Genomic DNA, 57671 nt, shown 5'->3' with positions numbered 1-57671 from the left:
AGTTTGACAAAATCAAAAAAGCCAAAGGGTTCATGAAATTCAACTAATGGATGAACCGTTATAGATAAATTGCTTTCTAATCTCGATTTTGTTCGAGGATGAATACTGCAAATTACCCTTTTTTGATAGTTCTCAGCCACCAAATTAATTCCCTTTATAATTTCTAGAAATCGGTCTTCATGGTCGACATTTTCAGCACGGTGAGTCGTGACTAAAAAGTAGTTTTCCTTTTTTAACGATAGCTTGCTAAGGATATCACTTTGTTCTATTTGTTTTTTGTAATTCTCTAATACCTCATAAATGGGATTGCCGGACAGAATAATTCGATTTGAAGGAATCCCTTCCTTTACTAAATTCTCTTTGCTTTGAGGAGTATAGGGCAAATTGAAACTTGAAATGGCGTCGATCACACGACGGTTCTTTTCCTCTGGTACTTCAAGATCAAAACAGCGGTTGCCAGCTTCCATATGGATAACTGGGATTCCCATTCTTTCCGCTAAAATAGCACTTAATCCGCTGTTTGTGTCACCTAAAACTAAAACTTTATCTGGTTTTTCCTTCAGTAGGATGGTCTCAAGATTTTTAAACATTTCCGATAGCTGCTGTCCAAAGGTTTGCTGATGATCCTGCAATACAAAATCAGGTTTTCTAATCCCTAACTGCTCAAAAAATATATCACTCAATGACGAAGTGAAATTTTGTCCTGTATGAACTAAAGTGTGCTGTTCAGCAAAATAATCTAATTTTTTTATAATGAGGCTTAGACGAATAATTTCAGGCCGAGTCCCTAAAATGGTCATTACTTTCACTGTATTATCACCCCTTAGTGGAATAGGATTTTTGGTTTTCATTTCATGCTTGGCCTTTTCTTTTCTTAATAGATTATGCGGCTATCTTCATGTTGCAATGGCAACCTATTGCTATGTTCACCAATTGAATTTGATATATTTACCAATTTTCTATTATTTAGTTGAAATACATAGGCCAGCTTGTACGATTTTTAACATCATTTTGATAGCTTAATGTTAAAAAGCAGGGCAAGGGGGAGTGTAATAGGGGCAAAAATCTTTCGAAAAAATAAAATGCCCCCGTCATCGACTGCTGTTGCTGACAGGGGCCGCAAGTATTATTCGATTTGTTACTGTTTACGGTTATTATAAGAATTATAGATATGAATAAATTCAGGATCAGGAATAGAATAATTGCTAGGAAGCCTGCTGATAATCAATTCCCACATTGCTTTGTCTTGTTTTGGAGCCAACATTAAAAGGTCCTGTGGAGTAAAAAATCTCTTTCTATTTACCGTTTTTTCTAGCTGACTTCTTCTTCTAATCCTTGGACTGGGGAGAGAAGGTTTTACCCTCTGTCTTTGCTGATTATTCATGTGTGACGGTCTAACAGGTTGTCTTTGCTGTTGAAGTGTCCGTGATGGTCTAACGGGTTGTCTTTGCTGTTGAAGTGTCTGTGATGGTCTAACAGGTTGTCTTTGCTGTTGAAGTGTCCGTGATGGTCTAACAGGTTGTCTTTGCTGTTGAAGCGTCCGTGATGGTCTACCGGGTTGTCTTTGCTGTTGAAGTGTCCGTAATGGTCTAATGGGCTGTCTTCGCTGTTGATTAATCAGTGATGATTTTCCAGGTTGTCTTCGTTGTTGAAGTGTCTGTGATGGTTGCATCTTTCTAAATTGCTTAATCGGTCTTCCGTATTGATTGTAATGCAGCGATTGCTGAATAAGTCTTGTTTTCAATTGATTTTGCTGCGGCCAATTCTGCATCTTCTTCCATCCATGATTGAAATTTGTTTTATTTATTTTCACCCAACATCTCCCCCTCTTTTTATTTTAATAACCTGTTCATAGATAGCTAATGTTTTGTCAATCATTTTCTCCAAGGCCCAATTCTCTTTCCCACACTTTAGAGCGTTTGAGGCCATGACATTTCGAAGATGCCCGTTTTCCAACAATTCATTTATATTATGAAATAAGGATTCGCTGTTTCCTCTTGGAGATATTAAACCAGTTTGCCCATGGATGACTGCTTCGGGCATTCCGCCTGCATCCGTAACCACTACAGGTTTGCCGGCTATTTGAGCTTCCATAATGGCATACGGGAAGGATTCTTGTAAGCTTGGCAGCACGCAAATATCCGCATGTTTTAAGATAGCTGGAATATTCTCTTGGGGGCCTAGAAACTTTACATTTTGATCTAGGTTTAATTTTCTGGTTATGTTTACTAATTGAGTTCTTAAATTCCCGTCTCCGACAAGCCAGCAAACCCAATCAGTACGCCGGCGTTTAAGTTTGGCCAAAGCCTCTAATAGAAATTTGTGCCCTTTAATAAAAACCAATCGAGCCGGGCATACGATAACGGTTTTTCCAGTGGGAGCAATGACAGGGGACATTTCAGTCATTCTTTTTTGAAACTCATTGATATCCTGTGCATATGGAATAATTTTTAAATGGTTGGCTTCAACATTGAAATCGTTTGTTAACAGATCCTTTAGCCACTTGGTTGCAACAATTGTTACATCACTTGATACAGCACCGATATGCTCTTGCCATTGGATATATTCCCATTCAAAATTTTTTTTGCTATTAGACAGTCGATTTTTAGTAAAGGAATTTCCTTTTTGTATGAGATATTCAGTCGCTATACAGCCGTGAATACTTGCAACGAGTGGTGTATTGTTTGGTTTAACACGTGATAATAATCGTGTTGAAAAAATATCTTGGGTATGAATTAAATCATAAGTTTCCAGATTAAAATAACTGGCGGCCATTTCAAAACAATGTCGGTCCTTTTCACCATTTTTATAAATGGGATCAAGATTATGAAAATAATTTTGAAAACATTTATTTATTACCATATTTATTTTTGTAAGGTCAATATACTTGTCGGTATTTACCATATGATATCCATTTAAAGTTGGATGTTTTGCGAGAATATCAACCTCATGTCCTTCATTTTCCAAGCCGTGTTTTAATTGTTCGATGTACATGGCTGATCCCCCTATAACAGGGTGCCTCCAAAAAGTGGATAATAAAATTTTCAAATCTGACACCTCTTTTACACGTTACAATATGCTATGGCACAGACAAAAAAAAGACTGGGCGGGTGCCGCTTTTTCTGAGCCGTATTCATTACATGTGTTCGATGCTCTAAAACCTTATAATTTATGCTCTGCTTTATGTTTTTGGGTGGAGAGAAGGTATAACAAAAATTATTATTATTTGAATGACCATTTTAATTGAAGTTACATACATTACTAAGGACAACTATTTCATTGGGCGATAATAGATTTTAGAATAATAGTTCTAATCATTGTTATATTATATTGATCTAAAACTTATTTTTCAGGAGGCTAAGCGATGGGACCAAAAGTGTCTATTATTATTCCATTTTACAACTGTTCCTTTGTAGACCAAGCCATTCAAAGTGCATTAAGTCAAACCTACAAAAATATAGAGATTATTCTTGTAGATGACGGGTCGACACTTTTCACAGAAAAGATTACTCCGTTTAAAGGGAAAATTGGTTATTTGCGGAAGGAGAATGGAGGTACTGCCACCGCATTAAACTATGGTATAAGTGCTGCTACGGGAGAATATATAGCGTGGTTAAGTTCAGATGACTATTTTCTTCCTGAAAAAATCTCTAAACAAATGTCCTTTATGCTTAAACACAACGCAGAAGCGAGTTTTACAAATTACGATTACATTGATGAAAATAATCAAGTGTTAATCCCATGGTGCGGCTGGCGTTTTTCAAACCAAAAAGAATTTTACAATGCTTATCTACAATATAACGTTGTTAATGGCTGTACAGTAATTATCAAGAAGGATATATTCAAGAAACTGGGATTCTTCAATCCTATTTACCGTTATACACATGATTATGAAATGTGGTTTCGATTACTAGTTAATGGCTATAAGATGTATTATTTAGATGAAAATCTCACGAAATTCAGGACACACAAAGATTCTGGCACAAACAAGCATCAAGCAGAAATGAAAAAGGAAATGGCTATCATTGAAAGTCATTATCGCCCGATCTTAGCCGAATACATTAAACATTTGTCGTAATAATTGATTAACAAACAATTAATTTTTATAGTTCAGTATTTTTTGATAATAAATTTTTATAGAAAGGAAGATAAGAAAAGCATGTCAAAAGAACAAGAATTGCAGATTGCAAAATTAACAACCTATTTATTACCTTTATATAAAAAAGAATTTCCAATTATTTTTTTTTGGACCCCTAGAAGTGGATGCACAACACTAATCAGATGGTTCTTCTTCCAAAATGGATTACTTCAAAAAGCAATGGATTATAATCCCTGGGTGCATTCCTATAGAATGGAGGTATTTGAAAAAGGGAATCATTACAAAGCTGGCATAATTGATCAACTTTTGACTGGGGAAAAAGATACCTATAAACTTGTTCGTAATCCTTATAGAAGGGCTGTCAGTTCCTTTTTGGCTTCCATAGACAATGATAAAATCATGAAAGAGATTTCTCCTAATTATCATAATGGATTATCTTTTAAAGAATTCTTATATCTCGTTAGGAAAATGGGAGTCAGTAAAGATCGGTTAAATAGTCACATTGCCCAACAATATGATGAGGGAGAGGAAGTAATTATTAAAAATTATGTAAGACTGGAAAATTTCAGCACGGAAATGAAAGCTATTGAAAATAAATATCGCTTATTAGATTCTCCTATTTTAAGTATCTCTAATTCATCACATCATTTGTCGGGGCAAATGGTTGATAAGGGTGCATTTGCAGATGTTAAAATGTCTTTAAAACCATATGGTAGAACTTTACCGACCTATGAGAGCTTTTATGATAATGAAACAAAAGATTTAGTTAGAGAGCTATTTAAAAAAGATTTTGAAAAATATGGTTATAATCAAACGATTATTACAATATGATCACGAAATTTAGAAAAAAGCTGGAATGTTTATCTGTTCCAGCTTTTTTCTATGCTTCAGCGGTTTTGGCTTATCATTATCGAAACAGAATTAATATCTGGTTCGGGGCTGTACGCCTTAAGACTCGGTATCCGGTATCGGAAGGTATCGCAATTCCCTTGTCATTCGGTTTGCAGAATCTGTTGCTTTTACAGAGGCCATTATCTCTTACCAACAATTTCCCTAATAGCCCAATTGCAACCCATTCAGGTCTGTTGCCGCGGGGCAGGTAATCACGGGTAGCGTCCCAAGCAGGGTTAAGAACCGGCCGGCGTTCTACCCGCTGCGGTACGATTTCATTCCCGGAATTGTCCATTATAGGAGGAACAAAGATGTCCTCGTACAAAATTTCTCCCCACTCAGTCGTCATATATTTGTGTTTCCATCTTAGCTCTCCGCTATCGGCCAGAAAAGCAGGTTTTGCGCTTGTGATTCCAAGAATGTAATCATCTTGTCCATTTGCTATGCGAACCTTATCTTCTTCCAATGTGACGAAGTAGCCAAATTCAATAGGATTCCCATCTGTTGTTTCAAACATTTCTGCATAATCTGCTGCAGGGGTAGTGACAGTACCGTCAATTTTGACATTTCCGTTACTTAATATTTTCGCAGCTAATCCTGGCGTTGATGCATCCATACCATTAGCCAAGTACCAGGAATAGGGCAGCTCATTTGCGGAACCAAATCGCCCCATGACATGAACTCCTACAATATTGTTTGCATTTGTCGATTCTCCCTCCGTGTGGGAAAAAATTCCGGAGGCAACCGTGTTTACTCCCTCCGCATGCGAGGTGATACCGCTCGCAATGGTAAATGCCCCTTCAGCATGAGAACTTTGTCCAAGCGCTTGCGTCCCATTCCCTTCTGCATGGGCAAGTTCACCAGCGAGGGAGCTCTGTCCCTCCGCATGGGCAAAACTACCGAAAGCAACTGTCAAATTTCCTTCTGCATGAGAGGCTCTTCCGTTAGCTTGAGTCGTATCACCTTCTGCATGTGAAGATTCCCCCTGAGCCCTTGTACCTTGTCCTTCTGCATGAGAGACGAGTCCACTGGCAATGGTATTTTCGCCCTCGGCATGGGCTGCGAGGCCAGAGGCAGTTGTTAGATTTCCCTCAGCATGGGCATAAAAATTCAATGCTCGTGTGCTCGATCCCTCTGCATGGGAGGCATAACCGGAGGCTAAGGATCCGCTGCCTTCCGAATGTGATGTATTTGCACTGGCTCTAGTAAAATACCCCTCTGCATGGGATGCGGAACCCTCTGCCACCGTATTTGATCCTTCCGTGTGGGAGGAGCCTCCTCTTGCACTTGTTTGAAGCCCTTCCGCATGAGATGCTGTTCCTTCCGCAAGTGTATTAGCGCCCTCAGCATGAGAGGCTCCGCCGGATGCATGTGTTTGAAAGCCTTCTGCCTCAGAACATGCTCCGCTTGAAGTTCGATTACATGCGTTGCCCATATCTATCACCCTTTTTTAAAAAATGCTTGCCATCCATCGTATTCTGTTAATTTTTAATAGTAACGGCTTATGTACTTTTTTAGAAAGGAGAGTGATGAAATACTGATTCCCCTCGGAAATAGGGTGAAAATTATTATTTTTTTTTAAAATGAATAACTTGTCCATACCACAATTTATACCTCTTCATAAAATAAAGTAGTTCGATAGAAAGGAGGAAACATTTTATGGTGAACTTTTTAGATGCACGAACATCGCAAAATATAAGTACGAGTAATGCTACAGGGATACCGGTTACTGCTACACCAGCCCTTTTTGGAACACTCGGTCTTAACACAACAGGCGCCGGACCGAATCTCCGTGTTCAATTCACTGCAACCGTTAGCATTAGCTCTTTAGCAACAATTGCGGTACCAATCACTATTACCATTTTCAGAGGAGTAGGACCTGATGCTGTTCTTGTTTATAGAGCTACGGAATTACCGATTGCTTTAGGAGCTGTAGGCGCTTTAAATAGAAGAATCATAACTGTAACAGGTTCTGACTACCAACCACCTAACCCAGGATTCTTGATTTACCAAGCGTTCGTAAACACGGAAGGCGGAGTAGCGGTAGCACCTACGCGGACTGGACCCGAAAGCTTTAACGCGTCTGCCTATTCCGACTAATCGAATACACTTCAGTCAATACCTTTAAAATTTAATAAACAGAGGTTAAAGGGTTTTTAAGAGTTCGTTCCTCTGACACATAATTCTTATTATGTTAAATGAGGACGAACGTTTTCCTTTTTTAATGGGAATGTGAACACTTCCTAAAATGATGAGTAAAAGAGAGGAGAGATTGAGATGTATTTACAACAAATTAAAGGATCTTATGATGAAATCGTTAGTTTAGGCAGTGCATGTAATACAGCAATGAAATTAAGACAACACAACTTAAGAAGGTTTTCAGGTCCACTTGATTGGAAGGTTTCCGGATCGCTATCTGATGTCAATCGATTGTTAAAAAATAAATTTAAGGGTTTTATGGAGCTTGAAAATATGCGTTTGATGGATGGATCAGGCTATGGTTTAGATAATGGAGTAGATCTTCAACCAGCTAAATCACATATTGTAAATGATACCTATTATAATATTATTTCCTTTCATGATTTCCCTGTACTGCCAAATCAAGATTGGGCTGCAACATACCCAGCTTTTAAAAATAAACTTCATTACCGAATAGATAGATTCCTAGAAAAAATCACAAATAGTCGAGCCATTTTGTTTGTTAGATGGGCAGGCAGTTATGAACAAGCAGTCGAACTTCAATCTGTTTTGTCCGGGATGGTCAATGGACAGTTTAAGATCCTTATTCTTGTCCCGGTAGAAGGCTTTCAGGGTGTTAAGGAGTTAAATTGGAATTTAAATCAGGTATGTGCTGTTACAGTTCCTAATCTTCCCTATGATGATTCAACTTGGAATTATGTGTTTAATGGAATAACCTTAACAAATTAGAAATTCCCCACATAACTCGTCTGTATAAAAGGTTTATAAAAAAATGAATGAAAGAACTGCAATTGAACGATTATAAACCAAATCAGGCCTACGGTGGGGGGGGGAGGAGGCGGACACCACCTGCTGTTATATATTTAGCATATGTAATTAATAATAAATTGGTTCTTAAAACAAAATAATTTCATAAAATAAATATTAATTGGTTCGTAGAACCTAAAATAAAAACCACTTATCTCCATACCATTTTGAACATTTATACATATGTTAGCTGATAGAATGATTTTGGTGCAGTCAATAAAACCGTTTATACCCAACCCCGGCAAGCTCCGTGGAGTGCAGGGGTTGTTTTGATTAAATTAGGAATCTCTGCCAAGTGATTTTTGATTTTACACAAAAATTTTTAATCCATTACTCAATTGATTGCTAAATACTTACTCCAAGTGATCTAAGCATGTTGATAAAATTCACACAATATTGATCAGGATTAAAATTTTTGTTTACATATTCAAGGGCATTTGAACGAATTTGTTCTCTTAATATCTGGTTTGTCATTAACTCTTTTGCTTGAATAATTGCTTCGGTAATATTCCCTAATGTATAATATTTTCCAGTTTGGTTATGAATGATGGAACTTCTAACACCATCGGAATCGGTAGTCAGCACAGGGCATCTGCAGCTCATTGCTTCGAGTAAGGAGTAAGGTGATCCTTCTACCTTAGAGGTTGAGCATAGAAAGCCTCCCGAATCCCCAATCATGGAGAAATAATCAGCCATTTGGGAATTAAGTACATTTGAATGCAGAGTAAGATTTTTTTTCAAACTTAATTGATTAATTAACTTTTCAAACTCAATCCTTTGTTTAGGATCGCTTATTGTCGGATCTTCAAACATATGTAACTGTAGGTTTGAATTGTATTGCTGAATAAGTTGGTGCCCAATATGAAGAAATTCTCTCCAATTTTTGTTATCTTCAATTCTGCCAATCCAAGCAATCATAGGGACATTGCTCAATGCTAACGATCGGTAAGAAAATTGACTTGTATCAAAACAGTTATTGAAACTAAATTTTGGAAAAGAGGGATATAATTCATCTAATAATTGCATAATATGAGGAGTTTTTGGATTAAGGAATCCGTTTGCATGGGCAGTTACAATGGGTATGGCATTGCGAAGTGCTGTTCTTGCTGTTTCTTTTGGACCATATCCTTGAATTTCTACAATTATTTTTCCTTTGTAACCCATATTTCTAAATCTTGGCAGTGCTTGGAAATCTGAAACGACAACAATAGCACTATAATTTCCAGTTTCTAATATTTTTTTTATTTCGCCATCTTTATTAGTTATATACGTTGGAACGTTGTGATCATTAATGGATGCTCTTCTGTTTTCATAATAAAGGCAATGACCATTGATATTATACTTTTTAAGTGCAGAACATCTTTGACGATTTAAAGTCTCCACTCCACCGCTAGGAACATAAAATACAAATAAGATATTCATTCATTTCCCCCTCAATGTCTTTTATATTTCACATTGCTACGTAGCTATAAAATTAAGAAGAGAATAATAGGCCTGAAATCAACTTATTCAATTTTATGAAAAATTGCTGTTAATATTCTTAACTTACATTCTCAATACAAGAAAAAAACCCTTAAACCATTTCAGTACTTACGTGATTGGTTAAAAGGTTCCTTATAAACATCAAACTTAAAAAGTTTTTCGGGAATACGTCTATTTACTTAGATGAACCCCTTTAAATATTTCTGCCCAAAAATGATCATTGGAATCCCATATCTCTTTATTAGGGAGTTCAACCGCTGAGACCTTCTGTGATGGCAAATTGATTTCAACCATGCTACTAACATTTGTATGATTTACAACGAGAATCCGAAAATCATTTTTAACCATTTTTAATAAAATAGATTCAAGTTCTGAGACCTCTGGAAAAGTACCTTCTGTTCTAATAAAGAGAATGCGTTTACAGGTGGCCATTTTTTCTAAGAACCGCTGAACACGTCTGTCATATTTCTTCTTAACTTCATGGTAAGCGGCTAAATGGGACACTGTATTTTGGTTTGTTTTAAAATCATGGTTGAAAGCGATATTATAGGCTTCATCCAATACCAGGAGATCCAATGCAGAAGCATGTCCAACTACTTTCAAGTTGGATAGTTCCATAAAACCAACAAATTGATTCTGTAAAAGCCGATTAACATCTGTTAAAGAATAGGATGCTACCCAGTCCAGTACTCCCGAAAAGGGTCTTAAATTGAATTTTTTAAGCTGAATAGCTGCCAGACAAAGATGCCCTAAACTGAAAATGGCGTCATAAGAACCTTTTATCTTTTCTAAAGTCATTTTCCTCTCTCCTAAAAAAATTTATAAGTTTCTACCAATCCTCCAGATTTTTTATCTCTATTTATTAATTTATTAAATGCAATAAATCTATAAATGAAAGGGCAGAAAACAAGTATCTTAGAAAAAGGGCATAATTTGCAGCAGTTCTTTAGGTATAACAGCATAAGGGTATAAAAAAACTCACAAACTAGTGCCCGTGAGTTTAAAATGAATAAATTTTCTATAGATGCTACCAAATGAAACAAAATTACCATAACGAAAGCAATGGATTTTATAATGCATTTTTCTTTTTAGTAAGCGCGCTTTGGTATACTTCTAATACGTTTTTGACTGCTGTATCAATAGACCAATACGTAAGCGCCCATTTTTTAGCATTGGAACCAAGAGTCTTCCTCAGTTGATCGTTTGTCAGTAAAGAGTCTAAGTGGAGGCAAAGGGACCTATCTTTTCCAGCAGGTGTTATTAAGCCAGTAACCCCATGTTCAATCATCTCAGGTAATCCGCCTGCGTCACTGACAATAACAGGTTTTCCTGCAATTTGAGCTTCGATTACGGATAACGGTTGGTTATCAAGGAGGCTTGGATGAACGAAGATATCCGATATGGACAATAAGCTTGGGATATCATCCCGCTTCCCTAAAAATAAAATATCTTTTTCTAGACCTAAAGCCTTACTTTGATGCTGTAAATCAGCTTTTTTATTTCCATCTCCTGCAATCCAGCAAACCCAATCGTTTCTTAACCTTTTTAATTGGCTGAGAGCCTGGATTAAATTTTGGACTCCTTTTATCTCAACAAGCCGGCCGGCATAAAGAATCACTTTCTTGTCAGCAGAACGCTGTATAGAAGAAGCTCTATTCATTCGTTTAACAAAGGTATCTATATCGTATCCATAGTGAAGCACCTTTAGCTGTTCAACGGGTACATGGAAATCATTTGTTAAGCTGTCCTTCATCCAATTATTTGCTACTATTGTAAATTCCGCCGCCGTAGCCCCGCTATATTCCATTTTGTCAAAATAGTTTTTTATTGAGTTAGATAAGGCGTTATCATTAACGGTAGTGGCATAGTGTTTCATTTCATGAGCAACACTTCCATGGAGAGTAGCGACCAAAGCCGTTCCTTGCGGTCTTATTCTATTGATACATGCAGTTGAAAGGACATCTTGAGTATGAATTAAGTCATATTTTTCTAAGTCGAAATAAGCAGCTCCTAATTCAAAGCAGTATCTTAAATTCTCATAATGATATAATATCGGATTTTTATGGTAAAATGACGATTCTGTTTGTTCATATACTTTTGTAATGACCGGAAGAAAACGATTGTTTTCAATAACCTGCTTTTTCGTTACAATGTGTAAATAGTTATTATCCTCTCCATACCCTAGTAAGTCCACTTCATGCCCAAGAGATTCAAGCCTTTCTTTTAACTGCTTCATATAATTCCATACTCCACCCACATGTGGAATACTCCAAAACGTAGCAAGCAGTATTTTCATGCATACATCTCCCTTTGTAATTTCTTAGACAATAAAGATTCCATTATCTCTTTATAAGTATTCAGTAAAAAGGCAAGTGTCATAGACGAATTTATCTATTTTTTTCACAATATTTAAATCTTTAAGGATAGGAAGTTGCACTTGGCTTGAATCTGATATCCATACAGTATGATTCAAATTTTATTAAATAATTTATAATGAAGGAAATTGGTTTAACCCGCCAATAATATCTTGAGTGTATCAAACATATATATAATGAAGGAATTGGTTTAACCCGCAAAAAAGACATTGAATAGGTTAATTTACATATATAATGAAGAAATTGGTATTCGAAACCACCAAGAACCAAATACATATGCATGTAATATATTAAAAGTAACTGTCGGGGGAGGGAACTAGAAGTGTGGAATCAATATTATAATTTAAAGCTTACCGAACTGGATATACAAAAAGGGCGCCATCGCGGTATAATAGGCGGAATGTGGGAAGAAATGGGAGAGAAACAAATTGAATTTTTGAAAGAGAAGGGGCTAAAGCCGCATCACGAACTCCTGGATGTAGGGTGCGGCAGTCTGCGAGGCGGAATTTACTTTATTAAATATTTAAATGCAGGCAAGTACAGCGGTTTGGACATCAATCCTTCGCTTATACGAGCAGGACAGTCAGAACTTAAAAAGGCCAATTTAACTGGAAAGAAACCAATTCTTTTGGTTAACGATAACTTTCATTTCCATCTTTTCAAAAAGAAGTTTGATTATGCAATTGCTCAGTCGGTTTTAACTCATTTACCAGTAAATGTTATCCAAAGGTGCCTAGTCAATATTGAAAAAGTATTAAATCCAGGGGGGGAATTTTACGCTACGTTTTTTGAAACTACAGAAAAGTTCAATGATAATCCCATCAACCATCCGGGAGGGCTAACTACTTACCTTGACAAAGATCCATACCATTATCATTTTTCCATATTTGAATATTTAATTAAGGATACTTCCCTACAGCTTGAATATATAGGTGATTGGGGACACCCAAGGAATCAAAAAATGATTTGCTTTACTAAAATGGAAACATCACCTAGCAATCAAAACTAAGGAGAAGTGTTTCTAAATGAAAGGAGGAAATTGTGTGAATCAGAGTAATTTTATTGATTCTTTAATTTCAAATGTTGAAGAGGATAAAGTGTTACATTGTTGCAATTTAAACGACCTAAATGGTAACGACCTATATAAAGTTATTATTCTTTCAAACTTTTTGGAATATATCCCTGTCTTTGAAATGGAAGCGGTATGGGGGGAAATAAAAAAAACCCTTTGTCCTGGCGGTTTGATTATCATTAAAACGGTTCTATATGACAATCCTAATGAACTTGGGGAGGATGAAATAGATTCCGTTAGGATCCGTTGCAACAAACAAACAGGAGGGACAATGTTACGGGATTGCCTTCGACATGATTTGATTATGGCTTCAAATGAGGAAGAGTGGTTTGCGCTCGTGAGGCAAGAAGACCTTTCTTTATTTAGTAATGAACAAAAGGAACAATTCGTCAATCATCATAAAAAGTGGTTAAACCAATATGGTCTAGAAATAAAGGAAAAATATGTGGAAGAGGAATATCGCCATTTGGTACCCGGAGCTGGCCGCATGATGATTGGATGTGTAGCAGAAAACAATAAGAAATATCAAACACAGGCCCTCAGACTGGTACAATCCATCCGTTGGTTCGGCAAAACGATGGCAGGAGCTAATATTTTCGTCTGTATGGTTGATGAAGCAGATCCTGAATTTGTTAAAGAGTTAGAAAAATGGGGTGTGTACGTACGAATTGTGAAACGTTTTAGTATATCGCATCCTCCTTCTAATAAGCTCAGGCTTTTTGAATTGCCTGAAGTGTCTTCTTACGACACGATTATGCTTTTGGATTGTGATACGATTATTGTCCAAGACCCTTCTCCTTTTATTGATGGTGATCATTTCCAGGCAGAAATGGCAGCGGGGTTAACGGTTCCTTATACTACTTTCAATAATCTTTTTGCCCATTACCGTCTCCCGCTGCCAAAGCAAAATTATCTCACAGCCATAACAAAACAAAAAACAATCTGGTATTGTAATGCAGGTGTATTAGTTTTCCCAAGAGCCTTAATACAGTCTTTTTTCCCTATTTGGAAAAGTTACACACTGGACCTGTCGCACAAAAGATATTTGTTAGGCAAGCAATACTTTTTCTGTGAGCAGGCCTCTTTAACCATCGCCTTCGCAGCTCATCCTTTACCTTTTGCAAGATTGCCTCTACAAATGAACTTTCATTTAACTCTCAACATAAGTAACGAGATGAAACGATGTGACCCAGTTATCATTCACTATCACAAAATGAATGATGAAACAGGATTTATAAAACACATTTCTAAAAATCCATACACGAATAATCGGATTATTCTCTTTAATGAACGATTAAAAAGGTATTTAGCAAGTGTATTGCAGTCAAAGGAGTAGTGTAAAATTGGAAGGAATTATTGTCATTAATAAGTTTTTAACTTCTTATCTAGAAATTCTTTAACCTCCTTGAGACGATGATCTGGGGGGTTACCGTTTATTTTATTGATTTGACTAACAAAATCTTCTGGATTATTTAAAAAATCTTGAAAAGAAACATCAATTATCTTTTCAGGAGGCAGGCCGTAATTATGACGGTAGTGATAGAGGTTTTTTAAATATGGTATTAAAATCAGGTTTGCTGTTCCGATCGTGTTCCGATCCCGGTTGGCAAGGGATCGGACGGAGGCTTCGAATGGCCGATGGACAAACACATAGGTGATATCCGCTGCCTCTTCTAAATATGTTTTCCAGAGTTCAAACGTTAACAATGTGCGTGGATCTTTAAGTCCCCATATAGGTTTCTGATTTTTTTCAATAAATGTACGGATTTTTGAAACTGAAATCTTGGTTTCCGTGATTTTTCCTTGGAGGGGTGGTTTGTTCCATGAACTGTTGACACTTCTCAGAATCTCCTGATTCAATTGGACAAATTCAACATTTTCAAAATGTCCTTTTTGATTATGCTTGGTTGCCTGGAGGAGTCTATCTCCCATATGAATACCTAAAAGATGCATAACACCCGCAGTAGCGCTAGATCCAGAACGGTGAAGGCATAAAACAAGGAAAAGCTTGCTTTTTTCTTCCAAATGTAACATCCCCTTCTAACTCTTTAAAATGGTTTTTCATACTATACTTATTTATTATGACTAAAAAGAGCTATCCATGTCTGAACAGCTCTATTATTTGGTTGAATCCTTAATCAATTCCAACATTTTTTCTAGCCTCTGCTCAAAAGTATGGTCCTTCAATACACGATTTCTTGCATTGTCCGCAATCCATTGTCGTTCTTCTTCAGATTTCAAATAATAATCAATCTTTTGGCGTAGTTCCAGGTTATTTTTGAATGACACGATTTCCTCATCTTCTATAAAATGGTTTGGTAAATCCTCTTTGAATTGAATCAGTTGAAATGAGCCGCATGCCGCGACATCGAAGGTTCTGTTGTTAATACTTTTGCCGATAATACCCAGCTTATTTTGGTTCTGCTTCAGGTTAAATGGCCGATGTGTATTTAACACGACCTTCGCACCGTTATAAAGATCAGCTACCACTGATGGATTTACCCATCCTTCATGAATCATTAATTTGGGGTTGCTTCGGAAGCGAAATAAAGAATTGGACCATTTACCCACAACTTTAATTTTGTAGCCTGTATTCTGTAAAAGAAACTGAATAAATTGTATTCGATCCGGATAGGGAAACCCGACCAGGCAAATATCGCTTCTGTATTTTGCTTCCACAGGCTTTGGTTTAAAGACTTGAGGTTCTGTAGCAAGCGGTAGTTGGTAAGCATGCAAATGCCCGTTGGTTTTATAATATTCAAGTGCTGCGGAATCAATGGTGAAAACAAAATCAAAATATTGAGAAAGTACTTTTGTCCGATCCATAAAATAGGGATCTTCTGTTAACCACACCGCTGTCTTAACTTGCTGTTTCTTTAACCAGTGAACCATTTGAATGGGTAACTTAAAACCAACTAACGTAAGGGCCACTTCCGGTTTAAATTCTCTTGTAAGCGACTGTAAAGTAGAAAGCCCATCTTTAAAATGGAAAAATTTTACCTCATGATTTTTTTTTAGCGCTCTAATGATCCACGCTTCAAAATGATCATAAATGCCTTTATAACTGGAAGTTATAAATAATATTTTCAATATTCCATCCCCTAATAGTTTACTGTAATAGTGTTTAATGCCGGAATTCCGTTTTTTATTTCATCACAATAAAAAAAACCTTCAACTGCCATGAACTTATGGTCACTTGTGGTTGAAATACGTACCTCGTTTGCAAATGTTAGATTTTCACCAGGTTCTATATGCTTGCAATGGTTGGGTTTTAGTATGTGTTCTCCCGTTTCCAAGGTTTTTTCTTTCCAATTATCATAAATATAATGCCATGCTTCAGTATTAGCCCCATCAATCATTAGGGCAGTATGGGATAATGAACCGATTTTTCCGCCGAGACGAACATTTTGTGGTGGTTTGGTTCGTATACAGATGATCGGGTTATTCAGTGTTTTTCCTCCGTTATTTTTAATGATGAAGTTTCCAATGATGGTCATTTCCTTCTCTTGTTCCTCCGTATCCGGAAGCATTACAGTATAGCTGAACCATGCTAGTGCCTCTGCATTTACCTGTTCTCTTTTTTTCCAGAACAAGCGAATCTCCTCCTCTGGTTAGCCCGAATATTCCTAATATTCTATGCCTACAATTCTTTTTCCATGTTAGTAAAGCCTTTTCAAAAAGAATAAATTGAATCGTCACAGTTTTGTTTTTCTGCTTACAGAACAAAAAAAAGAGGAGGTGAACTCCTCTGTAGAACTTAGTCATATTCCCTATTTCTATAGAGGAGTGGGAGTTGGTCCTACTCCTGGGAAAATTGTTGGACATTGTGGGGGGAATGCAAGTGGCGGACAAACAAACGGCATATCCGTCCGCGGCTGACAGAAGTCAGCTGTAATTTCAAGCTTTACCAGTGCCTCCATTTGAACATTTTGGCAAAGATTGATAGAGATATCGAGTTGTTGGAATTCGAAAGTTCCAGGTGTAGCTAATGGTCGACAGATTAAGTTAGCATCACATTCAAAGTCAGTTATTTCGCATTGAAGGAACGTGCCAGGAGGTGCACAAAGGAAAAACTTCTCGGATACAGCCCAAGGAATTGGTAAGGATGTACAAACCTCACCTGCTGCATTTGTCACACGAACAACAATAAATCCCTTTTTTAATACCTTTACCTTTTGAAGAGTAACTGTAGATCCATCAGGCAATTGAAACTGCCCGCTTGCACGACCTTCTGGCTGCGGGATTTCTGTACAAAGAATAGCACCAGGTGCTAAAGGATCAATAGGGGTTCCGTCCTCATCTGAAGGGAAACATTCTACTGTATAGTTTCCACCGAGAATAGCACAAGGGTCATCAGAACCTGGTGTTGGTGTAATACCCCCGGGGCAATCAAAGAACAATGTGGTTCCAAGGTCACCTCTATCAAAGGCCAATAGAGGAACATCTACTTGGCGAGTTACCCAGTCGTAGACTTTGTTCACTTTGATACAAAGAGTCTCCTGACCACCGCTTATCGCTTTAAAATCCATGAAAAAATCATCCTCTCTCTTATATTTCTTTTCTTTTTTTGGTTGAGCCTATTGTATACTATGCTGCTTTCCTGAAAAGTGTTTGAATTTTGTTTTATATTTTATAAAATATCAGGAAAGAACAAAATAAAATCAATAGTTCACCCATTACAATATATTCCTAAAGTGTGTGAATGTTCTCTAAAATTCCAGTAACCAAGCCTGAATATTTTTTCTCTTATGTATGATTGGATGTCTTTACAAATTAAGGTCGCTAGTCCGCTTATATTTAGTACTATTATTATTGGTGAGGAATCCTTTAAAAGATAATTTTATTCATCGGTTGGTAAACGTTAGTCTTAAACTTGCATAAACATGTTAAGAGCAGAAATGGGCTTTTGCCTAGGGGAGGGAAACGAATGTCAAAAAGGCAGCGCTTTGAAAAACTAACCCACTTGCAGCTGCAGCAGAAAGTGATTCATCTGGAGTCAGAACTCGTACATTGCCACTCCAATAGTCAAACAAATGATCGAAGTTACCGTGAGCAAATGGTTAGGCTGCAACAAGAAAATGTTAATTTGAGAAGGGAAATGCAAGAGATCTTCAATGAGCATAAGACGTATTATCAGGATAGAAATAAACTCATTCATGAATACAATAAGGTACTCCAAAAAAATATGGCCTATAAAACCAAATTAGCTCAACTAAAAGAGAGCAATGAAGCAGCGGAATCGCTTAAAAAAACTGATCAGTTTGCGGCTGAAAATACCAATCTTGTCAAATTGACAGAAAACTTAAGAAAAGAAGCCCAAATGCATGAGGAAAACTCAGAAAAACTTTTTAAAGAAAAACAAATTATGGAAGTCCAATTGGAGGATTTAAAAAAAGAAATATCTCTCATGAGGAAAGAATATAAAGAATCTCACCAGAAATCCTCAAAAGAAAATGAATGGGAGGCTAAATTCCAAAAACTTGAACCTTTATTGAAAAAAGCAATTAAAGAGAGAGAAGAAATCTTTAAAGATAACCAAGCATTACAAGATAGGCATAATGAATTGAGTCAAAAAATAACTGAAAAAGATGAAAACATTGGGAGTTTGCAACAGGGGATTGCACTGCTCCAAAAGGAGACCGAGGAATATAAAAAAAATGTTGAGTCGTTGAAGAAAAGAGAAGAAACTTTAATTCAAGAAAATAAAGAAATGAGTGTTGAATTATCTGAGGTGCAAAAAGTATTAAACCAGTTGAAAAAGGATAAAAGTAAATTTCAAAATGAGTTGCATTTGAAACAAAGGGTTTTAGACGATGTAACAGCACAGAATAAAGATTTTGTTCAGCAATTGGAAGTTTTAAAAGAAAATATGGAACAAATAACTCAGAAAAACGTAATCTATCTACAGAAGATTACCCAATTGGACTCAGAGAAGCATTCCGATCTTGAAGTGTTTGGTAAACATGAAGCAGAATTGTCGAATGCAAAAACGCAAATAATGGAATTAAAAACATTAAAAAGCAAATTATTTGCTCGTCTAAAATATAGGCTGAAAGAGGTCAGAAGACTAGAGAAAGAAAATCATCAATTTATGGAAGAAAGAGCAGGCCTTCTTAAAAGGATTGCCATTCTCGATGAGGAAAACACTTCAATTCGAGACAGTGTTTTACAATTCTCAATACAAAGGGAGTTGGACGAAAAGAGGCTTGATAATATAACGTCCGAACTAAATGAAGTTTTTACTCAAACAAAGACAATCATTAGGACGGCATCTTCACTGCAAGACCAATTGGAGGCAAAAAATAGGAAGATTAATCAAATGAAAAAGGAGAATGAGAAACTTATGCAAGATTTAATTCAGCTTAATGATGACTTTGAAAAGTCGGAGGCTCGAAAAAGTGAGCTTGAAAATCAGATTGAAGTAATGAAAACTGAGTTACTGAAAGCTCAGGATTCCTTGATTCGCCTCGAACTTTTTGAAACGGAAAAACTCAAGTTGAAAGATGAATTGGAAACAAAAATTGAAGAATTTAATAATCTAACCCATAACTATCAGCGTGAAAAAGACTCCTACCTGCAGGTACTAGAACACGTCCAGGATCAAGTGAACGTGTATAAAGAAAAATCAGAGTTTTTTGATTCAGAAAAAGGATCATGGTCCAAACAAATTGATGAATTAAAATCTGAATTAGCTGAAACAAAGGCTACCCTCGTGAAAATGGAGGAGCTTGAGAAGAAAAATGAAAGAATAACGGCAGAACTAGAGGACAAAAAAGTAGAAATTTATAAAATCCAAAAGGAAAGTGAACTGGCCCTCCAAAATCAGATGATACAATTTAATTCAAAGCTGAAATTGCATCAAGAAAAAATTGATCAATACGAAAAGGACAGAGTGTATGCAGAGAACCAAATGAAAGAAATGAAAGCTAAGTTTGCCGTAATAGAATCAAACTTGAAAGAAAAGGAAAATTTTATTAGACAGTTTATCACTCAACCGCCTATGACATCCGGAATCCAAAAGGCAGTACAGCCAGCTGTGGAAGAAACCATAAAGAATTTGGAGCAGCCAATACCCGTAGAAAACAATCCATCCTTACCTCAGGGCCAACAATCAGGAGATTGGTTTCAACGAAATATATCTCAACAGCAAGTACAATATCAGAATGTACAAAAAAGTACAAACTCAAGTCCCGCGCCGATGGATTTTTTCACATTACGAAGTAAAACAACCCAGCCCTCGTCTCCCTGATCGAAGTGTTGAAACTAAAGGGATTAAGAACAAAAAAGAGAATTATCAAGCTTTTTATATAAAGAAGTCTGTATATGAGGAAATGATTGCTTATTGCAAACAGGCATTACCGTATGAAGCATGTGGATTACTTTCAGGTATTAATGAAACAGGCAACACTTTATGGAAAATAAAAAATGAATCAGTTCGTCTAAATCGGTTTTATATGTCCCAAGAGGCTATTAAACGTGCAGTTATGGAAATGAATGAGAAGGATGAAAAACTTACAGGCATTTTCCATTCGCATCCCACATCACCTGCCTTTCCTTCATCACAAGATATTGAAAATAATCCTTACGACCAGATCGCTTACTTTATTGTTTCGTTTTATAAAGGAAAAGTAGACGTGGGTTGTTTTAAACTAAATAACAAAAAAGTCATCCCAGTGAAATTAAATATAATTGATGAGTGAACTTAAACGGCGTCCCAGCAGAACGCCGTTTTTTGTTGTTCTATTAAACTTATTTTTTAAACCATCCTCTCCCCTTTAAATGGGAACACATCGTAATTCATAGATACATATAATTTATGGAACCCTACTTAGCAAGGAGGTAGTTAATTTGAAAACCAGACGGGGTGGGCAAAACGTAAGTCGATCTCTTACTCCAAAATTTTCACCGCAATCAAAAGTGTATATGGGACGTAAAATAGCTGACAATTATTTATCACAGGGAGTTGTCTCCAATAAAAGGGTGAAATCTGATTCTGGGGGATGCGGGTGCGGAAAACCCAAACAGGTGGGAGTAAAAAATAAATTAAAATAAATAAAAATCCGTCAAATTTTTACTTTATAAGACCGCTTCTTGCGGTCTGAATTATTTTTCCTCTCTTGATAACCCTAAATTTATAAGTAGTTACAAAATATGTATTCCTAGTCCACTCCCTTAAGGATAAGTATTGTTTAAGTCTGGGAAATACGGTTGTCCTCTCACAAAAAAAGGCCCTCCAAAAGGAAGACTGTTTCTTCTATAGCTTTATATCAACTTCTGTTTGGTAACAGCAAAACTTAAACTTCTTTCCTTTACCGCACGGACATGGTTCGTATAATTTTTCTTTCATCTTAGCCTTTACAGTTTTTTTCAGGTGAGAAATATCAACAAAAGGCTTCATTCGGATTATTGCTTGAATGTCATAGCTCTCGCATAATTTAGCAACTTGTGCTGCTTGTAATTCCGTTACAACCGAACAAACTATCGGCTTTTCTTTTGGCATTTTATCGTTCTCCATAAAAAATCCCCTCCAGTTGTAGTACATATTATGTCATTTCACTATATTCGTTACCTGTTGCATTCATTCAATAAATTGATAAGGGTATCTAAGGAACGTTTGAAGGGTCTAAACATACAATGAATCAAATTTATGTGAGAAATGAGGTGATTGTATGTACAGTTTGGATTGGATGGATTTATTTATTATCATTTTTGCTTCCTTTCGTTTAACCCATTTAATTGTCTTTGATAAAATTACTTCTTTTATTAGACGCCCATTCTTTTCTGTGAATATAGTAGAAAATAATTTCGGTCAACTAGAAGAGACGATTGACATAAAGGGTACGGGGATAAGGCATTTTATCGGTTCTCTTCTAAGCTGTTTTTGGTGTGTAGGATTTTGGTCCTCCATAACTGTAGTGTTTATCTATCTCTATTTTCCTATTACTTATCCATTTTTTCTTGTTCTAGCCGTAGCAGGGGCTGCTGCCATTATAGAATCGAAAATTTAACTTGTGTGTTTTTCCTTTTCCATCTTTATTTTTAAAAAAGGGGTATCCAAAAAAAGAAAGTGGGAGAAAACCACTTTCTTTAAAATGAATTTTTCATGGATTATTAAAGGGTATTCAAATTCTAGTTATTGAATGTAGTGAACCTGTCCTAAGGCAAATAAAAAAATTTTCAGGAAATGTTGAAAGTAGACCCCTAAACAAAAAAAGGGGTACATGTCTTATACCTTTTCTAATTTTCGAGAATAAGATGGTTAGAAAAAAGAGGTGACTTATATATTATGAAGGCGATCGTTACTGGAGGCGCTGGTTTCATTGGTTCCCATTTAGTGGAAGAGCTTGTTAAACGAGGATTTGAAGTTCATGTACTCGATAACCTTATAGCGGGACGATTGGAAAATGTTCATCCTTCTGCCATTATTCATGTAGAGGATATTCGGGGTACAAAGGCTAAACAAATTATTAACCAGGAAAAGCCGGATATAGTATTCCATTTAGCTGCCCAGGCTGATGTTGGAAAATCTATCAGCGAACCAAATTATGATGCAAGTGTCAATATTAATGGAACAATTAATATTTTGGAAGCATGTCATGAAGCGCGGGTAAAGAGAATCATCTTTGCTTCGACATCAGCAGTTTATGGAGATTTGGAGACCGATTTATTATCGGAAACCGATTTGACTGTACCAATTTCGTATTACGGATTATCAAAATTAACTGCCGAATCCTATATCCGTATATTTTCTCATCTTTATAAACTTCCATTCACCATTCTTCGATACGGAAACGTATATGGTCCAAGGCAATTACCAAAGGGAGAAGGAGGGGTTATAGCAGTATTTCTTAATCGCATAAAGAGGAATGAGATGTTGTTAATACATGGGGATGGCGAACAAACTAGGGACTTTATTTATGTAAAGGATATTGTTTTAGCCAATATCGCTGCAATTAAAAGTGGTGACCGCCAAACTTTCAATATCAGCACCTCAAAGACAACCTCCATTAACCAATTGATTGGCTTTTTAAATAAAATACACGGTTCCCCTATTGGATATGTTTTTGTCGATGGTAAAAAGGGTGATATTAAACATAGTTGTCTTAATAATCAAAGTGCTCTTCAGTCACTTGAATGGCATCCTACTTTTGATATTCTACAAGGTTTAGAGGAAACATATGCTTATGTATGGCAGAGGGATAAATCTTAAATAAAAATTCCACTAAATGCTTTTTATTAAAAGCAAAAGGGATAGGAAGTGTAGTGATTGCCCGAACTTAATGATAATAACCATCCATTATTGACATATTTCTTTATTTGCTACTATCTTGGTGACAATTTGAATCTATTTGTAAAAGAATATATCTATTTTTTAATCATAATTTTGCATATTTATCTTGGATGAAATTGGATGTTTCCCTATTTAAATCCCTCAAAAATTGTCAACTTAAAATATGTACAAGTTGGTATCCCTTACCAAAATTAACAACGTTCCTGAGCTAAGAGGTGACTTCTACCAATATTATAAAAGTAAAGGAAGGTATTCGTGATGAGTCAGAGTATTCCTCATGGAGGATCATTGGTAAATTTATTTGATCCAGATTTTGAATATCAATCTCTAAAAAATGAAATAGAACTAGATAACATATCATTAAGTGATCTCGAACTTATAGCTAATGGGGCTTACAGTCCATTAAAAGGATTTTTAACAAAAGAAGATTATGAATCCGTAGTTGAGAATATGCGTCTTATGGATGGTACTGTTTGGAGTATTCCGATAACACTCCCAGTAAATGAGAAGCAAGCGGAAGATTTAACTGTTGGTGAGTGGATAAAGCTAGTTAAAGAGGGGGTTGTGTATGGTGTCTTAAAATTAGATCAATTATACACACCCAATAAACAGAAAGAGGCAAAGAACGTTTATAAAACAAGTGACCTAATGCATCCAGGAGTGAAAAAACTATATGAACGGCCTGATATTTTTGCTGGTGGAGAAATCAAATTAGTTCACAAAATTGAAAAAGGGGAATTTTCTTCTTTCCATATTAATCCAGCTGAGACAAGAAGAAAATTTAGAGAGCTAGGATGGAATATGGTGGTTGGGTTCCAAACAAGGAATCCTATTCATCGTGCCCATGAATATATCCAAAAATCAGCACTTGAAATTGTAGATGGCCTTTTTTTACATCCACTTGTTGGTGAGACGAAGCTTGATGATATACCAGCAAAAATTCGAATGGAAAGTTATCAAGTCTTGTTAAATCATTATTATCCAAAAGACAGGGTTTTACTATCTGTTTTCCCTGCAGCAATGCGTTATGCCGGCCCGCGTGAGGCAGTTTTTCATGCTCTCGTTCGTAAAAATTATGGATGTACACATTTTATTGTTGGACGTGATCATGCAGGGGTAGGTAACTATTACAGCACCTATGAAGCACAAGAAATCTTTAAAAACTTCACTAATGAGGAACTTGGAATCAACATTCTTTTCTTTGAACATAGTTTTTATTGCTTAAAGTGTAAGGCAATGGCTTCAACCAAAACATGCCCACATGGTAAAGACAATCATGTAGTTCTTTCTGGGACTAAAGTAAGGAACTTATTACGTAACGGTATTTATCCTCCAAGCACCTTTAGTCGTAAAGAGGTCGTTGATGTATTAATAAAAGGTATACAAAAACAAACGGAGATTGTGCATGTGGAAGAAAAAAAATCACAGGCAACGAACATCACATGGCATGATCCCAGTATTACAAAAAAAGACCGGAGAGAACAAAATGGTCATAAAAGCTTTATCCTTTGGTTTACGGGATTATCGGGCTCAGGGAAATCTACGCTCGCCAATGAAATAGCTAAAAGATTATTTGATCGTAAAATTAGAAATTATATATTAGATGGGGATAATATCCGGTTCGGTCTGAATAAAGATTTAGGTTTTTCAAAAGAAGACAGACAGGAAAATATTCGGCGTATCGGTGAAGTTTCAAAATTATTCGTAGATAGTGGTCAGGTGGTCCTTGCAGCCTTTATTTCTCCATTTCAAAGAGATCGAGATCAAGTACGTCAATTAGTTGAAAAAAATGAATTTATCGAGGTTTTTGTTAATTGTCCGTTGGATGTTTGCGAGAAACGGGATCCCAAAGGCCTTTACCAAAAGCTAAGAGAGGGAAAGATAAAAGAGTTTTCAGGTGTGGATTCTGTTTATGAAGAACCGGTTAATCCAGAATTGATTATCGATACAAACAAGTATTCAATTCAAGAATGCGTTGCGCTAGTAATCAAGTATTTAGAGGAAAAACAATTAATAGAAACCTAGTTAAATGTATGGGATTGAGAGAGAAGATTCTTATAACATACCCCCACTTTAAATAGGTATTTCTGGCGGGGGTATGTTAAATCTTGCTCTACTACCCACGCTTAAAAGTTTAATTAGCTAGGGCAACTGAATTATTCTATAAACACAATGGCATCAAATCCGGCATTCCTAGCTTTAGCAGCTAGGGATTCTGCATTTTCTTTTGATGTGAAAGCGCCAATTTGGACTTTATATAGACCATCTCTAAGTAAAACAACGGCATCGAAACCTTTCGACATTGCCTCTGATGCAAGGTTGTCTGCATTAGACTTGATACGAAATGCACCAATCTGAACCTTATACAGAACAGTTGGTTTTCTCGTTAAATTAAATGCCCTTGCTAATCCATTAGCATGTCCTCTGGCAATACTTACTAAGAAACTTGATGATTTTAATTTGTTAGCGTCATTAGGGTTATCTATAAACCCATTTTCGGTTAACAAAGCTGGCATCATTGTTTCCCTTAAAACATGGAAGTTAGCTGATTTTTTACCACGATTAGCAAAATCTACTACCTTTAGAATCTCATCATGAATGATATCCTGGTATGTCGTTGTAGGGGAGCCAACTCCTGGATAAATATAGCTTTCAAACCCTGTACCTCCACCTGCATTGATATGGATGGAGAGATAATAGTCTGCTCCCCAATTGTTTGCGGCATTTGTTCTTTCGCTTAAGCTGACAGTCTGATCGCTTGTCCTACTCATTAGGACTGATACACCTTCATATTCATTTAATAATATATCCCTTAGAGTCGTGGCTATTGGTAAAGTAAGATTCTTTTCTTGCAGACCATACCCCAAAGCTCCAGGATCTGAACCGCCATGTCCGGGGTCGATAAAGAGTTTAACCATCTAAATTCATCACCTCCATTAATAACATATTATAAAAGTACTGATATGCTTGGACTAATAACAACATTAAAGATAAAATTATGCTCAAAAAGCAATAATCAAAAGGAACGAAACTCCGATTTCCTTTACAAAAAAGGAATAGAAAAATTGGGCTAGTGTACCGCCTTTTGTTAATCAGCTATCCGGGCACATTAATGAGTAATAAGCATACATAAATAAAGTAAGGATTTGCAATTAAGGAGTTGAAAAATGTGCAGACTCCATGGATAAACAAAAAGAAAATGGAAGAACTAGTATCTAATCAAACTAATACAATTATGAGATTTCCAATAAAACCGATTGTATTGGAATGTGTATGCGAGATTGAAGAAAACATAGAGAACAGCAGAAGGTCCATTAACCGGGAAAATCAATCAAAACAAACAGGAGATTCAAAAAGGAACAAGGATCGAATGAAAAAAAATGAACCAGTAAAAGATGAGAATCGAGTAACAGCAAATGACCGGATTACCTTTACGATAGATAGAAAAATTAAATACTCGAAAATTTTTAATGAAAAATTAAATAATATTTCTGAGCAGATCTCTCTTTTCGAAGAGAATATGGTCACTGAAGCGGACGAAGAGCTGCCTTCATTTCCTGAGGAGAACGTAATAACCGCAAGGGAAGAGGAACCGTCTTCATTCCAACAAACAGAGGTTACGGCAAAAGGAACTTTTGTAGAGACCCCCCCTATCGAAACAAACGTTGAAATGGGATATGCTCAGACAATCCCACCCCTTTCAGATGAATCTAGTCAAGAGCACACCTCTCATGGTGGAACAGTTGGTGGAAAAGAAATGGAACTAAAAATACCTGTTTCCAGTGATAAAGTAAAAACATACCTTGAAGATCAAGAATCGCAAAAAATATCTAATGATCATAAAGAGGAACAATTGACCTTTTCTAAAGATTTTTTTGGTACCAATGATTTGAAAGAAAATAACATGATTACGGCTAATGATTTCTTGGGTATACAAATTCCTGTTATTCTTGAAAAATATAATATTGAAATTTGTTTAGAGGACGAAGAAATTTTCACAGAAAAGGTAAAAGAAATAAGAGAGATTTCTAAAAAAGTAGTATTGAAAACTTGTAAATTTATACCTTCTGAATTGTCGCCAGTGTTAGATAACGGTTCTTGCAAAGCTTTAAAGGGGAAATTAATAATTGAAGGATTCATTCAACAAGATATTAAGTATATTTTTGAAAATCAGCAAACTCCGAATTATGTGCAAAATCAATCACCTTTCAACAAAATGAACAAAAAGAATTCAATGTACCTAAGAAAACATAATTTCGATAGATATAGTTATGTGCCACAACCTTACCCTACAAATAGTCCTAACCCAACTCAAACAAATCATGGCCAATACTCTGAACGGCTGATTAATTCCATGAGTAAAACGATTCCCTTTGGCAGTATAGTAGAAATTAATCATTTCCTGCACCCGCCTCTTTTCGGTTCTATTGAGGAAAAATCATTCATCTTTCAAAACAATCTTGACCAACAAAAATCTGCTGCCGATCAAACACAATTAATCAAGACTTCCTATTATCCCGAAAATACACATGGCAAATTAATTTATTCTAAAATTCATCAAAATATTAATATTTTTAAGCATGAACAAAAATATATAAAGACCCCTAGAATCAAACTAAAACAATTTATCGTATTGGAATTAGGGATTCATTTACTCCAAGAACAGTCTGTTCAAGTTCAAATGCTTAAAAATTGGATTTAAACGAGAACAAGCCTACTGGTGAAGTAACTTTTCATTAGTAGTCTTTTTTTATTCCTCACCATGGACAATCCTTAATAGATACTTAATACAGTACACCTGTCCTATTTTTCAAAAAAGGCTCTTTCACCACTCTTAAAACCTATACCTGCTTGTATATGCTGAATACTATATTGGTGTATACAAATAAAACAATATAATTGAAAGGATGATTTTTTCATGTGTAAAAATAAAGATCAAGATCAACCGCTGGTCTGTCCAGTTGTTTCAGACCAACAAGGTGCGTTTGGTGACTCTCCAGTAGGACGTGTTCTTATTCCTAGTACAGCAACTCTTAAGGTTCCAGTTGTATTAGCCGAGAGAACTCTGCAAATTGTAGTTGAAGCAAATGTTCCTCTTTTCCCTGCAGCAACAGAGATTAAAAGAGTTCATAAAAATGTGAGTCTAACTCAAGTTAAACTCGTGCCTGTGGCCTTTGCACCTATTCCAGGGACAGACTTTTTTAATGTAACAAGAGCAAAATTATTTGTTGCTGGGACAATTCGTAAAAATATTGAGTATGCTTCCGTTGCTTGTAATGGACCACTAGTTGATAAAATTGCTACAATCCCATTTTCAGGCTATGCAGAATTAACTGCTGGAGACTTCCTTGCATTTCCAATTCTTGCCGCATCATCAGACGCTACAGCACAATTTCTAGATGATAAAGATGACTTATCTCCACGCTTTGATAAATATTTCTTTCAAAATCAAGTCAATTATAATGAACAACCTTATGGCGAGTTAATCCGTGCAAATTTCTTTGAGCTCGATTTTTCACCGAACATTAAAAAGCCGGGAGCTGCCTTTAACCTTTTACGTGAAAAAATTGTACTAGATCTTACACTTAAAGTATTACAAGTTCAACAATTTGAAGTAGAAGGAAACCGTGTAATCCCATCATCAACTAATGGGATTGTTGGACCAGGCAATTAATTTGCTAAAGAATTAGCTAACTCGATCAAATAGAATTGACTTTTTTAAAACGAGGGGCGCCTATTGATAGGCGCTCCAAACACGATTATAGTCCTTTTAACAAAACCTCGAAGAATATTTTTAAGAACCATGATAGATATTCTTCTGGGTGACTTTATTTTCACCAATAGAATACATAAATTTGCGATATGTCGTAATTGGAAAGTTGACCGCTCTTTTGATACCTATCAAGATAGGAAAATCATAAAATTAGACACAAGATAACAAAAATAATAAAATTAGGAAAGAGTGTTTGTTTTCTAGGTTACCTAGTTAATAAAAGAGCAATCAGAGATTCGTAAAAAAGAGTAGGGGTGTCGAGAAATGGATGATCGTTTTTTTCGAAATGCAATGGGGAAGTTTGCAACAGGGATAACCGTTGTTTCAACTGAAGTTGATGGTGAAGCACATGGAATGACGGCAAATGCATTCGTTTCTGTCTCTTTAGATCCGAAATTAGTACTTGTATCAATTGATAAAAGAGCAAGAATGCTGCCTCTCATCCAACAATCCAAAAAATTTGGAGTAAGCTTCTTATCCGCTGATCAGCAAACAGAATCCATGCGTTTTGCCGGGCAAATCAAAGAGGAAACTCCATATAACTTTGAACAATTTGGTGAATTACCTGTTATCAAGGGGGCACTTGCGAACCTGACTTGCAATCTTTACAACGAAGTTGAGGCAGGGGACCATATTTTATTTATCGGTGAGGTTACTGATCTAAAGGTGAACGAAGGGGACCCGTTATTATATTTCGGAGGCCAATATCGCAAGTTAGAAGAATAACTTACTTTCCAGAAAGCTGTCACATGGCAGCTTTTTCTTATTGTGCTTCTAGTACAGTATTGTACAATAAGAACAGGAGGGATATACCTTGTTAAAAAAGATAAGAATTACATTAGGGTTTGTTGTTTTATTATTAGCTGGATTTGGATTACTGACAAAAAACTTCGTGGCACAGCCTTTTATGATGCTGGGATTAAGTGCCTTTATTTTGGTCGGCGGGTTAGACGAACTTAAAAAAGGAAAAAAAAGCCGTGGATATATAAGCATTTTTCTATCTGTATTTGTTTTAGCCATCTTAGTTCAATCTTTCACATCTTAAAACGATGTCAAAAAAACGGAGGAATCTTATGATTTCTCCGTTTTTTTGGGAATAAATTCAAAAATCTCCTTGGATTCAAAACTATCCACTAATCGGTTGAGCCATTCATAATATTCTATTGCCGAAGTTAGTTTTTCAATATCCATGTTTGCTTGGTTTTTTACATGAGTGTCCACTCGGTCATTATCTACTAGGGTTTGAATTTCACTAAGAGATTTCTGCATAGCGCTTATATTAAGGGATATACCTGCGCGCCACTTTATGGTAAAGAAATCGATGAAGGTTTGATACCAATCTGGCTCCGCCTGATAGAGATCTTTCCTGACCCCTTTTTTCCAAACCTTTCCCACCATTTTCAACTCCAATAAGCTTCGGACAGAGGTACTCATACTCGTCTTACTCATTCCAAGCTCTTCCTTCATTTCATCAAGTGTTAACGGACCTTCCTGAAAGTACATGGCCCCATATAATCGGCCGATAGATTCCGTAACTCCATATAAATTCATATTTTTAGAAATCGCATCAATTACCCGTTCACGAGCGAGTTCTAGCTCTTTTTCTCCGTTCATCCTGTCATCACACCTATCTTAAACGTGTCCTTTTATTAGACTATCATGTTTCGATAAAAAGTAAAGAACTCACATTCGAAGGAAATGGAAGCATTTTAGAGGAATATTAAGGATATTGTATGTGCAGTGTGTACAGTTTTTTCTGTACACACTTTACGACCGAATATGGCTAATTACCAACTTTGCCCGTTACATGAAATTGGTACTATAATAGGCAGGTAGACCAGAAAGTGGTGTTACTAGCAACATAGATAGATAGGGGTGAACAAATGACTAGTAATCCAATAAAAATTAGGGTTCAAAATGTCACAAAAGTTTTTGGAAAGTCCAAAAAGGCCATTCAACTTTTAAATGAAGGCGAATCGAAAGCAGCTATTCTAAAAAAAACCGGGGCAACGGTTGGGGTTAGTAAAGCTAGCTTTGAGGTGGAAGCTGGCGAAATCTTTGTCATTATGGGTTTATCCGGAAGTGGTAAGTCAACGCTCGTCCGGATGCTTAATCGTCTCATTGATCCATCCATTGGGGAAGTGTACATTGATGGTGAGGATATTGTAAAAATGAACAAAGAACAATTAAGAGAGGTTCGCCGTAAGAAAATTAGTATGGTATTTCAAAAGTTTGCTCTGCTTCCTCATCGAACGATACTTGAGAATGTAGAGTATGGTTTGGAGGTACAGGGAATACAGAAAGAAACGCGCTCAAAACAAGCAATGGATGCATTGAAACTGGTTGGGCTGGAAGGGTATGAACATCAATATCCTAAACAATTAAGCGGCGGTATGCAGCAAAGGGTTGGATTAGCGAGAGCCTTAGCAAATGACTCTGATATTTTATTAATGGACGAGGCATTTAGTGCATTAGATCCATTAATTCGAAAAGATATGCAGGATGAACTTCTTGATCTTCAGTCAACAATGAAGAAAACCATTGTATTCATCACGCATGATTTAGATGAAGCACTAAGAATTGGCGACCGCATTGCTTTGATGAAGGATGGTGTAATTGTCCAAATTGGAACGCCTGAAGAGATATTAATGAACCCTTCCAACGACTATGTTGAGAGATTCGTAGAAGATGTCGACTTATCCAAAGTCTTGACTGCCGGTCATGTCATGAAACGAGCGGAAACGGTTTCGCTTGAAAAAGGTCCGAGGGTTGCGCTTCAAATTATGAAAGACCTAGGAATTTCGAGTATTTATGTCGTTGATAAGAAGAAAACCTTGCTTGGGGCAGTGACTGCCTCGGAGGCAAATCGAGCAATCGATAGCCGCCAAGGTCTAACGGATATTTTAAAAGAGGAGGTAACGACAGTTTCACCGGATACGTTACTTACTGATTTATTCGATAAGGTCTCAACAGCCTCCATACCCGTTGCGGTCGTAGACGATAACAACAGACTAAAAGGAATTCTGGTTAGAGGAGCCGTCATCGGCGCCCTGGCAGGGAACAATCAGGACATCAACCAAATACATACCGCAAAGTCTGAGGCAGCGGCAGGTCAATCAGGCAAGGAGGTGAAAATAACATGGAACAATGGCTCCCAAAACTCCCAATAGCTGTTTGGGTAGATGATTTTGTTAATTGGCTGACGACAAATTTAGAGGTAGGTTTTGATGGGGTCACCATCATTTTAGAGTCGGTAGTAGAAGGAATGGTGGCTGGATTTGGTTTTATACCATCCTATGTATTTATCATTTTATTAACGCTCATTGCTTGGAAGGTGTCGAATAAAGGCATTGGCCTATTTACACTGATTGGTTTATTTTTAGTAGATAACCTTGGTTACTGGGAGCCAATGCTTGAGACACTTGCACTTGTGTTAACCGCTGTATTTATCTCCATTTTATTAGGGATTCCTATGGGTATATGGGCTTCACAAAAACAAATGGTAAAAAACGTTGTGGTACCAGTTCTTGATTTTATGCAAACCATGCCTGCTTTTGTCTACTTAATTCCTGCTATTTTCTTTTTTAATATCGGTGTGGTTCCAGGAGTAGTGGCATCCGTCATTTTTGCTATGCCGCCGACGATTCGTTTAACTATCTTGGGTATTCAACAAGTACCGGCGGATATTATTGAAGCAACAGAAGCATTTGGTTCAACAACCAGTCAAAGATTACTAAAGGTTCAATTGCCACTGGCAATGCCAACAATTATGGCGGGGATCAACCAAAGTATTATGCTCGCTTTATCAATGGTGGTTATCGCTTCCATGGTCGGTGCACCAGGTCTTGGTGCAGATGTTTACCGTGCCGTCACACAAATTCAGATTGGTAAAGGGTTTGAAGCAGGGCTATCCATAGTCGTGATTGCGATAATTCTCGACCGAATTACTCAAAATATTGGAAAAAGTAAAAAACAAGGGGGAACTGTTTAATATGAAGAAAAAATGGATGGTAACGTTATCGGCAGCTTTATTAACAGTAGGTCTTGCAGCTTGTGGTTCAGATAAAACAAGTAACGAGGCAGGAACAGTAGGAGAAAAGGTAGATTATGAGATTATTGGAATTGACCCAGGTGCCGGTCTAATGAAGGCTTCAGCTAAAGTAGTTGAGGAATATGCCTTAGAGGATTGGACTCTAGTCGAAGGATCTAGTGCTGCTATGACGGCAGCATTAAAAAAGGCATATGAAAAAGAAGAGCCTATTATTGTCACCGGCTGGACACCACATTGGAAATTTGCTTCATTCGATTTAAAATACTTAGAGGATCCAAAAGGGGTCTTTGGTGAAGACGAAAACATTCATAGTATTGCAAGAAATGGTTTAAAGGATGATCATCCAGGTGCCTATCAAGTTCTTGATCAGTTTACGTGGACACCTGATGATATGAATGTTGTTATGAATGATATCGTTAATGGAGAAGATCCTGAAGCCGCAGCGGCTAAATGGGTAGAGGAAAATGCTGACAAAGTGGCTGAATGGACAGATGGAGTAGAGAAAGCTTCCGGAGAAAAAATCAAGCTTGGTTACGTTGCCTGGGATAGTGAAATTGCCAGTACAAATGTCATCGGTAAGGTGTTAACCGATTTAGGATATGACGTAACACTTACTCAAGTTGAAGCAGGACCGATGTGGACTGGCGTTGCAGATGGAAGCTTAGATGCTCATGTGGCAGGATGGCTGCCATCGACACATGCAGATTACTATGACAAGTACGAAGGTGATTTTGAGGATTTGGGAGAAAACCTTAAAGGTACAAAACTAGGACTAGTAGTTCCTGCTTATATGGATATTGATTCAATTGAAGATTTAAAAGAATAAAAGATTTAGAATGGAAGGGACCCTCAAAAATGGGGGTCTCTTTATTCGTTATAGGCACTAAAAATTTTAGTAATTACCCCAAATTATTTCCCAACTTCCTATGATGAATGATATATTGATTAATTTGAAATTTCTAAATAAACTCAATATTACAGCCGCAAAAAAGCTGTACATAAGAAAATTGAGAGGGGAAATAAGATGAAAAAGAAAAAAAGGATTGCCTCTGCATTACTAGCACTTACAATGGGAGTTTCACTGTTTGCCTCAGCTGCGTATGGTGAGGTAACAGACTCAAAGGAAACTTACCGGGTCATTATTAAAGGATCGAGTTCTGATAAGGAAAAAGCAAAAGAAAGTACGGGAGTACGATGGGATTTCGGTTCTGAAGGCTATTCAACTACGGTGAATGCGAAGCAATATCAAGCATTATTAAAAAATAAGAACCTAACAATTGAAAAAGTACCAGAAGTTCAATTGGATCGAATTGAAAGCGCTTCAAAAAATACAATCGGTACAACCGCAATTACATCCCTTCCAAGTGACCGGACACCGTGGGGTATGCAAGCCATTTACAATGATCCAAATATTACAAGTACATCAGGTGGAGCGGGAATTAAAATTGCCGTTTTAGATACTGGCGTTTATATTAATCATTATGATTTAGTAGGAAGCGGTGAACAATGTAAAGACTTTACCCAATCCTCGTTAGCGCTTGTAAATGGAACGTGTACGGATCGAAACGGACACGGTACACATGTGGCAGGATCTGCACTTGCACACGGAGCATCTGATGGTTTAGGGTTTTACGGGGTTGCACCACAAGCAAAGCTTTGGGCATATAAGGTATTAAGTGACAGTGGATCTGGATACTCAGATGATATTGCTGGAGCGATTCGTCATGCTGCCGATGAAGCTGTTAGAACTGGCTCAAAGGTTATTATATCTATGTCATTAGGTTCTGCAGGTAAGGATACGATGATTGCTAGTGCAGTAGATTATGCATATAGCAAGGGAACGCTTGTGGTTGCCGCTGCAGGTAACGATGGATATGCTGCTAATACCATTGGATATCCAGGAGCATTAAAGAATGCAGTAGCTGTAGCAGCTTTAGAAAATGTTCAACAAAATGGAACTTATCGTGTAGCGGATTTCTCATCTCGTGGAAACCCATCAACTGATGGTGATTTTGTCATCCACGAAAGAGATGTAGAAATCTCAGCCCCTGGTAAAGACATTCAATCTACTTGGTACGATGGAAACTACAATACGATTAGTGGGACCTCAATGGCTACTCCTCACGTATCAGGGCTAGCAGCAAAAATTTGGTCATCTAATTTATCATGGTCAAATGCACAGCTTCGTTCTGAGTTACAAAGAAGAGCTAAATTATACGATATTAAGGGGGGATACGGAGCTGCAACAGGAGATGACTACGCTTCAGGATTTGGTTTTGCAAGAGTAAGATAATACTAGGGAGGAAGCCATCTAAAAATATAGATGGCTTTTTCTTCTTTTATATAAATTTATTGGGAAAATCCTTTTTATACATTAACCTTAAATTTTTGGTTTACAAATTCACCGATTTCATCAATAGCCTGATTTGCTTCTGGTATTTCAAATGTATGGAATACATGCCACATATCCTCCCAGACTTTAAAGCTTACTTCCACACCTGCCGCACAAGCACGATCCACAAGGCGGACAGAGTCACTTAAAAGTATCTCATCATTTCCAACGTGTACCAACATCGGAGGAAGGCCTTCTAAGTTAGCGTAAATTGGTGAAACGAGGGGAGTACGTCGATCTAAGTCACCAATATATAAGACTGGAGTTGCACGTGAAGCTTCTGATTTTAACCATGGATCCGCATCAGCACGTGTTTCCATAGATTCTCCTGTACCTTCCAAATCGGTCCAAGGAGAAATAAGCACAGTCAAAGCAGGAAGTTCATCCCCAGATTCTTTTAATGATAGTAATGTTGATAAAGTAAGGCCGCCTCCAGCAGAGTCACCGCCAATAATGATTTGTTCCGGTTTATACCCAGAGGAAACTAACCAGTGATAGGCTTGAACTGCATCCTCAATGGCAGCTGGAAATGGATTTTCTGGTGCAAGCCTGTATTCAGGCAATAATACCTTCGAAGACGTTGAGCGGGAAAGCTTAGCTGCAATGCCTCTATGAGTGTTACAATTGCCAAGAATATAGGCACCACCGTGTAAATAAAGGAAAACTCGATCTTCTACAGCGTTTGGAGCTGCCACCCATTCTGCTGGAATCCCTTCAACTGTGGTTTTCTCTACTTTTACATCCGGTGCAATAGGGGTTAAGCTTGCTAACATTTCCAATCCTTTTCTTGATGCTTCAAGATTAAAGCCTGCAGGTTGAGATGCAGCATAAGCCTTTAAATATTGTTTTACCGCAATACTTTCTAGACTTGGCATTTCTTTTTCCTCCTATTAAAATATTATTTTTACATATTATTAGTTCGCTATCATTGGAAAAATCCCTCCAATATTTAACAACTTTTCCAATCAGAAAGGCCATTAACCATAGTAAATGGCTAATGGCCTTTCTTATTATCTCGGAGTTAATGTTTTGACTGAAATGGCAGGGGAATAGGAGGTGACAATACAGCCCTCTAGATTCTTTTCATCTAACAACCCTAGTTGAAGTGCAGATTTAATTTTGGCATCATCCGGTTTCTTTACCACTTGAACGAGGTCGGTCATTTGTAATTCCTCTAACCTTTTTACCGTTACTTCTTCATTATATTTTTCAATTTTCCTCATTTGCCGCTGCAGCTTATAGCCATTTATCGTAACTTCGGCTTTATTATTAGGACCGACTAGTTTATTAAAGTAATCATGAAAAGTGTCTTTTAGTTCATTCATTTCCAACTCGATTTCCTTTTTCTTTTTACTAAGCTCATAATATTTAACCAACATTTCATCTGTTATGAAGGAATCATTCTGTTTACCCAAGAGCCTCTCCTCCTCATCGAACGTATATTCTAATTTATTAGCCTTCAAAGGGAAATAGTACGATTAACTCTCTACATTATTTTTAAAAAAGTTACTATTTATGGCATTTTTTTCAAAATATAATATGATAGAATAGTATTAGTTGGAAAATTCAAATTACTAAATTGGGGTGAAGAGAATGAACGTACCATTAGTACTAACTCATTTCCTAGATCGAGCGGCCGCTCAATATGGAGAAAAGACAGCGGTATATTGTGATGAACGGGTATTTACGTACAAGGAATTGAATGCAAGAGTGAATCAGCTTTCACGTGGTTTAAGAGAATTAGGTGTTGAAAAAGGGGACCGTGTAGCCTATTTGGCACCGAATACGGTTGAAATGCTGGAAGGATTTTATGGGGTATTTCAGCTTGGTGCGATCATGGTTCCATTAAATATAAGGCTGATTCCTGAAGATTACTTATTTATCTTAAATCATAGTAAGTCAAAGATACTTTTGGTTGATCAGGACCTCTATCATTTAATCACCCCAATCAAGGATAAGCTAACCACAGTTGAACATATCATCGTTCAGTATAAAAATAAGGAAACTTCAGAGGTAGATTACGATAGCTGGTTAGCAGGATATTCCGGTGCATCCATTAAGCGGGCTGATTTAGATGAAGATGATGTTTGCAGCTTGCTTTATACAAGTGGTACAACCGGAAATCCAAAAGGCGTCATGCTGACGCACCGAAACAATTATTTGCATGCTCTGAGCACGATGCACCATTTGCGTGTTAGTGATAAAGATGTTTATCTGCATGTTCTTCCGATGTTCCATGTAAATGGCTGGGGTTCACCTTTTTATTATACTGCCAATGGTGCTACCCATATTTGTTTAAAAAGAGCCACACCTGAAGCCATTTTTAAGGCAATTGAATCCTTTAAAGTGTCTGTACTGCATATGGCGCCAACGGTATTAAATTCACTTTTACAATATTATGAGAAAACTAGACCAACGATAGAACAAGATGTACGCGTTGTCATTGCGGGTTCTGCACCACCGCCAGCGTTTATTACCCGTGTGGAAAAGGAACTAGGCTGGGAATTTATCCAAGTATACGGAATGACGGAGTCTAGCCCGTTGAGCTTAATTTCTACTATTCGAACCCAGCTTTCACACTTACCGTCAGAGGAGAAGTCTAAAATTAAGGCGAAAGCAGGAGTCCCAATGATTGGCAGTGATGTAAGAGTTGTCGATGAGAATGGAGATGAAGTCACCCAAGATGGAACGCAGATTGGTGAGGTTGTAACACGAGGTCATGGTGTCATGTTAGGTTATTGGAAAAATCCAGAAGCTACGATGGAGGCAATCAGAAACGGATGGCTGCATACTGGTGATATGGGAACAGTTGATGAATATGGTCATATCGATATTGTCGATAGGAAAAAGGATATTATTATTAGCGGCGGGGAAAACATATCATCCATTGAAGTAGAGGGGTCTCTATATGAGCATCCTGCAATTCTTGAGGCAGCGGTTATCGCAATCCCACACGAGAAATGGGGAGAAACACCACATGCATACGTGGTTTTAAGAGAAAATGAGATTGTTAGTGAAGAGGAGATTATCCTGTTCTCAAGGGAAAAATTAGCTCATTTTAAAGCAGTAACAGGAGTAACCATTGTTAAGGAGCTGCCCAAAACAGCTTCAGGAAAAATCCAGAAGATTCACCTCCGCAATGATTATTGGAATTCGAAGGGGAAAAGTGAACGGTTTGTTAATTAAAGAATTACGAAGGAGAAGGGGGCTTGAGAAATCAAGCTTCTTTTTTAATCCCATATTCCAATATCATAGTTATAAAAGGGAATTTCTGAAAATATGATGAAGGTAGGTTTTGCCCATTATATGAATGTTGCACTACATAGGCTTTTTGACTCCACTATTATGGGTAATTCTATAAAAAATTGAATTGAGGTGTTAGCTTGAAGAAGTTTTTGGGTTTTGTATTTTTTATTTTATTACTAGCGCTATTGGCTGCTTGTGGTAATGATGACAAGACAACAAATGAGGAACCAGCAACGGAAGAAACAGCTGGCAGTGCAGATTCAAGCGGAAACGAGGGCTCTGATACTGCAGAGGACCCAGCATCAACATCTCTAGCAGGGAATGAGGTATTTCAAAAGAGCTGCATCACGTGTCACAGTTCTGGTGATATCACTGGAGGGCAAGCAAAGATTGATGGAGCAAAAATTCATACTGACTTTAAAACAAAAGAAGATCTCCTAGCATTTGTCGGAAAGAATATGCCGAAAAGTGCTCCTGGTTCTTTATCACAAGATGAATATCAAGCAGTAGTAGACTATTTATGGGATCAAAAATGAAATAGATTACAAGTAAAGGTATTGGTTTGTAACAGAACCAATACCTTTTTAACATAAAGAAAGGAATAATGTGCAGAATAGTCTGTAAGAAACTTTATAGGATGGGATTCCTGTATGCACATTTTATTTGATATAATTATTAGTTTCATTGTTGAAGTACTCTTTCACGGTGTTATTCGATGGGTGGGGAAATTTATCCACTGGTTTGGTAAGCTATTTAGGGTAATTAAAAAGTAATTCTTATTTTGAGAGTAATTGATCTAGATGTTTCCGTATACCTTCAGGATTTCCGGAAATACTTTCTTCTCTAATTTCGTCTTTTTTCATTTTCTCTATGGAATTAGCCAAAATCTCTTGTTCCCTTGCTTGAGGAATCACAACCACTCCATCTGCATCTCCTATAATGATGTCCCCAGGATTTACTGGAACACCACCACATGAAATCGGTACATTCACTTCACCAACGCCAGCTTTACTACTTGCAGCAACTGTAGTACCCCTCGAGAAGACAGGGTAATTAAGCGCTTTAACTCCTACGATATCACGTATTACACCATCCACTACTAAACCGCCAATACCCAATGTTTGTGCCATACCCACAACAAAATCTCCAGCAATCGCTCTATATTGGTCACCCTTTGCATCCACAACTAAAATATCACCAGGTTTTGCCTTAGAAATAGCTTCTAGGACCGAGAGATTTTCACCAACAGGAATCTTTACGGTGAAAGCTCTACCGGCAACCTTGTACTCTTCCTTAAGTGGTTTAATAGCTGGATGAAAATTATTCAACCCATCCATGGCATCTGATATACAAGTGGTTGGAACACAAAGAAACTCCTTAATAATATTTTCCAAAATCATTCTCCTCTCATAGATATTCTTCCTGTATTAATTATAATTGGTTAACTAAGGAAAAGCTTGGAGAATTTTCTCCAAGCTTTTAATCTCGAAATTCTCTCATTCGGTTTAAAAGAAGTCCATCGGTTTTCTTATTTTCACCAACTACAAAATCCTTCATATAGCAGGTCAAGTATTGCCCATAACGATTGTTTGTTTTTAGTAATAGCTCGTCCACGTAGTAAACGCCTTTAGGAATTTGATCGAGCAGAAGGACGGATAGGGCAGCATAAATACCGCAAGCAACCTGGAAGTAGGTAGCGTTTGTTTTATATTGAGCAAAGATTCTTTCATTTTCCAAAACATTATAAATATAACGCTCTTTGTCCTGATAAACCATCAATACACCAACGAGGTCCTTACCATCAAGCGGAGCCTCAAGGGGGTCAAGAACTTTCATTTCAAAGTCCCACAAAACATCTGTGTCATCCAAATGGCTCCGTATAATTTTTGTGGTATGGTCATTCACCTTGTACAAAAAAGCGCTTTCCATATCATATAATTTACCCAGCGTATAGACTTCTTCATGTGGCATTAAACAACCGAAAAATTGCTTATTCCCTAAAGTTACTTGAAATTCTATATTGTAGACATCTTCATATAGAAAAAGCGGAGTACGATTCTTCATGAACATGGGGTAACATAAAATGGCTTCATCTAGGAAGCATTCTGGAGACCAAGTAGTATAAATTACATCTTTTTTTGCCTGTGCCTTATCCTTGAAAAAAGAGGTATCATGCTCGACGATGTAACAGCCAAGTGGTTTTTCATTCGAATATTGATTCATCAGTTTGAACGCCATCCATTGCACCACTCCCGGATTCATTCCCGAGCAAACAATAGCTGTAATATTCTTAAAGGTGTCTTTATATTTTTCAAAATAATGTAATCGTTCGATGAGTGGGAAACCTGCAAATTGTTCTTCATTATCATCGATATAGGTATTTTCCAAAGCAGAATTAACATATTTGATACCAAGCGCATCACAGCATTGCAGCATTTCAACAGTATCAGCCCATGAAACATCAATAACAATGCTCGTATTAGTACTAGTTAAGTGGTTCATCAACTTTTTTTTATCCTTTAGATTAAACTGGTGGTAGACCATCTTGTGTGTTAAATTCGGAAATAAGTTTTGATAGTACAAAGCTTCCTTTTGTTTATAATCTATTAAGTGAATGGTACTATTAATTATGATTTGATGAATCGGATCTTTATCATTCCGTACAGATTGATTTAAAATGGAAAGAACAGATTTTGCCACACCTCCAGCACTTCCGAAAATAGATATAACAGTTTGGAGATCTTTCATTTCAACACCTCGTCCATATTTTTTATTAAAATATGTTAAAAGGGTAGAATTGGATTGGATTATTTTCTTAGAATAACAAAATTTTGGGTGCAATTTAGGCTACTTTACCTTAAATGCCATTTATTTCATTCAAATGATGATTAATTTTTATCATTATTAATACTAGATTTAGGTAAATAGGATTATATATTTGGAGTTGAAAATTTTGAGTAGTAAATTTGCAAAATGGTATGATTTTTTTATGAGACCCTTGGAACAAAGAAAGTTTAAGAGGATTCGGAGTGAGTTACTAAAAGGTGCGAGTGGGAAGGTGCTTGAACTTGGTTCAGGGACTGGAATTAATTTTCCACTGTATCACAATGTTGATAAAGTTATCGCCATCGAACCAAGTCAGCCTATGATTGACCGATCCTTAATAAAAAAGAAAGCAGCTGTAGTTCCGATAGAAATCGTTAAAGCAAGCGCGGAGAATCTGCCCTTTGAAGATTGTACATTTGATACCGTAGTGGCAACATTGGTATTTTGTACAATCCCAAATGTTGAAAAGGCTATTAATGAGTTAAAAAGAGTATGTAAACCAAATGGGAAAGTCCTCCTGTTCGAACATGTAAAAATGGAAAATGTTGCGCTTAGTAAAATGCAGGAAAGCTTAACGCCTTTTTGGAAAAAAGTTTGTGATGGCTGTTGCTTGGATAGAGAGACATTAAGGGAATTTACAAATCAGGGTTTGAAGATAGAGAGAGTAGAACATTTTTATAAAGATCTCTTTGCTGTGTCTGTATTAAGAAATAAACAATGAGGAAAAACCTCAAATTGCTTTGAGGTTTTTTAGTGTGTTCTGCGGGCAAAGTCAACAAATCTGAATTTATCTGGGCGATGCCGGGATTCCGTAAATTGAAAAAGGCTGGCATCCTCTAAATATACATAGTTTTTGATGACGACAATATTATGAAAACCATCGAGGTCTAAAAACGTACGATCTTCCGCAGTTGGTTCTTCTACGACAATTTCCTTTTTTGCAAAACTAATCTTCAAATTTAGTTCATTCTCCAAGTAGGCATAAATAGAATCCGCACAAATTTCCTCTGTAATAGATGGAACAAATTTAACCGCTAGATAATCTTTATCAAGAATGATTTTCTTGCCGCCAATTTCCCGCGTACGAACAACCTTCCATACTTGATCTTTACCGGAAAGCTGAAGCTGCTGCTTCAGATAGGCGTCAGGCTTGATAATTAATGATAATTCATTGACAATCGTTCGTGGCTTTTTTTCCATTTTGTCTGCGAGTTCCTTAAAGCTCACCAGGCCTGAAACCGGAAAATCAAACTTATTAATATCAATGACAATCGAACCTTTTCCCCTGACCTTTTGGATATAACCATTTTGAGCAAGGAGGTTTAACGCTTTCCTAATCGTTTCTCTAGATGTATCGTACTGTTCCTTCAGTTCATTTTCAGAGGGGAGAAGGGAGTTCGGCGGGATTTCCCCGCTTTTAATTTGATCCACAATCGTATTAAAGATGATTTGGTACTTATTTGTCATAAAAATCTCCTATTATTTTTTCAAGTGATAAACAATGGACTCGTATGGTCGTAATTGTATTTCTTTATCGAGTGGAGCAGAGTCCTCATAATTTGAGAGTAACACAGTTTTTGACAAACCATCAATGTCTAACTTCACTGGGAGCGCATAAGTTGTGTCTTTTCCATAAAAATTATTTATAACTAAGAGCATCTCATTTTCCATTTTTCGAACAAAAGCAAAAATAGATTTATGATCCTCAGAAATCATTTCATAATCACCGTTCGTGATGACATCATACTCTTTTCGTAAGCGAATGAGTTCTTGATAATGATAAAAAATAGAAGTTGAATCCTTTATTGCATTTTCAGCATTAATTTCCTTATAATTTGCCGCAGTATGAATCCACGGAGTGCCGGTAGTAAAGCCAGCATGTTCACACTTATTCCATTGGACTGGAGTACGAGAATTATCCCGTGATTTTTGCTTTAAAATCTCGATAATTTCGTTTTCCGTCATCCCCTCATTTTTCTTAATTTCAAAGATATTAAGTGACTCCACATCTCGGTATTCTTCAATCTGGTCGAACTTCGGATTGGTCATCCCGAATTCTTCCCCTTGGTAGATATAAGGAGTTCCTTGCATCATATGTAGAGTCGTCGCAAGCATTTTAGCTGATTCTTTGTGGTACTGTTGATCATCGCCAAACCTTGAGACCGCACGAGGCTGATCATGGTTGCACCAGAAGAGGGCATTCCAACCGCCGCCTTCATTCATTTCAACTTGCCATTCTGACAGAATATTTTTCAACGCTCGGAAGTCAAATTCCGCTTTCGTCCATTTGTCCCCTTTAGGATAATCCACTTTTAAATGATGAAAGCTGAACGTCATATTAAGCTCTTCTTCACTTGGTTTTGTATACCGAATGCAATTATCGATGGATGTAGATGACATTTCGCCAACTGTCATAATGTCATATTTTGAAAATACTTTTTCATTCATCTCATGGAGGAACTCATGAATTCTTGGTCCGTCGGTATAAAATTTACGTCCATCACTGTCATCTTGAGGGAACTGTTGGTCCTTAGAGATTAAATTAATAACATCCAATCTGAAGCCATCAACACCTTTTTTTAGCCAAAAATGCATCATTTCATATAATGACTCACGAACTTTTGGGTTTTCCCAGTTTAAATCTACCTGGGTAACGTCGAATAAATGGAGGTAGTACTGGCCAGTAGTTTCATCCCATTGCCAGGCTGACCCGCCAAATTTTGATTCCCAATTGGTAGGAGGGAGGCTGTCTTTAGCATCCTTCCAAATATAAAAATCACGGTATGGATTGTCTTTTGAGGATTTTGCTTGCTTGAACCACTCATGTTCAGTGGATGTATGGTTGATGACAATATCCATAATGATTTTGATTCCGCGCTTATGTGCTTCAGCAAGAAGCTTGTCAAAGTCAGCCATCGTGCCATATTCTTCTTGAATGTTGTAATAGTCGCTTATATCATAACCATTATCACGCTGGGGGGATTTATAAATCGGAGTAAGCCAAAGAACATCTACACCTAACTCCTTTAAATAGTCGAGCTTTTCGATGATTCCTTGGATATCGCCGGTACCATTACCGGAAGTATCATTAAAGCTTTTCGGATAAATTTGATATACTACTGCTTTTTTCCACCATGATGTTAACATGATACACACCTGCCTATATTTTTTGAGACGCTAATATGGAAAAGGAGGGAGATGGTCTCCCTCCTAAATTGGAGTATTACTTTTTAAAAGAAAATTTGTTCATACCTGTTTTCGCAAAGATGATTGTTAAAATAAATGGAACCACAATTGCGACTAACATAGCAATTGCAAACATCATCATGTGCTGTGGCTGGATAGATAGGAATCCAGGAAGACCGCCAACACCGATTGAGTTAGCCATTACATCACTACCTACAGAAATAACTGCTGCTACGAGAGAGCCAATCATAGCTGCAAGGAAAGGGAAGCCGTATTTTAAGTTTATACCGAACATAGCCGGCTCTGTAACACCTAGGTAACAAGAGATAGCTGCAGGAATGGAGACTTGCTTTTCTTCTTCATTTTTACGATTGATATAGATCATTGCAAGTACAGCTGAACCTTGAGCAATATTTGATAATGCAATCATTGGCCATAGGTTTGTTCCGCCAAGCTCTGACATTAATTGAAGGTCAATCGCATTTGTCATATGGTGTAAGCCAGTGATAACAAGCGGTGCATAAGCAAAGCCGAAAATAGCAGCAAATAACCAGCCAAATGCAGACGTTAAGCTTGAATACACAACATCAGAAATCCAAGAACCGATTGTCCAACCGATAGGACCTAAAACGATATGTGCAATCAATACAGTTGGAATTAATGCTAAGAAAGGAACAACAATCATTGAGATTGAATTCGGAACAATTTTTCTAAGTCTTAATTCTAAGAAAGAAAGTACAAATCCGGCTAAAATAGCAGGGATAACTTGAGCTTGATAACCAATCATTTCAATTTGAGCAAAACCGAAATCCCAAGTTGGAATTTCTTCTGCACCAGCAACGCCATAGGCATTAAGCAATTGTGGAGAAACCAAGGTAATACCAAGAACGATACCAAGGATAGGTGTAGCACCCATCTTTCTAGCAATGGACCAAGTAATTCCAACTGGAAGGAAGTGGAATACCGCTTCGCCAATCAGCCATAAAAATGCATGGACACCAGCCCAGAATTGTGAAACTTCAACAATGGTCTTCGTCCCATCTTCAAGCAATTTAATATCGCCAATAACATTTCTAAATCCTAGTATTAAACCACCCACAACAAGGGCAGGAATTAATGGTGTGAAAATGTCCGCTAGATGGGCAATCATTCGCTGCAGCCAGTTCATATTTTGCTTTGCCGCAACTTTTGCTTCATCTTTTGTTGTTTCACTTACTCCGGCTACTTTAACAAAATCATTGTAGAAGGTAGAAACATCATTTCCAATGATTACCTGGAATTGTCCTGCTTGGGTAAAAGTACCTTTTACAGGTTTAATAGCTTCAATTTTTGTTACATCTGCTTTGCTTGGATCATTTAAAACAAAGCGCATTCTCGTTACACAATGGGTAACGGCCGCAATGTTTTCCTTACCTCCAACGTGTTCGAGCAGTTCCTTCGCTGACTCAGTGAACTTCGTCATTATTTCTTCCCCCTGTAGGAATTGGAAGTCTCCAATTCTATATATATTTAATTATTACCTTGTATTTACAGGTTCATGTGTACGTTTTCACCTTAACTTTAAACATGTATATACAAGTATTTTGATTACGTTTTCATATTAACTTGTATATACAAGACTGTCAACTAATTATTTTTTTAAAATTTTATAGAAGAGTAAGTAATGATTTACTTATTATAGGAGCTATTATTACAAGTTCATAACTTTTTAGCTTTAACGCTTTAAACTATTGAAAGAAATTTCAAAAAATGTTATGCTTTACTTGTTTAAATTCTTCTGAGTTTAGACCTCCTAAAACTGGGGCTTAGCCTTGACCACTAAGCTCATCTTTTGCCTTTGACATCTGTTCAAAGGTATTTTTTTGTATTATGATTAAAAACTCTATTTTGTGAAAAACTAATATATTGGTGCTTATTTAAAATTTTAGGAGAGTGTTTATTATGAAGGGTCAAATTACGCCATATTTATCTTTTAACGGGAATGCGAAACAAGCATTGGAGTTTTATAAGGAAGCATTAGGTGCGGAAATTACAGGAGTTCAAACATTTGGTGAAGCAGATTACCCAACTCCACCTGAAGCAGATGATCGAATCATGCATGCGCAGCTAAAAAAAGGTGGCATTTCGATTATGTTTTCGGACACCTTCCCAGGTCAGTCGGTCGTTGTGGGGTCTAACATTTCGCTCACGCTTGAGCCTGAGAGTGATGAAGAAATTCAAAATCTATACGATGCTCTTTCTAAGGGCGGCAAGCAGCTTATGGAGCTAGAGGATACTTTTTGGGGTGCGAAATATGGAAGGGTCCAGGATTCCTTCGGGATTATTTGGGAATTGAATTATCAAAAATCATAACAATTAGCAAAAGCACTTTTTTGAGTGCTTTTTTGAATGCAAAAAAAAAGAAAGTGGTGGGGCCACTTTCTAAAGGAGGTATTGTATCATGGGTTACTATAATATATGTACATCTTTGTACAGGCATGTAGTGTACATGTCCATACTTGCAAATTTTTTTTACTCTAAAAACCTCTTTTTCATTTCCAAGGTAGGCAGCATACAGGAATCCTTTTTTCCAAACCATTTGTAACGATTTTTCGCCAAAATGTCATATAGGAAATCTCTAAAAAAAGGAGGGAGGACCTTCAAGATTGTTAAGTATCTCCAGTATCCATCAAGGTACCGAGCAATATGTAGTGCTGCACTAGATTTTATATAAACTTTTTCATTTTCAATGACGATAATACTGTCAATCTTATTATTAACCCTGTATTTGTTTAAAAGCATCTGTCCCGTTTCACTTTGGAGAGAAGCGAACTTAAAATGACACTTCAAATCTCTTTTGATTATGAATTGTACTCCGCTATTACAAAGGTTACATACCCCGTCAAATAATATGATACTTTCCATGCTTCACCTTTTTCTTTTTACACATTCTTTTTATAATATTATATTAAAAATCTCAAAATATCGCTTAATTAAAAACAAAATTTTCTTTAACCTCAGTATTGCTATCGTTATTACTGGCGGATAGCCAGAAATACTGGCGGATAGCCAGAAATACTGGCGGATAGCCAGAAATACTGGCGGATGGCCGGAATTACTGGCGGATAGCCAGAAATACTGGCGGATGGCCAGAAATACTGGCGGATAGCCAGAAATACTGGCGGATAGCTAGAAATACTGGCGGATAGCTAGAAATACTGGCGGATAGCCAGAAATACTGGCGGATAGCCAGAAATACTGGCGGATAATCGGAATTACTCTCGGATAACAAAATTCTACCCACAATTTCCCAAAACATTTTCAAAAAAGAAGACCCATTTCAAATAAGAAATAGGCCATCCTTCATTACATATATAATCCAGCCAAAAAGATTCCAAGTGTCTCCTCATAAATTTCGTCAAATTGGGTCAGAGGGAGGGGGTTTGTTCCTCTGCCAAGCTCGACGGTAAATCCTGGCCGACGCCAATCTTGTATGAACCAATCCTTATATCCAGCATAACTCTCAATGGTTTTAACAGGCTGGTACCCACTGACTCTGGCAAACTCGTTAACTAGAATTTCGGATTCTGGCGGTTCAAGGTTTTCGAATCCCCAGTAAATGACTTCACCCTGGGTATGGAAGGCCAATACTCGTGCAAAATCGCGTCTTCTCGTCAAATCAGCCATCGCAATGGCTTCAGGCTCCGATAAAGGGTGTTCACCTACATAATCCCGCGGTCCAGGTTGGGTAGGATTCCTAGCTTTCTCTAATTCCCAACGGGCAGGGAACTGGTCATTTAGATCAACACCTCTAATATTGGCTTTCCAGCCTGAAAAATCAGTACTGCCACGATTAAGTTCTATCACTCTATTTCTCCATGTTTCATTTTCAGGAGGACCATTCATGACTAGACTAACACCATCAGGATTAACCATTGGCACAAGAGAGAGCAGCGTTTGTTGGTATAGAGGTGAAGTAGATAGACCACGGATGGAGCTTCCATTCGTAAGCGATAAACAGTAATCATTCAAAAACGTCATTAAGATTGGAGTCGTGATCCATTCATTTGCATGAAAAGAAGCATTATAATGAACTCTTTTTCCGCCATTGCCAATAAGAACTTCAGGAATCCGATTGCCAAGTACTGAATTTCCAGCGTTTGTTACACGGAGAAATGGGTAAACATTTTGCAAACGAGCGATATCATTCATCATTCTGCTAAAATCATAATGCTGCTTTCCTTGTACCAGCCTCCAGGTTATCCTAAGTGGAACCCTGATGGTTTGCCCTATAGACAATCGATTCGGATTTACATTAGGGTTAGCAAGCAGCAATGCATCAAGTGAAAGATTACGCCTTTGGGCAATCCCCCAAAAAGAATCACCACGTCTAATCTGATAACTCTGGGCAACAAAACCGGGAATACGAATCCGCTGTCCTGCTGCAAGCTGGTTTGGTTGAATATCACGATTAGAATCGACTATCAGCTGAAGATTTATTCCATACAGTTGGCTGAAATACCATAAAGAATCGCCTTGCCTCACATAGATATCCATGTAATCCTCCTGATGGTCATAATGGTATTATTAAAAATGTATGCATCGAAGGTGAGCCTTTATGTAAGTTATCATGCATTTCTAGTGTAGTACTACGAACAAATAAAGAGTGTCGTAGACACTCTGTAGGTAGTAATGTGGAGCACTGATCTTATTATTTACGTCATATGGACGGTTTTGATATGTTGAAGATTTAAAAAGACCGGGTTTCCTTTAGCCGTGATCAATTCAATGAAATTATTTTTTATTCCCATGATTTTCCCCATAACATTCTCATTTTCTCCAATATTAAATACAATTAATGTTCCAACTAATTTTTCAATCTGGACTTCAAATGAACGTGCGAATGTTATGTTAGATGGATTAACTGGCAAATTCGCGTTGCTTAAACCATAGGGACGCTGGTTATTTGTATACGGAATTAACCATTTTAAATGGTTGAGGGAGATAAACATCGTTTTATAAATAGGAGAGTAAAAAACAAAATAATTGTTCATGATGCTGATAATATAACCGTGAATGGCTTGTTTACTCGTAACATATATTTCTGTGAAAATGCCCTTTGCTGCCGTGAGGGTTTTTCGCAATGAAATTTCCTCATTAGGGTTAAATATAGGTGATTGGTCATCTGATAGAGTAATGATTTCATCAATTTCTTCTTCTTTCGGAAACTTCCAATTTTGAATATGAACGGTAGGGATGTATAAATAATCATAACCATTGTAAATAACCCACAAGTCACTGCCGATGTCGATTAAGATTCCGCTTATAGGCTTATTTCCGGAGATTTCTAGTTTAATATAGGTACCAATATGGTCTTTTATTTTCATTTTATCACATCCTTTCTAGTAAAATGATTCTACAATAAGAGAGGGCCGCATAATTGGAATCTACTAGGATAGATGCCCTGCTCTTTATTGTAAAATTTATGATGGGTAATATTCGGCACAGGAATAAGGAATTTTGGTTTACGGATAATCATTTGCTGCCATAAGTTAGGGGAGTGATTAAATACGTTTTTGTGATTGATTCCGATTTGGCCAACCAGAGAAGATGGACCTGCGGTCAAAATCACGCGTTGCTGGTTCACCAGAAAAACGAGATGCCCCAACTTCTTGTGCCTTCGGTTTTTTATCCTCTTTTTTACTTTCTACTTGGTTTCTTTTTGTCTTTTCTATTTTCATTAGAGGATTCGTATCAATCGTTTCTTTTACTTGTTTCACTTTATTAATTAACTCCTGTGGAGATTTCGCCGTTCCTTCATTTTTCGTTTCAGGTTCAGATTTCTTTTGCTCGCGTACAGGCTGTTTTACTTGGACTCTTTTATCAACCTTGGAACTAGTTGGTTTTTGGATACTTTCTTTATCGTGCTTAACGATGTTTTGAATGACCACTTCTGATTTTTGTTTTTTAACTTCCTCTTGATGCGTTTGAGGTAATTCAGTTTTTGACCATTTACTTTCGATGTGGCTGTTTTGCCTTACATTTTGAGGAATGCTCTCATTGTGTGCATTTTGCTTTTTTTCTTCTTTAACTATTTTTATGTCATTGCTAATCTTTGCGACTGGTAATGAGTTTTTAACAGGTTCAGTCCAAACCCTTTTTTCCGTTTCCGGTTGATTCACACTTACTTTTGGAGAGACAACTGCATCATTTTCTATTATATTCGCTACTACGGGCTGCTGAAGATTCGACTCCTGTTTCACGAAAACTTGAGTTTCCACATAATTGTCATTTGTATCTTCTGTGTTACTTTCGGAAACAGCTGATTCCGTTTCATTTTTGTTTTCTTCTTGTTTTTCTTCTTTCCGATAGCCTTTTAATATATTTGAAATGTGCGAGATTTTGATTAAAATGCGGTCTTCGCCATTAATCAAGGTAACGAAGTCAGCATCGACGATACTTAAAACGCCGGTAAATGATTGCTTATTTAAGCACAGTATAGATACCCATGAATTCTTTAATGAGCTTAATAAGTCCGCTAAACTTTGAGTTTGCATAAATTCAGTGGTGATGTCTTCACCTTTATACTGTTTCGTATTTTTTGTTATCGCCTGAATTTTGTCAATGCTATAGTAATAGACGTATTGATTTTCATCTTCAATGATAATATGATCGGTTTCTACGCCCATTAATTTTCCTTTTATAATTTCTTCACCAACGTATAGATTCACATAAAAGCCTTTTAGTAAATCTACAGTTGATGAAAAATTATCTGATCCCATTCAAACTTCCTCCTTAGGGTAAATTTGTCGCTTCTCTTTAGAGAAGCGACAAGAGTTCTATTTGTCATTGTCTTACTTGAGAATTTTCTGCACGGACAACTCTTTGTCTCACTACTTGCTTTTCTGTTTGAGACATAGTGTTTTGCTCAGAACCTTGATCTTTACTTTCTTCTTTGTTTTCACTTTCGATTTTCAAACCATAGCTAATATTTCGGATATGCCACATAGATACACGAACAACTTCTTCTTTACTAATTAACGATAAGAAGTCCTTGTTGATTTCACTAATTACACCCTCTAATTTTTCTGGACCTCCACGGTTAATTCTTACCCATTGGAATTTTAGGCTTTCTAAAAGACCTTGGAAGTTAGCTGCGCTTTTAAATTCAAAGTTTTCAGGGACCTCAATCCCGATATCCATCGTGTCCTTTGAATTTTCAGTTACACTTTTGACATGGTGAGTATTGTAATAAATCACCCCGTCATCCTTTGTTAACACTACCAGGTGATCGTCAAGAACAGCCATTAATTTCCCAATTCTTGATTCTGGTCCACCTCTGTCAACCTTGATCGTCTTCCCCACTAAAGACTTCCACATGTCGTTATTCACAATATATATCCTCCTTTAAATAAATAAACTTTTACACTGCATTTATATGTGTCACGGTGTGATGTTGTACTAAACGACGAGCCTTTTTTCTTAGCTTTTTGAAAAAATAGGCAAAAAAAAGGTATATGGAGTTCATATACCGTGTTAAAAGGGTCATAAAAATGCCAGTTCTTTTTTTAAATAACCATTTCTATTTATAATAAACTTCAGAATGACATCTATTTCTTTATCAAAATATTCCTCATCCATATTTATATAGGGATCTGTCCTAATAAACGGCTTTAATGTTTGAAATTGGTCTTTAATTATCGGTTCCAATGTTCCCACATTAAAGTGATTTTCTAAAATGGAAGACATGATTTCCTTGTATTTAGATCGATATGGGTAAATATGGAGAATCCTGCCCGTCAATGTATTATAGCCACTAAGGGGAACAAAATCGTGTTCTAGCGTTCTTCCATGAAGGTCTCTTCCCCAGGTCCCATCATAGTCCCAAGGGGTTATTTCAAACAGGTTGTTTTTGGTATTTAGGTAAAGAGCATAGTTATGGATAAAGCCATCAAAGTTCTGAGTACAAACAACACCAGCAAGCCATCTTAGGTATTTCTCAATATCTAGGATTTTACCAACTTCCTTTTCAAACTCCTCATTAGGAAAGGTGTTGATCATTTCAATGAAGTCCTCTAACAAAGATAGATCATTTGGTTCTCCATATTTTATCGTGTATCCTTCATCTAAACTGGTTTTTAGTTCGTTCTCAGGCGAGAGTAAGGAAAAGTTTGCAAAATAATTGGTGGCATATATGATGGGTCCAACTGGAAGATTTCTTTTTTTCAAAAGATGTTGATCAAACGATTCCAGCTCTAAATATATTCCTTTACAAAAACCATTTATATAAAGAAGTACGTGCTTAGAGTGTGGAGAAATTACACCAATACGATCGAAAAAATCAAGAGAGAGCTTATTGCGGCTCAGTGAAATGTCATCGTATTCTGCATTTAGATGAATTTCGTGAGCAGCTTCGACGAAATAAGGGTTTTGAAAAATAATATTATAGGACTTTTTCTTCTTCTTTCTAATCACATTTCCCCGATAAGTGATTCCGATCTTGTATCGATTATCGTCAATTTTTAAGACTGCAGGGAAATGCTCATTCTCCCAAATATCATCTTCCATTTTCTGAAGCCATTTTGGATTAATGAAAATTTCGTATTTTAACACGTAAATACTCCTATACATACATTTTTTCTAGATAGTATGCAGCTTCCCGTTTGAATGTGCAGTACAAACATCCACTATTTTGATATAGGACAAATGTGGACACTTAAATATTTGTGAAATGAATTTTAAAAATATATGTTTGTCTATATCAAGTACCGCTTTATTACCATAAATTAGAGTGAAAATACTATTTTTATGGAAAGTGGTGGAAAACCCAGATGAAGAAGGACATGAATCAGATGCTGTCAAAAGCGAAGGATAATGGCGTCGTTTTATTTCTAAATAACAATCCAGATGAGAAGCAAGACAAAAAATGTTTCTGTGATGGTACGGATTCTAGTGGAAGTAAAGGCAGCAGCGGGTCAGAAGGAAGTAGGGGAAGTAAAGGGTCAAGCGGTAGTCATGGGTCTTGCGGCAGTAAAGGAAGCAAGGGATCTGATGGAACTAGAGGGTCCAAGGGTTCACGGGGTTCGGGTGGGTCTCGAAAAGGTCCTAAAGGCCGAAAAGGTCCAAAGGGTCCAAAAGGAAGAAAAGGCAAACGCGGATCTGATGGAAGTAGAGGATCTAAAGGATCGCAGGGTTCTGGCGGTAGCAAAGGTTCTAGGGGTTCACGCGGCTCTGGCGGAAGCAAAGGTTCTAGGGGTTCAAACAAAGGATCTAACGGCGGTTATGGTTATGGCGGTAAAAACTCTGGCGGAAGTAAAGGCAGCAAAGGATCCAGTGGTTCCAGTGGATCTCGTGGCAGCAAAGGTCCTAAAGGACCTAAGGGGCGAAAAGGACCAAAGGGTAGAAAAGGCAGACATGGTTCAGGTGGAAGCAAAGGTTCTAAGGGTTCTCATGGCTCTGGCGGAAGCAAAGGTTCCAAAGGCACTCATGGCTCTGGCGGAAGCAAAGGTTCCAAAGGCTCTCATGGTTCTAGCGGAAGTAAGGGTTCCAGAGGTTCTCATGGTTCGGGCGGAAGTAAGGGTTCAAAAGGCTCTCATGGTTCTGGTGGAAGTAAGGGTTCTAATGGCGGTTATGGTTATGGTGGTAAAAAAGGATCTAAGGGTAGTAAGGGCTCTAATGGAAACAAAGGTTCCAAAGGCAGTAAAGGCTCACATGGCTCCAATGGTTCCAAAGGTAGTAAAGGCTCACATGGCTCCAATGGTTCCAAAGGCAGTAAAGGATCGCACGGTAGCAAAGGTCCCAAAGGAGGGAAAGGATCGCAAGGCTCAAAAGGGTCCAAGGGCAATAAGGGTTCTGGCGGAAGCAAAGGTTCCAAAGGCAGCAAAGGCTCACACGGCTCCAATGGTTCCAAAGGCAGTAAAGGATCGCATGGCTCAAAAGGGTCCAAGGGCAGTAAGGGTTCTGGCGGAAGCAAAGGTTCCAAAGGCAATAAAGGCTCACACGGTAGCAAAGGTTCCAAAGGGGCCAAGGGAAATAAGGGTTCTGGCGGAAGCAAAGGATCTAAAGGCAGTAAAGGCTCACACGGCAGCAAGGGCTCAAAAGGAAAAAAATAATAAATCTCAAACCGGTACTAACGGAGTACCGGTTTTTTGTGGTTGCCACAAAATCCGTAAGATAGTTGCCTATATAGGCACCCTCTAGGCACTGGTTTAGCTACTAAAAGTGTAGGCGTTAATCCAACCATTATTTCAAGAAAATTTCTAGATACCTGCTGATTTACATAAATTCAAGATATTCGTTTAGTTCAAGCCCCTAAGGAACTACGTATGATAAAGCAAAGGACAAGAGAAGACAGAAAAAAGGAGAATTTTTAGAATGAAATTTTAGATGGTTGAAAGGAGAGAAATAAATTATATGTATCATCCAACGACGGTGATCATTACCATATTTGCTTTTTTTCTAACTATGGTAATGATATTTATCCGTCCGAAAAATATGAATGAAGCGATTCCAGCAACGATTGGGGCATTCATCGTAATGTTAAGCGGCAGCGTTTCGCTAACTGATTTGTTGGATATAAGCTCGAAAGTAACAGGAGCGGCGGTAACGATTATCGCAACCATCGTTATGGCCATTGTACTGGAAAGTTTCGGCTTCTTTAGATGGACGGCAGCACTAATGTTAAAAGTATCAAAAGGGTCCGGAATTCGTTTGTTCTGGTATACATTATTACTATGTTTTTTGATGACAATGTTCTTTAACAATGATGGCAGTATTCTCATTACCACACCAATACTCATCTTAATTTTTAAAAATATCGGTTTAAAGAACCGCGAAAAGATTCCCTATTTATTAAGCGGTGCCTTAATTGCAACTGCTTCGAGTGCACCAATAGGAGTAAGTAATATTGTCAATTTAATTGCACTGAAAATTATCGGTATGGATCTCTATCTACAAACAGCCATGATGTTTGTTCCAGCTACCATAGGACTACTATTTTTGGCTTATCTGCTCCTCCTCGTTTTCAGGAAGGACATCCCTAAAGAAATCCGACTCCATTCCTTCACCTTGCCATTGTTAAATAACAACCGCTTTCATCCACTACAAAGAAAAAACGAGGATATGTTTGAAAAACAAAAGAAACTAATGGTCCAAATGCTCATCTTTGTATTTATCGTTAGGATCAGCCTATTTGTCGCCTCATTTTTGAATATTTCTGTTTCATTGGTTGCTGTTCTTGGTTCAATCATTTTATTAATTTGGAGATGGATTCATTTAAAGAAAAATCCAAAAGACGTTTTAACCAAAATTCCTTGGCATATCTTAATTTTCGCTTTCAGCATGTATATTCTAATATATGGATTACACAATATTGGATTAACGACCCTGATGGTGGACCAACTAAGTTCCATTGTTAATGGCAGTTTACTTCACGCCAGTGTAACCATGGGAATCATAACAGCCTTCTTATCCAATATTTTTAACAACCATCCTGCCTTAATGGTTTCGACACTGGCATTAACTGAAATGGGATTAAAACCATTATTAACCCAGACCGTCTACTTGGCTAACATTATTGGGAGTGATATCGGTTCCTTAATCCTGCCTATAGGGACCCTGGCAACATTACTATGGATGGATATCCTCAAGAAGAATAATATTAAAATATCCTGGTTGGAGTATATTAAAGTTACCATTATTGTCATTCCGCCAACATTAGTCTTCACACTCCTAAGTTTATACCTATGGTTACTGCTCGTCTTTGTTTAAAATTAGTGTAAAGGATTCACCTTCAGGGGGGTCCTTATTTTTCTTTATTTTTAGATTTTAAAAATCTTTGAAAAAAGAGGATATTCAAGATAACCAATAAAAAATCCTAGTAAATTTAAGATAAAATCATCAATATCCAGGCTGCCTCTTAAAGTAAAATATTGAAGCAACTCTAACAAGGAAATGAAAAGAATAGGAATATAAACTAATTGAAAAATACTGCGTTGTTTCATTTTCAGAAAAATTCCAAATGGAATGAACAAGGCTATATTTGCTGCCAAATTATAAAAAGAAACCAATCCGTTCGCCTCACCAGATAAATAAAAGCTAATGGTGGAAAAGGGGACAAGGTTTATAGATTGATAGATTTGGTCATTGGGTCGAAAGAATAGCAAAATGAATAAAGCAATAGAGTAAAGTACTAATAGAATACGAATTTTTGAATAGGGAAGATGTAAGGTTTGTTTGCGAATTAATAAGACTATGAAGAAGACTGCCAATACCAAACAGAATAAAATAACACCTAGACCAACTGGGTGAAGATAAACCATTAATTGAAATAGGACAGGAGACAATATTAGAAATAGTACGATAGATATAATCAAGGATACTAGAAATGATTTTTTCATAGAACCGACCTCTTTAACGATTTCTTTCATTATATCACCCCTTCCATTATTTAAGGAAGGAATGCTGCGGGCGCCCATTCCCTTGGACACCTATCCTGCATACAGTAATAGGAAAGATTTTCGCAAGGGGATGAATAATAAGATGGATGTAAGTAGGTTCGGTGGGCATCACGGCGGACATCACGGTGGGCATCATGGAGGCCACCACGGAGGTCATCATGGGGGGCATCATGGCGGGCACCATGGCGGGCATCATGGCGGGCACCATGGCGGGCACCATGGCGGGCACCATGGCGGACATCATGGCGGGCATCATGGTCACTATCATGGATATGGTTATGGAGGATATGGTGGAGCTCCGTTTGTGGGAGGTTTAGTTGGGGGATTGGCAGCAGGAGCGTGGGCATCTCCAGGCTATGGTGGATATCCCTATCCGTACCCAGCACCATATCCAGTACCAACGCCATATCCAACAGGGTACTATCCATATGGCTACCCAACATATTAATAACAATGTCAATCAGTCCTTTCAGCCGAAAGGGCTTTTTTAGATTTAGATTATGTTAAAGCTTAATATTGATTTTGGCATTCTGTTGATTTGTGC

At 37.2% G+C, this 57671-nt stretch carries 56 protein-coding genes and 1 pseudogene (1 of these 57 running past the window's edge); 28 read left to right on the top strand and 29 right to left on the bottom strand.

Annotation, left to right across the window (positions count from 1 at the left end; genetic code table 11):
* The 3 genes from wecB to CHI06_RS03360 form a co-directional block, all read right to left on the bottom strand.
* Positions 1 to 809: the 5' portion of a non-hydrolyzing UDP-N-acetylglucosamine 2-epimerase gene (gene wecB / locus CHI06_RS03370; RefSeq protein WP_095247016.1), read on the bottom strand. Its footprint begins 283 nt before the window's first position; the window shows 809 of its 1092 coding nt (coding positions 1–809); its start codon is at positions 807 to 809; its stop codon lies off the left edge, out of view.
* A 329-nt stretch (positions 810 to 1138) separates the two neighbouring features.
* Positions 1139 to 1813: a hypothetical protein gene (locus CHI06_RS03365; protein WP_095247015.1), complete on the bottom strand. Its 675-nt coding sequence runs from the start codon at positions 1811 to 1813 to the stop codon at positions 1139 to 1141.
* The gene (locus CHI06_RS03360; RefSeq protein ID WP_257009151.1) at positions 1810 to 3057 is read right to left on the bottom strand and encodes a glycosyltransferase family 4 protein; all 1248 of its coding nucleotides are present in this window, start codon (positions 3055 to 3057) and stop codon (positions 1810 to 1812) included. Before CHI06_RS03360 ends, CHI06_RS03365 begins: the two co-directional genes overlap by 4 nt.
* Before the next feature lie 307 nt (positions 3058 to 3364).
* Here CHI06_RS03360 and CHI06_RS03355 point away from each other — a divergent pair, with 307 nt between their 5' ends.
* Together CHI06_RS03355 and CHI06_RS03350 are read left to right on the top strand one after the other, a co-directional pair.
* Positions 3365 to 4078, top strand: coding sequence for a glycosyltransferase (locus tag CHI06_RS03355; protein ID WP_095247013.1), 714 nt, complete (start codon positions 3365 to 3367; stop codon positions 4076 to 4078).
* 81 nt (positions 4079 to 4159) lie between these two features.
* The gene (locus CHI06_RS03350) at positions 4160 to 4930 is read left to right on the top strand and encodes a sulfotransferase family 2 domain-containing protein (RefSeq protein ID WP_095247012.1); all 771 of its coding nucleotides are present in this window, start codon (positions 4160 to 4162) and stop codon (positions 4928 to 4930) included.
* Positions 4931 to 5006: 76 nt separating this feature from the next.
* On the opposite strand, the gene CHI06_RS03345 is transcribed toward CHI06_RS03350, so the two are convergent.
* The gene (locus tag CHI06_RS03345) at positions 5007 to 6425 is read right to left on the bottom strand and encodes a peptidase G2 autoproteolytic cleavage domain-containing protein (protein WP_095247011.1); all 1419 of its coding nucleotides are present in this window, start codon (positions 6423 to 6425) and stop codon (positions 5007 to 5009) included.
* Between the two features lie 224 nt (positions 6426 to 6649).
* Here CHI06_RS03345 and CHI06_RS03340 point away from each other — a divergent pair, with 224 nt between their 5' ends.
* Positions 6650 to 7090 (top strand): hypothetical protein, encoded by a 441-nt coding sequence (locus tag CHI06_RS03340; protein WP_095247010.1) that lies wholly within the window; start codon positions 6650 to 6652, stop codon positions 7088 to 7090.
* Positions 7091 to 7267: 177 nt separating this feature from the next.
* The gene (locus CHI06_RS03335) at positions 7268 to 7918 is read left to right on the top strand and encodes a DUF1796 family putative cysteine peptidase (RefSeq protein ID WP_095247009.1); all 651 of its coding nucleotides are present in this window, start codon (positions 7268 to 7270) and stop codon (positions 7916 to 7918) included.
* A gap of 423 nt (positions 7919 to 8341) precedes the next feature.
* Here the strand turns inward: CHI06_RS03335 and CHI06_RS03330 are convergent, their stop codons facing one another.
* From CHI06_RS03330 to CHI06_RS03320, 3 genes are all read right to left on the bottom strand, one after another.
* Positions 8342 to 9418 (bottom strand): glycosyltransferase family 4 protein, encoded by a 1077-nt coding sequence (locus CHI06_RS03330; protein ID WP_095247008.1) that lies wholly within the window; start codon positions 9416 to 9418, stop codon positions 8342 to 8344.
* 231 nt (positions 9419 to 9649) lie between these two features.
* Positions 9650 to 10276, bottom strand: a complete 627-nt coding sequence (locus tag CHI06_RS03325) for a DUF1796 family putative cysteine peptidase (RefSeq protein WP_095247007.1) — start codon at positions 10274 to 10276, stop codon at positions 9650 to 9652.
* A 271-nt stretch (positions 10277 to 10547) separates the two neighbouring features.
* Entirely contained in the window at positions 10548 to 11774 is a 1227-nt protein-coding gene (locus tag CHI06_RS03320; RefSeq protein ID WP_095247006.1) for a glycosyltransferase family 4 protein, read from the bottom strand.
* 401 nt (positions 11775 to 12175) lie between these two features.
* Here CHI06_RS03320 and CHI06_RS03315 point away from each other — a divergent pair, with 401 nt between their 5' ends.
* Positions 12176 to 12862: a class I SAM-dependent methyltransferase gene (locus tag CHI06_RS03315; protein WP_095247005.1), complete on the top strand. Its 687-nt coding sequence runs from the start codon at positions 12176 to 12178 to the stop codon at positions 12860 to 12862.
* Positions 12863 to 12896: 34 nt separating this feature from the next.
* Complete coding sequence (locus tag CHI06_RS03310) at positions 12897 to 14261, top strand: hypothetical protein (RefSeq protein WP_095247004.1); 1365 nt, start codon at positions 12897 to 12899, stop codon at positions 14259 to 14261.
* Between the two features lie 26 nt (positions 14262 to 14287).
* On the opposite strand, the gene CHI06_RS03305 is transcribed toward CHI06_RS03310, so the two are convergent.
* The 4 genes from CHI06_RS03305 to CHI06_RS03290 all read right to left on the bottom strand — a co-directional run bounded on the left by CHI06_RS03305 (position 14288) and on the right by CHI06_RS03290 (position 17454).
* Complete coding sequence (locus tag CHI06_RS03305; RefSeq protein ID WP_373558129.1) at positions 14288 to 14950, bottom strand: sulfotransferase family protein; 663 nt, start codon at positions 14948 to 14950, stop codon at positions 14288 to 14290.
* A 93-nt stretch (positions 14951 to 15043) separates the two neighbouring features.
* Complete coding sequence (locus CHI06_RS03300) at positions 15044 to 16015, bottom strand: CgeB family protein (RefSeq protein ID WP_095247002.1); 972 nt, start codon at positions 16013 to 16015, stop codon at positions 15044 to 15046.
* Positions 16016 to 16026: 11 nt separating this feature from the next.
* Positions 16027 to 16518, bottom strand: a complete 492-nt coding sequence (locus CHI06_RS03295; RefSeq protein WP_095247001.1) for a hypothetical protein — start codon at positions 16516 to 16518, stop codon at positions 16027 to 16029.
* Positions 16519 to 16701: 183 nt separating this feature from the next.
* On the bottom strand, positions 16702 to 17454 hold the full coding sequence (locus CHI06_RS03290) for a hypothetical protein (RefSeq protein ID WP_095247000.1): 753 nt from the start codon (positions 17452 to 17454) through the stop codon (positions 16702 to 16704).
* A 398-nt stretch (positions 17455 to 17852) separates the two neighbouring features.
* On the opposite strand from CHI06_RS03290, the gene CHI06_RS03285 reads away from it, so the two are divergent.
* The 3 genes from CHI06_RS03285 (at position 17853) to CHI06_RS03275 (ending at position 20977) form a co-directional block, all read left to right on the top strand.
* Positions 17853 to 20174, top strand: coding sequence for a hypothetical protein (locus tag CHI06_RS03285; RefSeq protein WP_095246999.1), 2322 nt, complete (start codon positions 17853 to 17855; stop codon positions 20172 to 20174).
* The gene (locus CHI06_RS03280; protein ID WP_095246998.1) at positions 20089 to 20625 is read left to right on the top strand and encodes a Mov34/MPN/PAD-1 family protein; all 537 of its coding nucleotides are present in this window, start codon (positions 20089 to 20091) and stop codon (positions 20623 to 20625) included. The genes CHI06_RS03285 and CHI06_RS03280 overlap by 86 nt, the downstream gene beginning before the upstream one ends.
* A gap of 148 nt (positions 20626 to 20773) precedes the next feature.
* The gene (locus CHI06_RS03275) at positions 20774 to 20977 is read left to right on the top strand and encodes a hypothetical protein (RefSeq protein ID WP_095246997.1); all 204 of its coding nucleotides are present in this window, start codon (positions 20774 to 20776) and stop codon (positions 20975 to 20977) included.
* A gap of 202 nt (positions 20978 to 21179) precedes the next feature.
* On the opposite strand, the gene CHI06_RS03270 is transcribed toward CHI06_RS03275, so the two are convergent.
* Positions 21180 to 21440, bottom strand: a complete 261-nt coding sequence (locus tag CHI06_RS03270; RefSeq protein WP_095246996.1) for a DNA-binding protein — start codon at positions 21438 to 21440, stop codon at positions 21180 to 21182.
* 154 nt (positions 21441 to 21594) lie between these two features.
* Here CHI06_RS03270 and CHI06_RS03265 point away from each other — a divergent pair, with 154 nt between their 5' ends.
* The 4 genes and pseudogenes from CHI06_RS03265 to cysC all read left to right on the top strand — a co-directional run bounded on the left by CHI06_RS03265 (position 21595) and on the right by cysC (position 25241).
* Positions 21595 to 21933 carry a DUF1360 domain-containing protein gene (locus tag CHI06_RS03265; protein ID WP_095246995.1) on the top strand — a complete coding sequence of 113 codons (339 nt, stop codon included), beginning with the start codon at positions 21595 to 21597 and terminating at the stop codon, positions 21931 to 21933.
* A gap of 278 nt (positions 21934 to 22211) precedes the next feature.
* Positions 22212 to 23135, top strand: a complete 924-nt coding sequence (locus CHI06_RS03260; protein ID WP_095246994.1) for an NAD-dependent epimerase/dehydratase family protein — start codon at positions 22212 to 22214, stop codon at positions 23133 to 23135.
* A gap of 339 nt (positions 23136 to 23474) precedes the next feature.
* Positions 23475 to 24617: pseudogene (gene sat / locus CHI06_RS29630) on the top strand (sulfate adenylyltransferase); the annotation flags it as partial.
* Positions 24618 to 25241 carry an adenylyl-sulfate kinase gene (gene cysC, locus CHI06_RS30345; RefSeq protein WP_257009152.1) on the top strand — a complete coding sequence of 208 codons (624 nt, stop codon included), beginning with the start codon at positions 24618 to 24620 and terminating at the stop codon, positions 25239 to 25241.
* 131 nt (positions 25242 to 25372) lie between these two features.
* Here the strand turns inward: cysC and CHI06_RS03250 are convergent, their stop codons facing one another.
* Positions 25373 to 26134: an N-acetylmuramoyl-L-alanine amidase gene (locus CHI06_RS03250; protein WP_095246992.1), complete on the bottom strand. Its 762-nt coding sequence runs from the start codon at positions 26132 to 26134 to the stop codon at positions 25373 to 25375.
* Between the two features lie 452 nt (positions 26135 to 26586).
* Here CHI06_RS03250 and CHI06_RS03245 point away from each other — a divergent pair, with 452 nt between their 5' ends.
* From CHI06_RS03245 to CHI06_RS03230, 4 genes are all read left to right on the top strand, one after another.
* Positions 26587 to 27918, top strand: coding sequence for a DUF7852 domain-containing protein (locus tag CHI06_RS03245; RefSeq protein WP_142300921.1), 1332 nt, complete (start codon positions 26587 to 26589; stop codon positions 27916 to 27918).
* 216 nt (positions 27919 to 28134) lie between these two features.
* Entirely contained in the window at positions 28135 to 28890 is a 756-nt protein-coding gene (locus CHI06_RS03240; protein ID WP_095246990.1) for a CsxC family protein, read from the top strand.
* A 363-nt stretch (positions 28891 to 29253) separates the two neighbouring features.
* Positions 29254 to 29715: a flavin reductase family protein gene (locus CHI06_RS03235; RefSeq protein WP_095246989.1), complete on the top strand. Its 462-nt coding sequence runs from the start codon at positions 29254 to 29256 to the stop codon at positions 29713 to 29715.
* An 88-nt stretch (positions 29716 to 29803) separates the two neighbouring features.
* A complete protein-coding gene (locus CHI06_RS03230; RefSeq protein WP_095246988.1) occupies positions 29804 to 30034 on the top strand; it encodes a hypothetical protein in 231 nt (76 codons plus the stop codon).
* 26 nt (positions 30035 to 30060) lie between these two features.
* Here CHI06_RS03230 and CHI06_RS03225 read toward each other — a convergent pair whose 3' ends face one another.
* The gene (locus CHI06_RS03225; RefSeq protein WP_095246987.1) at positions 30061 to 30603 is read right to left on the bottom strand and encodes a GbsR/MarR family transcriptional regulator; all 543 of its coding nucleotides are present in this window, start codon (positions 30601 to 30603) and stop codon (positions 30061 to 30063) included.
* Positions 30604 to 30872: 269 nt separating this feature from the next.
* Between CHI06_RS03225 and CHI06_RS03220 the strand changes: the two genes are divergently transcribed.
* The 4 genes from CHI06_RS03220 (at position 30873) to CHI06_RS03205 (ending at position 35333) form a co-directional block, all read left to right on the top strand.
* Positions 30873 to 32159, top strand: a complete 1287-nt coding sequence (locus tag CHI06_RS03220; protein WP_095246986.1) for a quaternary amine ABC transporter ATP-binding protein — start codon at positions 30873 to 30875, stop codon at positions 32157 to 32159.
* Complete coding sequence (locus CHI06_RS03215; RefSeq protein ID WP_095246985.1) at positions 32129 to 32980, top strand: ABC transporter permease; 852 nt, start codon at positions 32129 to 32131, stop codon at positions 32978 to 32980. The genes CHI06_RS03220 and CHI06_RS03215 overlap by 31 nt, the downstream gene beginning before the upstream one ends.
* Position 32981: 1 nt before the next feature.
* The gene (locus tag CHI06_RS03210; protein WP_095246984.1) at positions 32982 to 33866 is read left to right on the top strand and encodes a glycine betaine ABC transporter substrate-binding protein; all 885 of its coding nucleotides are present in this window, start codon (positions 32982 to 32984) and stop codon (positions 33864 to 33866) included.
* Positions 33867 to 34064: 198 nt separating this feature from the next.
* A complete protein-coding gene (locus CHI06_RS03205; RefSeq protein ID WP_095246983.1) occupies positions 34065 to 35333 on the top strand; it encodes a S8 family peptidase in 1269 nt (422 codons plus the stop codon).
* A 74-nt stretch (positions 35334 to 35407) separates the two neighbouring features.
* Here CHI06_RS03205 and CHI06_RS03200 read toward each other — a convergent pair whose 3' ends face one another.
* Both CHI06_RS03200 and CHI06_RS03195 read right to left on the bottom strand, forming a co-directional pair.
* Positions 35408 to 36307 carry an alpha/beta hydrolase gene (locus CHI06_RS03200; protein WP_095246982.1) on the bottom strand — a complete coding sequence of 300 codons (900 nt, stop codon included), beginning with the start codon at positions 36305 to 36307 and terminating at the stop codon, positions 35408 to 35410.
* 135 nt (positions 36308 to 36442) lie between these two features.
* Positions 36443 to 36847 (bottom strand): hypothetical protein, encoded by a 405-nt coding sequence (locus tag CHI06_RS03195; RefSeq protein ID WP_257009150.1) that lies wholly within the window; start codon positions 36845 to 36847, stop codon positions 36443 to 36445.
* Positions 36848 to 37025: 178 nt separating this feature from the next.
* Between CHI06_RS03195 and CHI06_RS03190 the strand changes: the two genes are divergently transcribed.
* Together CHI06_RS03190 and CHI06_RS03185 are read left to right on the top strand one after the other, a co-directional pair.
* Positions 37026 to 38618: a long-chain-fatty-acid--CoA ligase gene (locus tag CHI06_RS03190; protein WP_095246981.1), complete on the top strand. Its 1593-nt coding sequence runs from the start codon at positions 37026 to 37028 to the stop codon at positions 38616 to 38618.
* 197 nt (positions 38619 to 38815) lie between these two features.
* Positions 38816 to 39214 (top strand): c-type cytochrome, encoded by a 399-nt coding sequence (locus tag CHI06_RS03185; RefSeq protein ID WP_095246980.1) that lies wholly within the window; start codon positions 38816 to 38818, stop codon positions 39212 to 39214.
* A 240-nt stretch (positions 39215 to 39454) separates the two neighbouring features.
* Here CHI06_RS03185 and CHI06_RS03180 read toward each other — a convergent pair whose 3' ends face one another.
* Both CHI06_RS03180 and CHI06_RS03175 read right to left on the bottom strand, forming a co-directional pair.
* Positions 39455 to 40078, bottom strand: a complete 624-nt coding sequence (locus CHI06_RS03180) for an RraA family protein (RefSeq protein WP_373558128.1) — start codon at positions 40076 to 40078, stop codon at positions 39455 to 39457.
* A gap of 79 nt (positions 40079 to 40157) precedes the next feature.
* Entirely contained in the window at positions 40158 to 41426 is a 1269-nt protein-coding gene (locus tag CHI06_RS03175) for an S-adenosylmethionine decarboxylase related protein (protein WP_095246978.1), read from the bottom strand.
* A gap of 205 nt (positions 41427 to 41631) precedes the next feature.
* Between CHI06_RS03175 and CHI06_RS03170 the strand changes: the two genes are divergently transcribed.
* Positions 41632 to 42225 carry a class I SAM-dependent methyltransferase gene (locus CHI06_RS03170; RefSeq protein ID WP_095246977.1) on the top strand — a complete coding sequence of 198 codons (594 nt, stop codon included), beginning with the start codon at positions 41632 to 41634 and terminating at the stop codon, positions 42223 to 42225.
* Between the two features lie 29 nt (positions 42226 to 42254).
* Here the strand turns inward: CHI06_RS03170 and treR are convergent, their stop codons facing one another.
* From treR to treP, 3 genes are all read right to left on the bottom strand, one after another.
* The gene (gene treR / locus CHI06_RS03165; RefSeq protein WP_095246976.1) at positions 42255 to 42971 is read right to left on the bottom strand and encodes a trehalose operon repressor; all 717 of its coding nucleotides are present in this window, start codon (positions 42969 to 42971) and stop codon (positions 42255 to 42257) included.
* Positions 42972 to 42983: 12 nt separating this feature from the next.
* Entirely contained in the window at positions 42984 to 44651 is a 1668-nt protein-coding gene (gene treC / locus CHI06_RS03160; protein WP_095246975.1) for an alpha,alpha-phosphotrehalase, read from the bottom strand.
* Between the two features lie 76 nt (positions 44652 to 44727).
* Positions 44728 to 46152, bottom strand: coding sequence for a PTS system trehalose-specific EIIBC component (gene treP, locus CHI06_RS03155; protein ID WP_095246974.1), 1425 nt, complete (start codon positions 46150 to 46152; stop codon positions 44728 to 44730).
* A gap of 479 nt (positions 46153 to 46631) precedes the next feature.
* Between treP and CHI06_RS03150 the strand changes: the two genes are divergently transcribed.
* Positions 46632 to 47042 (top strand): VOC family protein, encoded by a 411-nt coding sequence (locus CHI06_RS03150; protein ID WP_095246973.1) that lies wholly within the window; start codon positions 46632 to 46634, stop codon positions 47040 to 47042.
* Between the two features lie 159 nt (positions 47043 to 47201).
* On the opposite strand, the gene CHI06_RS03145 is transcribed toward CHI06_RS03150, so the two are convergent.
* The 7 genes from CHI06_RS03145 to CHI06_RS03120 all read right to left on the bottom strand — a co-directional run bounded on the left by CHI06_RS03145 (position 47202) and on the right by CHI06_RS03120 (position 53282).
* Positions 47202 to 47594 (bottom strand): thiol-disulfide oxidoreductase DCC family protein, encoded by a 393-nt coding sequence (locus tag CHI06_RS03145; RefSeq protein ID WP_095246972.1) that lies wholly within the window; start codon positions 47592 to 47594, stop codon positions 47202 to 47204.
* A gap of 190 nt (positions 47595 to 47784) precedes the next feature.
* Entirely contained in the window at positions 47785 to 47994 is a 210-nt protein-coding gene (locus CHI06_RS29625; RefSeq protein ID WP_179292524.1) for a hypothetical protein, read from the bottom strand.
* 41 nt (positions 47995 to 48035) lie between these two features.
* Complete coding sequence (locus CHI06_RS03140; protein WP_095246971.1) at positions 48036 to 49226, bottom strand: M14 family metallopeptidase; 1191 nt, start codon at positions 49224 to 49226, stop codon at positions 48036 to 48038.
* Positions 49227 to 49384: 158 nt separating this feature from the next.
* Positions 49385 to 50056, bottom strand: a complete 672-nt coding sequence (locus CHI06_RS03135; protein ID WP_095246970.1) for a DUF2642 domain-containing protein — start codon at positions 50054 to 50056, stop codon at positions 49385 to 49387.
* Between the two features lie 177 nt (positions 50057 to 50233).
* Positions 50234 to 51451 carry a hypothetical protein gene (locus CHI06_RS03130; protein ID WP_095246969.1) on the bottom strand — a complete coding sequence of 406 codons (1218 nt, stop codon included), beginning with the start codon at positions 51449 to 51451 and terminating at the stop codon, positions 50234 to 50236.
* A gap of 64 nt (positions 51452 to 51515) precedes the next feature.
* Positions 51516 to 52061 carry a hypothetical protein gene (locus CHI06_RS03125; protein ID WP_095246968.1) on the bottom strand — a complete coding sequence of 182 codons (546 nt, stop codon included), beginning with the start codon at positions 52059 to 52061 and terminating at the stop codon, positions 51516 to 51518.
* A gap of 153 nt (positions 52062 to 52214) precedes the next feature.
* Positions 52215 to 53282 (bottom strand): CotH kinase family protein, encoded by a 1068-nt coding sequence (locus CHI06_RS03120; protein ID WP_257009149.1) that lies wholly within the window; start codon positions 53280 to 53282, stop codon positions 52215 to 52217.
* A gap of 324 nt (positions 53283 to 53606) precedes the next feature.
* Here CHI06_RS03120 and CHI06_RS03115 point away from each other — a divergent pair, with 324 nt between their 5' ends.
* Both CHI06_RS03115 and CHI06_RS03110 read left to right on the top strand, forming a co-directional pair.
* Positions 53607 to 54869: a hypothetical protein gene (locus CHI06_RS03115; RefSeq protein WP_218833085.1), complete on the top strand. Its 1263-nt coding sequence runs from the start codon at positions 53607 to 53609 to the stop codon at positions 54867 to 54869.
* 213 nt (positions 54870 to 55082) lie between these two features.
* Positions 55083 to 56438, top strand: coding sequence for an arsenic transporter (locus CHI06_RS03110; protein ID WP_095246965.1), 1356 nt, complete (start codon positions 55083 to 55085; stop codon positions 56436 to 56438).
* Between the two features lie 50 nt (positions 56439 to 56488).
* Here the strand turns inward: CHI06_RS03110 and CHI06_RS03105 are convergent, their stop codons facing one another.
* Positions 56489 to 57097, bottom strand: coding sequence for a VanZ family protein (locus CHI06_RS03105; RefSeq protein ID WP_179292523.1), 609 nt, complete (start codon positions 57095 to 57097; stop codon positions 56489 to 56491).
* Between the two features lie 112 nt (positions 57098 to 57209).
* On the opposite strand from CHI06_RS03105, the gene CHI06_RS03100 reads away from it, so the two are divergent.
* Positions 57210 to 57575: a hypothetical protein gene (locus CHI06_RS03100; RefSeq protein WP_095246963.1), complete on the top strand. Its 366-nt coding sequence runs from the start codon at positions 57210 to 57212 to the stop codon at positions 57573 to 57575.
* The last annotated feature ends 96 nt before the right edge of the window (positions 57576 to 57671 follow it).

Origin of the sequence: Bacillus sp. 7884-1 (assembly GCF_002272245.1) — a bacterium.
In the GTDB taxonomy this organism is placed as follows: domain Bacteria; phylum Bacillota; class Bacilli; order Bacillales; family Cytobacillaceae; genus Neobacillus.
The sequence above is the reverse complement of the archived record's forward strand: the minus strand, read 5'-3'. Positions and strand labels throughout refer to the sequence as shown.

What these genes read in the sequence shown, in the direction of transcription:
- CHI06_RS03355 (WP_095247013.1), top strand. Translation starts at nt 3,365, where the DNA reads ATGGGACCAAAAGTGTCTATTATTATTCCATTTTACAACTGTTCCTTT.
- CHI06_RS03350 (WP_095247012.1), top strand. Translation starts at nt 4,160, where the DNA reads ATGTCAAAAGAACAAGAATTGCAGATTGCAAAATTAACAACCTATTTA.
- CHI06_RS03345 (WP_095247011.1), bottom strand. Translation starts at nt 6,425, where the DNA reads ATGGGCAACGCATGTAATCGAACTTCAAGCGGAGCATGTTCTGAGGCA.
- CHI06_RS03340 (WP_095247010.1), top strand. Translation starts at nt 6,650, where the DNA reads ATGGTGAACTTTTTAGATGCACGAACATCGCAAAATATAAGTACGAGT.
- CHI06_RS03335 (WP_095247009.1), top strand. Translation starts at nt 7,268, where the DNA reads ATGTATTTACAACAAATTAAAGGATCTTATGATGAAATCGTTAGTTTA.
- CHI06_RS03330 (WP_095247008.1), bottom strand. Translation starts at nt 9,418, where the DNA reads ATGAATATCTTATTTGTATTTTATGTTCCTAGCGGTGGAGTGGAGACT.
- CHI06_RS03325 (WP_095247007.1), bottom strand. Translation starts at nt 10,276, where the DNA reads ATGACTTTAGAAAAGATAAAAGGTTCTTATGACGCCATTTTCAGTTTA.
- CHI06_RS03320 (WP_095247006.1), bottom strand. Translation starts at nt 11,774, where the DNA reads ATGAAAATACTGCTTGCTACGTTTTGGAGTATTCCACATGTGGGTGGA.
- CHI06_RS03290 (WP_095247000.1), bottom strand. Translation starts at nt 17,454, where the DNA reads ATGGATTTTAAAGCGATAAGCGGTGGTCAGGAGACTCTTTGTATCAAA.
- CHI06_RS03285 (WP_095246999.1), top strand. Translation starts at nt 17,853, where the DNA reads ATGTCAAAAAGGCAGCGCTTTGAAAAACTAACCCACTTGCAGCTGCAG.
- CHI06_RS03280 (WP_095246998.1), top strand. Translation starts at nt 20,089, where the DNA reads ATGTACAAAAAAGTACAAACTCAAGTCCCGCGCCGATGGATTTTTTCA.
- CHI06_RS03270 (WP_095246996.1), bottom strand. Translation starts at nt 21,440, where the DNA reads ATGGAGAACGATAAAATGCCAAAAGAAAAGCCGATAGTTTGTTCGGTT.
- CHI06_RS03265 (WP_095246995.1), top strand. Translation starts at nt 21,595, where the DNA reads ATGTACAGTTTGGATTGGATGGATTTATTTATTATCATTTTTGCTTCC.
- CHI06_RS03260 (WP_095246994.1), top strand. Translation starts at nt 22,212, where the DNA reads ATGAAGGCGATCGTTACTGGAGGCGCTGGTTTCATTGGTTCCCATTTA.
- CHI06_RS03250 (WP_095246992.1), bottom strand. Translation starts at nt 26,134, where the DNA reads ATGGTTAAACTCTTTATCGACCCCGGACATGGCGGTTCAGATCCTGGA.
- CHI06_RS03245 (WP_142300921.1), top strand. Translation starts at nt 26,587, where the DNA reads ATGAAAAAAAATGAACCAGTAAAAGATGAGAATCGAGTAACAGCAAAT.
- CHI06_RS03240 (WP_095246990.1), top strand. Translation starts at nt 28,135, where the DNA reads ATGTGTAAAAATAAAGATCAAGATCAACCGCTGGTCTGTCCAGTTGTT.
- CHI06_RS03235 (WP_095246989.1), top strand. Translation starts at nt 29,254, where the DNA reads ATGGATGATCGTTTTTTTCGAAATGCAATGGGGAAGTTTGCAACAGGG.
- CHI06_RS03225 (WP_095246987.1), bottom strand. Translation starts at nt 30,603, where the DNA reads ATGAACGGAGAAAAAGAGCTAGAACTCGCTCGTGAACGGGTAATTGAT.
- CHI06_RS03220 (WP_095246986.1), top strand. Translation starts at nt 30,873, where the DNA reads ATGACTAGTAATCCAATAAAAATTAGGGTTCAAAATGTCACAAAAGTT.
- CHI06_RS03215 (WP_095246985.1), top strand. Translation starts at nt 32,129, where the DNA reads ATGGAACAATGGCTCCCAAAACTCCCAATAGCTGTTTGGGTAGATGAT.
- CHI06_RS03210 (WP_095246984.1), top strand. Translation starts at nt 32,982, where the DNA reads ATGAAGAAAAAATGGATGGTAACGTTATCGGCAGCTTTATTAACAGTA.
- CHI06_RS03205 (WP_095246983.1), top strand. Translation starts at nt 34,065, where the DNA reads ATGAAAAAGAAAAAAAGGATTGCCTCTGCATTACTAGCACTTACAATG.
- CHI06_RS03200 (WP_095246982.1), bottom strand. Translation starts at nt 36,307, where the DNA reads ATGCCAAGTCTAGAAAGTATTGCGGTAAAACAATATTTAAAGGCTTAT.
- CHI06_RS03190 (WP_095246981.1), top strand. Translation starts at nt 37,026, where the DNA reads ATGAACGTACCATTAGTACTAACTCATTTCCTAGATCGAGCGGCCGCT.
- CHI06_RS03180 (WP_373558128.1), bottom strand. Translation starts at nt 40,078, where the DNA reads ATGATTTTGGAAAATATTATTAAGGAGTTTCTTTGTGTTCCAACCACT.
- CHI06_RS03175 (WP_095246978.1), bottom strand. Translation starts at nt 41,426, where the DNA reads ATGAAAGATCTCCAAACTGTTATATCTATTTTCGGAAGTGCTGGAGGT.
- treR (WP_095246976.1), bottom strand. Translation starts at nt 42,971, where the DNA reads ATGACAAATAAGTACCAAATCATCTTTAATACGATTGTGGATCAAATT.
- treC (WP_095246975.1), bottom strand. Translation starts at nt 44,651, where the DNA reads ATGTTAACATCATGGTGGAAAAAAGCAGTAGTATATCAAATTTATCCG.
- treP (WP_095246974.1), bottom strand. Translation starts at nt 46,152, where the DNA reads ATGACGAAGTTCACTGAGTCAGCGAAGGAACTGCTCGAACACGTTGGA.
- CHI06_RS03150 (WP_095246973.1), top strand. Translation starts at nt 46,632, where the DNA reads ATGAAGGGTCAAATTACGCCATATTTATCTTTTAACGGGAATGCGAAA.
- CHI06_RS03145 (WP_095246972.1), bottom strand. Translation starts at nt 47,594, where the DNA reads ATGGAAAGTATCATATTATTTGACGGGGTATGTAACCTTTGTAATAGC.
- CHI06_RS03140 (WP_095246971.1), bottom strand. Translation starts at nt 49,226, where the DNA reads ATGGATATCTATGTGAGGCAAGGCGATTCTTTATGGTATTTCAGCCAA.
- CHI06_RS03135 (WP_095246970.1), bottom strand. Translation starts at nt 50,056, where the DNA reads ATGAAAATAAAAGACCATATTGGTACCTATATTAAACTAGAAATCTCC.
- CHI06_RS03130 (WP_095246969.1), bottom strand. Translation starts at nt 51,451, where the DNA reads ATGGGATCAGATAATTTTTCATCAACTGTAGATTTACTAAAAGGCTTT.
- CHI06_RS03115 (WP_218833085.1), top strand. Translation starts at nt 53,607, where the DNA reads ATGGTACGGATTCTAGTGGAAGTAAAGGCAGCAGCGGGTCAGAAGGAA.
- CHI06_RS03110 (WP_095246965.1), top strand. Translation starts at nt 55,083, where the DNA reads ATGTATCATCCAACGACGGTGATCATTACCATATTTGCTTTTTTTCTA.
- CHI06_RS03105 (WP_179292523.1), bottom strand. Translation starts at nt 57,097, where the DNA reads ATGAAAGAAATCGTTAAAGAGGTCGGTTCTATGAAAAAATCATTTCTA.
- CHI06_RS03100 (WP_095246963.1), top strand. Translation starts at nt 57,210, where the DNA reads ATGGATGTAAGTAGGTTCGGTGGGCATCACGGCGGACATCACGGTGGG.